General features: G+C 59.9%; 42 protein-coding genes and 8 pseudogenes. 25 read left to right on the top strand and 25 right to left on the bottom strand.

The features are described 5' to 3' along the window. The first annotated feature begins 131 nt into the window (after positions 1-131). Positions 132-473 carry a hypothetical protein gene (locus NKJ26_RS27710; protein WP_352698508.1) on the top strand — a complete coding sequence of 114 codons (342 nt, stop codon included), beginning with the start codon at positions 132-134 and terminating at the stop codon, positions 471-473. A gap of 117 nt (positions 474-590) precedes the next feature. Here NKJ26_RS27710 and NKJ26_RS27705 read toward each other — a convergent pair whose 3' ends face one another. Further along, positions 591-998, bottom strand: coding sequence for a hypothetical protein (locus tag NKJ26_RS27705; protein ID WP_352698506.1), 408 nt, complete (start codon positions 996-998; stop codon positions 591-593). Continuing rightward, entirely contained in the window at positions 995-1675 is a 681-nt protein-coding gene (locus NKJ26_RS27700) for a nucleotide-binding protein (RefSeq protein WP_352698505.1), read from the bottom strand. Before NKJ26_RS27700 ends, NKJ26_RS27705 begins: the two co-directional genes overlap by 4 nt. Before the next feature lie 498 nt (positions 1676-2173). Between NKJ26_RS27700 and NKJ26_RS27695 the strand changes: the two genes are divergently transcribed. The 3 genes from NKJ26_RS27695 to NKJ26_RS27685 all read left to right on the top strand — a co-directional run bounded on the left by NKJ26_RS27695 (position 2174) and on the right by NKJ26_RS27685 (position 5218). Beyond that, a complete protein-coding gene (locus tag NKJ26_RS27695; protein ID WP_352698504.1) occupies positions 2174-2581 on the top strand; it encodes a hypothetical protein in 408 nt (135 codons plus the stop codon). A 311-nt stretch (positions 2582-2892) separates the two neighbouring features. Further along, positions 2893-4812 carry a relaxase/mobilization nuclease domain-containing protein gene (locus NKJ26_RS27690; RefSeq protein ID WP_352698502.1) on the top strand — a complete coding sequence of 640 codons (1920 nt, stop codon included), beginning with the start codon at positions 2893-2895 and terminating at the stop codon, positions 4810-4812. A 265-nt stretch (positions 4813-5077) separates the two neighbouring features. Then, entirely contained in the window at positions 5078-5218 is a 141-nt protein-coding gene (locus NKJ26_RS27685) for a hypothetical protein (protein ID WP_352698500.1), read from the top strand. A 295-nt stretch (positions 5219-5513) separates the two neighbouring features. Here NKJ26_RS27685 and NKJ26_RS27680 read toward each other — a convergent pair whose 3' ends face one another. Then, a complete protein-coding gene (locus NKJ26_RS27680) occupies positions 5514-11930 on the bottom strand; it encodes an AAA family ATPase (protein WP_352698498.1) in 6417 nt (2138 codons plus the stop codon). A gap of 394 nt (positions 11931-12324) precedes the next feature. Here NKJ26_RS27680 and NKJ26_RS27675 point away from each other — a divergent pair, with 394 nt between their 5' ends. From NKJ26_RS27675 to NKJ26_RS27645, 7 genes and pseudogenes are all read left to right on the top strand, one after another. Then, the gene (locus NKJ26_RS27675) at positions 12325-13146 is read left to right on the top strand and encodes an alpha/beta fold hydrolase (protein ID WP_352698496.1); all 822 of its coding nucleotides are present in this window, start codon (positions 12325-12327) and stop codon (positions 13144-13146) included. 84 nt (positions 13147-13230) lie between these two features. Beyond that, positions 13231-14217 (top strand): alpha/beta fold hydrolase, encoded by a 987-nt coding sequence (locus NKJ26_RS27670; protein ID WP_352698494.1) that lies wholly within the window; start codon positions 13231-13233, stop codon positions 14215-14217. Between the two features lie 182 nt (positions 14218-14399). After that, positions 14400-15311, top strand: coding sequence for an alpha/beta fold hydrolase (locus NKJ26_RS27665; RefSeq protein ID WP_352698512.1), 912 nt, complete (start codon positions 14400-14402; stop codon positions 15309-15311). A gap of 291 nt (positions 15312-15602) precedes the next feature. Beyond that, positions 15603-16383, top strand: a pseudogene (locus tag NKJ26_RS27660) (MBL fold metallo-hydrolase). Between the two features lie 140 nt (positions 16384-16523). Continuing rightward, complete coding sequence (locus tag NKJ26_RS27655) at positions 16524-17273, top strand: SDR family NAD(P)-dependent oxidoreductase (RefSeq protein ID WP_352698493.1); 750 nt, start codon at positions 16524-16526, stop codon at positions 17271-17273. A gap of 66 nt (positions 17274-17339) precedes the next feature. Next, complete coding sequence (locus tag NKJ26_RS27650; protein ID WP_352698491.1) at positions 17340-17813, top strand: nuclear transport factor 2 family protein; 474 nt, start codon at positions 17340-17342, stop codon at positions 17811-17813. A 265-nt stretch (positions 17814-18078) separates the two neighbouring features. Further along, complete coding sequence (locus NKJ26_RS27645; protein WP_352698489.1) at positions 18079-18714, top strand: pyridoxamine 5'-phosphate oxidase family protein; 636 nt, start codon at positions 18079-18081, stop codon at positions 18712-18714. Positions 18715-18747: 33 nt separating this feature from the next. Here the strand turns inward: NKJ26_RS27645 and NKJ26_RS27640 are convergent, their stop codons facing one another. Beyond that, positions 18748-18963 carry a hypothetical protein gene (locus tag NKJ26_RS27640; protein ID WP_352698488.1) on the bottom strand — a complete coding sequence of 72 codons (216 nt, stop codon included), beginning with the start codon at positions 18961-18963 and terminating at the stop codon, positions 18748-18750. Here NKJ26_RS27640 and NKJ26_RS27635 point away from each other — a divergent pair. After that, a complete protein-coding gene (locus NKJ26_RS27635) occupies positions 18962-19087 on the top strand; it encodes a hypothetical protein (RefSeq protein ID WP_352698486.1) in 126 nt (41 codons plus the stop codon). The genes NKJ26_RS27640 and NKJ26_RS27635 overlap by 2 nt on opposite strands. 240 nt (positions 19088-19327) lie before the next feature. On the opposite strand, the gene NKJ26_RS27630 is transcribed toward NKJ26_RS27635, so the two are convergent. After that, positions 19328-19753, bottom strand: a complete 426-nt coding sequence (locus NKJ26_RS27630) for a DUF983 domain-containing protein (protein WP_352698484.1) — start codon at positions 19751-19753, stop codon at positions 19328-19330. 342 nt (positions 19754-20095) lie between these two features. Then, a complete protein-coding gene (locus NKJ26_RS27625; protein WP_352698482.1) occupies positions 20096-20674 on the bottom strand; it encodes a helix-turn-helix domain-containing protein in 579 nt (192 codons plus the stop codon). A gap of 836 nt (positions 20675-21510) precedes the next feature. On the opposite strand from NKJ26_RS27625, the gene NKJ26_RS27620 reads away from it, so the two are divergent. From NKJ26_RS27620 to NKJ26_RS27595, 6 genes are all read left to right on the top strand, one after another. Then, positions 21511-21795 carry a hypothetical protein gene (locus NKJ26_RS27620; protein ID WP_352698480.1) on the top strand — a complete coding sequence of 95 codons (285 nt, stop codon included), beginning with the start codon at positions 21511-21513 and terminating at the stop codon, positions 21793-21795. Positions 21796-22130: 335 nt separating this feature from the next. After that, positions 22131-23132 carry an SLAC1 anion channel family protein gene (locus NKJ26_RS27615; RefSeq protein ID WP_352698478.1) on the top strand — a complete coding sequence of 334 codons (1002 nt, stop codon included), beginning with the start codon at positions 22131-22133 and terminating at the stop codon, positions 23130-23132. A gap of 598 nt (positions 23133-23730) precedes the next feature. Beyond that, a complete protein-coding gene (locus NKJ26_RS27610; protein ID WP_352698476.1) occupies positions 23731-24378 on the top strand; it encodes a response regulator transcription factor in 648 nt (215 codons plus the stop codon). A 25-nt stretch (positions 24379-24403) separates the two neighbouring features. Beyond that, positions 24404-24868, top strand: a complete 465-nt coding sequence (locus tag NKJ26_RS27605; RefSeq protein WP_352698474.1) for a response regulator transcription factor — start codon at positions 24404-24406, stop codon at positions 24866-24868. A gap of 73 nt (positions 24869-24941) precedes the next feature. Continuing rightward, the gene (locus NKJ26_RS27600) at positions 24942-25829 is read left to right on the top strand and encodes a response regulator (RefSeq protein ID WP_352698472.1); all 888 of its coding nucleotides are present in this window, start codon (positions 24942-24944) and stop codon (positions 25827-25829) included. A 179-nt stretch (positions 25830-26008) separates the two neighbouring features. Then, complete coding sequence (locus NKJ26_RS27595) at positions 26009-27502, top strand: PAS domain-containing sensor histidine kinase (protein ID WP_352698470.1); 1494 nt, start codon at positions 26009-26011, stop codon at positions 27500-27502. A gap of 14 nt (positions 27503-27516) precedes the next feature. Here NKJ26_RS27595 and NKJ26_RS33650 read toward each other — a convergent pair. From NKJ26_RS33650 to NKJ26_RS27580, 4 genes and pseudogenes are all read right to left on the bottom strand, one after another. Beyond that, positions 27517-27622: pseudogene (locus NKJ26_RS33650) on the bottom strand (IS110 family transposase); the annotation flags it as partial. Continuing rightward, the gene (locus NKJ26_RS27590; RefSeq protein ID WP_352698468.1) at positions 27619-27876 is read right to left on the bottom strand and encodes a hypothetical protein; all 258 of its coding nucleotides are present in this window, start codon (positions 27874-27876) and stop codon (positions 27619-27621) included. The pseudogene NKJ26_RS33650 and the gene NKJ26_RS27590, both read right to left, overlap by 4 nt. 31 nt (positions 27877-27907) lie before the next feature. After that, positions 27908-29727: pseudogene (locus NKJ26_RS27585) on the bottom strand (type IV secretory system conjugative DNA transfer family protein). A 340-nt stretch (positions 29728-30067) separates the two neighbouring features. Next, positions 30068-30679, bottom strand: coding sequence for an ATPase, T2SS/T4P/T4SS family (locus tag NKJ26_RS27580; RefSeq protein WP_502903215.1), 612 nt, complete (start codon positions 30677-30679; stop codon positions 30068-30070). A 75-nt stretch (positions 30680-30754) separates the two neighbouring features. Between NKJ26_RS27580 and NKJ26_RS27575 the strand changes: the two genes are divergently transcribed. After that, positions 30755-31111 (top strand): hypothetical protein, encoded by a 357-nt coding sequence (locus tag NKJ26_RS27575; RefSeq protein WP_352698466.1) that lies wholly within the window; start codon positions 30755-30757, stop codon positions 31109-31111. A 380-nt stretch (positions 31112-31491) separates the two neighbouring features. Beyond that, positions 31492-32100 (top strand): annotated as a pseudogene (locus NKJ26_RS27570) (helix-turn-helix domain-containing protein); the annotation flags it as partial. Positions 32101-33323: 1223 nt separating this feature from the next. Here NKJ26_RS27570 and NKJ26_RS27565 read toward each other — a convergent pair. Beyond that, on the bottom strand, positions 33324-34403 hold the full coding sequence (locus tag NKJ26_RS27565; RefSeq protein ID WP_352698464.1) for a LacI family DNA-binding transcriptional regulator: 1080 nt from the start codon (positions 34401-34403) through the stop codon (positions 33324-33326). Between the two features lie 219 nt (positions 34404-34622). Between NKJ26_RS27565 and NKJ26_RS27560 the strand changes: the two genes are divergently transcribed. The 3 genes from NKJ26_RS27560 (at position 34623) to NKJ26_RS27550 (ending at position 38308) form a co-directional block, all read left to right on the top strand. Continuing rightward, positions 34623-35465 carry an ABC transporter substrate-binding protein gene (locus NKJ26_RS27560; RefSeq protein ID WP_352698462.1) on the top strand — a complete coding sequence of 281 codons (843 nt, stop codon included), beginning with the start codon at positions 34623-34625 and terminating at the stop codon, positions 35463-35465. An 85-nt stretch (positions 35466-35550) separates the two neighbouring features. Continuing rightward, positions 35551-37092, top strand: coding sequence for an amino acid ABC transporter permease/ATP-binding protein (locus tag NKJ26_RS27555; RefSeq protein ID WP_352698460.1), 1542 nt, complete (start codon positions 35551-35553; stop codon positions 37090-37092). 91 nt (positions 37093-37183) lie between these two features. Then, positions 37184-38308, top strand: a complete 1125-nt coding sequence (locus NKJ26_RS27550) for an NAD(P)/FAD-dependent oxidoreductase (RefSeq protein WP_352698458.1) — start codon at positions 37184-37186, stop codon at positions 38306-38308. A gap of 243 nt (positions 38309-38551) precedes the next feature. On the opposite strand, the gene NKJ26_RS27545 is transcribed toward NKJ26_RS27550, so the two are convergent. The 13 genes and pseudogenes from NKJ26_RS27545 to NKJ26_RS27485 form a co-directional block, all read right to left on the bottom strand. After that, entirely contained in the window at positions 38552-38800 is a 249-nt protein-coding gene (locus NKJ26_RS27545; protein WP_352698456.1) for a hypothetical protein, read from the bottom strand. Further along, the gene (locus tag NKJ26_RS27540; RefSeq protein WP_352698510.1) at positions 38800-39117 is read right to left on the bottom strand and encodes an SDR family oxidoreductase; all 318 of its coding nucleotides are present in this window, start codon (positions 39115-39117) and stop codon (positions 38800-38802) included. Before NKJ26_RS27540 ends, NKJ26_RS27545 begins: the two co-directional genes overlap by 1 nt. Then, on the bottom strand, positions 39093-39350 hold the full coding sequence (locus NKJ26_RS27535; RefSeq protein WP_352698454.1) for an SDR family NAD(P)-dependent oxidoreductase: 258 nt from the start codon (positions 39348-39350) through the stop codon (positions 39093-39095). Before NKJ26_RS27535 ends, NKJ26_RS27540 begins: the two co-directional genes overlap by 25 nt. Further along, a pseudogene (locus tag NKJ26_RS27530) lies at positions 39347-40143 on the bottom strand (SDR family oxidoreductase). The gene NKJ26_RS27535 and the pseudogene NKJ26_RS27530 overlap by 4 nt, the downstream one beginning before the upstream one ends. Positions 40144-40146: 3 nt before the next feature. Continuing rightward, positions 40147-40848, bottom strand: a complete 702-nt coding sequence (locus NKJ26_RS27525; RefSeq protein ID WP_352698452.1) for an aminotransferase class III-fold pyridoxal phosphate-dependent enzyme — start codon at positions 40846-40848, stop codon at positions 40147-40149. Then, the gene (locus NKJ26_RS27520; RefSeq protein ID WP_352698450.1) at positions 40848-41381 is read right to left on the bottom strand and encodes an aminotransferase class III-fold pyridoxal phosphate-dependent enzyme; all 534 of its coding nucleotides are present in this window, start codon (positions 41379-41381) and stop codon (positions 40848-40850) included. Before NKJ26_RS27520 ends, NKJ26_RS27525 begins: the two co-directional genes overlap by 1 nt. 41 nt (positions 41382-41422) lie before the next feature. Beyond that, a pseudogene (locus tag NKJ26_RS27515) lies at positions 41423-41575 on the bottom strand (SMC-Scp complex subunit ScpB); the annotation flags it as partial. A 191-nt stretch (positions 41576-41766) separates the two neighbouring features. Further along, positions 41767-42360 carry a type II toxin-antitoxin system VapC family toxin gene (locus NKJ26_RS27510; protein ID WP_352698449.1) on the bottom strand — a complete coding sequence of 198 codons (594 nt, stop codon included), beginning with the start codon at positions 42358-42360 and terminating at the stop codon, positions 41767-41769. After that, positions 42350-42646: a hypothetical protein gene (locus NKJ26_RS27505; protein WP_352698447.1), complete on the bottom strand. Its 297-nt coding sequence runs from the start codon at positions 42644-42646 to the stop codon at positions 42350-42352. Before NKJ26_RS27505 ends, NKJ26_RS27510 begins: the two co-directional genes overlap by 11 nt. Before the next feature lie 618 nt (positions 42647-43264). Then, positions 43265-43663: a type II toxin-antitoxin system VapC family toxin gene (locus tag NKJ26_RS27500; protein ID WP_352698445.1), complete on the bottom strand. Its 399-nt coding sequence runs from the start codon at positions 43661-43663 to the stop codon at positions 43265-43267. Next, entirely contained in the window at positions 43660-43926 is a 267-nt protein-coding gene (locus NKJ26_RS27495) for an AbrB/MazE/SpoVT family DNA-binding domain-containing protein (protein WP_059186960.1), read from the bottom strand. Before NKJ26_RS27495 ends, NKJ26_RS27500 begins: the two co-directional genes overlap by 4 nt. 759 nt (positions 43927-44685) lie before the next feature. Then, entirely contained in the window at positions 44686-45258 is a 573-nt protein-coding gene (locus NKJ26_RS27490; protein ID WP_352698444.1) for an NADPH-dependent FMN reductase, read from the bottom strand. A gap of 963 nt (positions 45259-46221) precedes the next feature. Next, entirely contained in the window at positions 46222-46527 is a 306-nt protein-coding gene (locus tag NKJ26_RS27485; protein ID WP_352698443.1) for a hypothetical protein, read from the bottom strand. 243 nt (positions 46528-46770) lie between these two features. Between NKJ26_RS27485 and NKJ26_RS27480 the strand changes: the two genes are divergently transcribed. Continuing rightward, the gene (locus tag NKJ26_RS27480) at positions 46771-47886 is read left to right on the top strand and encodes a Fic family protein (RefSeq protein WP_352698441.1); all 1116 of its coding nucleotides are present in this window, start codon (positions 46771-46773) and stop codon (positions 47884-47886) included. A 278-nt stretch (positions 47887-48164) separates the two neighbouring features. Here the strand turns inward: NKJ26_RS27480 and NKJ26_RS27475 are convergent. Then, positions 48165-49996: pseudogene (locus NKJ26_RS27475) on the bottom strand (bifunctional sugar phosphate isomerase/epimerase/4-hydroxyphenylpyruvate dioxygenase family protein). Positions 49997-50043: 47 nt separating this feature from the next. Between NKJ26_RS27475 and NKJ26_RS27470 the strand changes: the two are divergent. After that, a pseudogene (locus NKJ26_RS27470) lies at positions 50044-50262 on the top strand (hypothetical protein); the annotation flags it as partial. Positions 50263-50386: the final 124 nt, after the last annotated feature.

The following is a 50386-nucleotide window of genomic DNA, read 5'->3' as shown; positions in this document are numbered from 1 at the left end:
CCCGCCCCCCCCCCCTCCCCCCCCCCCCCCCCCCCCCACCCCCCCCCCCCCCCGCCGCGCCGGGGGGGCCCCCCCCCCCCCCCCCCCCCCCCCCCCCCCCCCCCCCCCCCCCCCGGCAAAAGGAGGTCGCAATGAGCCGCTACACCATCACTGTCACTGGCACCGTCACCGGACAGGTCCGCTCGGATCCAGACGCTGTCATCGGCTACGATCCACCACTTCGGACCTACTTCCTGCAAGCGTTCCCGCACGAAGAAACCGACGAGCCCGGTCTTTGGCTTGGCACCCACGATCGCGCATTTGAAACGCTTGAGGATCTTCGCCGCGTAGCCATCTCACACGGCTACGACTTCATCCCGCTGTCGCCCAAACTGGCCGCAAAGCTGGTCGATGACAAAGCGGCAGCCAGCGGGCGTCCGGTGCGAGACGCAATCTTCGGCGAGGTGCTGAAACACCTCAACCAACCTAAGTAGGCAACACGTCTCAGGGCCCGCGACGGAGTGTTCCGTTGCGGGCCCTTTTTTTGCGGGTCGCAAAAGAGCCACGAACATCACCCGTCACGGCATGCGACAACGACTTGAAACCGCCGATTATTCCTTCGGCAGTTTGTGCTTATGAATGCGGATATAATCCTGGACAGCCTTTCGCAGCAGTTCGGTCATGCTGTGCCCATTGCTGATCGCCAGCAACTTGAACTGCCGCTGCTCCGCAGCCGTCAGATAGTACCCGCAGCGGATCATCTCCTCCTCGCGAATCTTCTTTCCGGCGATGGGGTCCTTTTTCTGACCCTGCCGCAGCAGCTTGCGGAAATCGGGTCCGACTGCCGGGGACGGGTTTGTCGATTCCTGCATCTGTGGCGCAGCTTGCTCCTTGATCCCTGACGTCTCGACCTTCGGTGGGATGAACATGCTGGGCAGTACGGGCGGCTGCGTGGAGATCGCCTTCATCATGCGGGCCTTCTTGTCGTCACCGGGTTTCAGTGCGGGTTCTTCGCTCATGCCGCGTTCCTTGTGGCTTCGATGAAGGTTTGCAGAAGGTCGTCAAAGACCCCTTCGCTCTCTGCAACCGCCTTCGCATCGGGCACCTCGGGGCTGTAAAGGGTCTGCCCGGTCTGTAGGTCACGGTAGGCAACGCGATTGTGCAGGACGTGTTCTGCAATCGGCGTGCCGTTGGCCTGGATGATGGCGCGCAGTTCGGTCAGGGCTCGCGCCCTGCCATCGATGATGGTCTGCTTGGTCAGCACGAATATCGCAGGCAGCGGTCTACCCCGGCTCGCGACCGCCAGCGGGATGTAGTGGTCTGTGATCTGGATGGCGGCGGTCACATCGTCGAGGGCAAAATAGACCGGCACGACGACAATATCGGCGGCGAAGAGCCCGGCCATGAGGTTATCGTTTGTGGTGCCTTCCGTATCGATCAAGACGACCGAGCGTTCACCGTTGTGAGTGGCTGCCGCGCGAAGGATTTCCTGCGGCGTCATCGCGCTCACCATCGTGAGCCTGTCAGGACGATTGCCAGCTTCGCCCAGCATCTGGAACCAGCGGTTCATGTTCTGCCGCCGGTCGCCGTCGATAAGAGTGACCGAATAGCCCCGATGCAGCGCGACGGATGCGAGGGTGCGCAGCATCGTCGATTTGCCAGTGCCGCCCTTTGGGATCGCAGCGGTGATGATCATGGGGGCCTCCTTCCCACGTTGTCTCCTTTGTTTCCATGTTAACATGGAAACAAATCATCATGGACACATGAAACAAAATCACAGTCGAAACGTGGTGACATTGTCGACGGGGAAGGCTGGTTTGGCAACCCAGGCGCGCATCGATAAGGGCTCGCTCAAGGGGCAGTTTTTGCGCAGCTGCTGTCTTCAGCGAAGAAGGGGTCCGGTGGCCCATCGACTGCGCGTTTCCGACTAAGCTTTTCCGGCTGCGCATCAGGAGCCGATGTTTCCATGTTAACACGGAAACAAGTCGCCAACGCATCATAGACACATCGCAGCAAATCACGATGGGAACATTTCGCCCGCGCGGCTGCCGCTGGAAACTGGGCTGGTGAGAAGACGCGCGACCGTAATTTTCATTCCCCTGCTTGCTATTGGCAGGATAGCCTATTTTGTGATACACACAAAATAGGCGGCGCGGCCCTGGCGGGCCTTAGCGCCCGCAAGCGGGCTTGAGAGATGGATGCAGACGCCCAGAAAGCAGCGATCAAGAGCGCGTCACGGCGCTATGGCGAGGTGACGCACATCCGGTTTTCGGCTAACGAGTTGGCCAGCCTCAAAGCCATTGCGGAGCGGGACGGCGTAACCGTTAGCGAGGTCGTCCGGCGTCTCGTGCGGGCAGAGGTCGGGCACCTGCCTATCGCGTCAGAGGCGTTGCGGCCGGCGATCGTGGACATGGCCGATCAGCTGCGGCGCGTCGGCGTCAATTTCAATCAGGCCGTGCGCACCATGAACGACGGCCGTGTTGCCAATGATGAGAATCTTGAGCAGGCGCTGATCGCCGTGGGCAACCTCGTGCGGCAGTTCCGCGAGGAACTGAAGGCGATGACCGTCGGTCCCCGCAAGGCGAGGGTGGCTAGGCCATGAGCGGTCGTCTTGCCGGCTACGCGGCCGAAATCGAACGCTATCTGCGGGGCGAGTCCGGCGTGAAGCGTGAGGACCTGGACGACGCCAAGCCTCTGATGGGCGCCCGTCGCGCGGCCGGCGAATTCCAGGCGATGAAGAGTTATGAGCGGACCGGTGGCGGCGCACGCCTCGGGCAAGGACAAGCCGGCTCGACGGTTGGTGGCGGCAGGAACGTCCCTCGTTCGCCCCCGGGAGGGACAGGAGTGGTGGGGAGCAGGGCTCCGAAGTCCGCCGCGGCTGCGAGCTCGCCCAAGGCCCCTAGCGCGCCGATCATGGTCTATGGCGCCACGCTCGTCGGTTTCCGGCCGGAAGAGGAGGAGGAGGAAGACTGGAAGCGGCGCGGCGGCGGCGGCAGTGGTGCTGCGCGCCCGAGCAGTCCAGGACGAGCGGCGCGGGCGGGCTATCAGGCGCGGGCCGTGGCGGCACGGGCAGGCTATGCGGCGGGTGCGCAGCCTGCTGTGTTTAAGGTCATGCCCAATCCGCCATCGACTAGGCAAGCCGCCGCTCGGCTGCTCAATTACATCGGAAAGCGCGAGGACGAAAAAGGCGAGAAACACGACATAGAGATTTTCGACGAGGATGGGCAGGTCCTTGCGACAGGCGCCGCACGAAAGGCGTTCCTGGAGACGTTTTGCGAGACGTTCGAACCGCCCTTGGAAAATACCAATTTTCTCGAGGTTCGTTTCGAACTGGCCGGCGAGGTCACCGGTGCCGACTTGAGCGAGGCGTTGAACAAGGCCTTCGGTGCAAAACCGTTCATCTATGCACAGGACGGACAGACGGTTCAGGTTTACGCACACACCGATGAGCGGGCCGGGCCGCTCGCCAAGGTGCTGGCCGGTGGTCGGGAAAATTCGCGCAGCAAGGCGCTCGACAAGATCGAGGCGCGCTTTTCTGAGGCCATGGGCGCGGCCGGGGTGGTAGCCAAGGCAGAGGTAACGGCAGCCGTCAGCCGTGAACCCAAAGCGAAATACTTTTTGCAAAAGTTCATCCGTACAAACAAAGACGTCCGCAATTCGGACGGCGAGCCAGTTCGCGGCGCGAAGAATCCCGCCAAGGCGGCTGCTGCGGTCTACGAACAATGGCGCCCGCAGTTTTCAGGGCGTGAGCGCCGCAATGCCTATCACCTGCTTTTCTCGGCAAGAGCCGGCACCGATGCCAACGCGGTCATGGCCGCGGCACGCGCCGTGCTCGAGGAGCGCGCGCCACGATACAAGTTCGTCCTGGCGCATCACAAGGACACTAAGCACGTCCATATCCATGCGATGGTGCAGGCACGGTCAGCCGACGGCGAGCGCCTGAAATTCTACAAGCCAGATCTGGTCGCCTGGCGCGAGACCTTTGCGGAAAAAGCACGCGAGAACGGCATTGCGATGGTGGCGACGCGGCGCATGGATCATGCGATGACGCGGCCATTCACGAAGGAGCATGCCGGAGCCTATAGCCGCGCCCAGAGCGATCCGCGCTACCAGGTCAGCGCCAGGACGATCGAGCGAGTGGAGGCCAAGCGGCAACGCCGTATCGATGGTCAGTCCCTAGTCGTGAACGGCGATGCAATCGCTGCCGCATGGCAAAAGACTGTGACGACGATGCGGAGCGCGGGCATAGTCGGTCAGGCTCTCTCGGCGGCGGAGTCGATCGGCAACAATTTGCTGCGGTTCCGTCGCGACCGGACAGGGGAGGGGCGGCCAGGCCCTGTCGCGGATCGCGGAGCTGATCAATCGGGGCAGAAGTCTTTCCTGTCCCATCCCGGTATGAGAGAATTGAACGGACTGATAGGAGATTTGGACATGGCGCAGACCCCCTTGGAAATGCGGCGTCAGATGGCCCGCGTCAATCAGGCTCTGGACAACATGCGCGAGACGCTGCCGCCGGCGCATCAAGGACAGTTCGAACAGTATCGTGAAGAGGTGAACGACAAGATGCACGATCGTCTCGCGCGGCTGCAATTCGAGCGGCAGCAGCAGCAGCGTCGTGGTGGTGGCGGTGAGGAACCGATCCCCGGGCGCGAGGCGCCAGGGCTAGACCTCACGACTCGGGACGATCGCCGCCAGCCGGAGGAGCCGGGCACAGGCGCCGAGCAGGAGAAGGTGAGAGCCAAGCAGAAGGACGCCAACAAACAGAAGGCTCGGCAGTCGGAAGAGCAGGATCGTAAGACCCAGCGCTCGAATGATAACGATCACGAACGCTAAGCAAGGCCAACCTAGCGTCCTCGCGCGGTGGTCTATCAAAACGACGCATTCGTCACAGAATGATCAGGCTGGATGGCAGCAATGCGCCTCAAGTTATTCCAACTATCCGGGCCATCCGCGATGAGCAGCCGTTCCGCTCACGCCGAGGGGTTTCTGGATGTGGAAGCCGTAAATGAACCAATGCGCGCCAAACAGCGTTCCTCTCCGAGTCCGTCGATGTCAGCGGTGGGAACCAGAGGCTCCGAATATTCGATCACTCCAAGTCGTGACCATCGTGATCGTCGCACTGCCCATGGCGCTGTCGGTTGCACATGCCCTCGAGCTTCCGGGCAAGATGCGCCTCGACGAGCGCACATATCGTGCTGTGCAGCAGATCTATTATCCGGCGGCGCGGCGGAACCGCTGAGTATAGTCGCAACCGGTCTCCTCCTGATCCTCATTCCGGCCGGAGCCTCCGCTTTCTGGCTTGTCCTGATCGCCTTTCTCGCCTTGTTGGCGACGTTCGGCCCGAGCGTGCGATTCTGAACCCTTGTTCTGACCCCAGAAACAAACACCCAAGACGATCCGGCTGGTCGTCGGCGAGAAACGCCTGGACAGAGGCGAACAGCTCCACGTGGAGGCCAGTCGACTGGAAAAGATCGTTCAACGCGTCGCGGACGGACTCGTCATCATCAATGACAAAGACCGTCGGCCTTGTAACATCAATGCAAGCAGGTATGGGCATTGTCGTCGACGAAAATGGGCAAGGTAAAGCAAAAGGCACTTCCCAAGGGCGCTCTCGGCTCGGCCCATATGCGACCGCCATGCGATTCGACTATGGAGCGACAAATCGACAACCCCATGCCGATTCCTTCGCGCTTCGTCGTGAAAAAGGCTTCGAAGAGTTGGGCGCTGTTGTCCGGATCCAACCCGACTCCTGTGTCGGAAACAGTCACCAAGATGTAGCCAGAGTCACCTGGTTTAGCGTCTATATGCAGACGTCGAGGCTCATGCTGACTCGCAGAGATCGCCTCAATACCGTTCATGATCAGATTCAAGAGGACCTGCTGCATCTGGATACGGTCCCCAAGGATCTCGGCATCAATCGTGAGATCTGTCTCCGCGACTATCTCATGTCGGCGCAGTTCGCCACGCGTCAGCAGCAGCACCTCGAGGATCACTTGATTGAGATTCAGTACTCTCATCTGCGGTGGAGACTTCTTGGCCAACGCCCGGATGCTGGCGACGATATCGCCGGCGCGGTGGCCGTCCCTCACGAGGCGCTCTGCGGCTTGCCGTGCCTTCGAGATGTTGAGATGTTCTTCTGTAAGCCACTGCACGCAAGTTGCGGCATTTGTCACGATTGCCATCAGCGGCTGGTTGACTTCATGGGCGATCGAAACTGTCAGTTCACCCATGGCGGTCAATCTTCCCGCGCGGGCAAGGCCCGCCTGGGCTTCTCGAAGCGTCATCTCGAACCGATGCGCGTCCTCCTCTTTGGTTCGTTGTTCGGTTATGTCGAAAATCGTTCCCACGCAACTTGAAGGCTCGCTTTCATTCAACGCCAATCGCCCGCGACTCTGAACCAACTTGACCGATCCGTCGGGCAGTATGATGCGGTGCTCGAACTCGAATTCTCCCCCATCTGCCATTGCAGTTGCATGCACGGCTTCGACGCGGTCCCGGTCCTGCGGATGCACACGCGCCAATAGTGCCTGATAGGTGACCTCCCTTTCACTTACGTCAAACCCGAAGATCCGTGCGCACTCCTCAGACCACGATATACGGTCTGTCCCGGCACTCCGGCTCCAGCTCCCGGTATGACTGATCCTTTGGCCCTCTGCCAGCATCGACTCGCTCTTGCTTAGAGCGTCTTCGGCGTTCTTCCGATGCACGATAACACTGGCGAGATGGGTAAACTGTTCCAAGATCCTTTCCTCCCATGCTGTGATCTCACGCGCTTCACGAGCATAGAGCGCCAAGGTACCGAAAACCCCTCCGCTGCCTGAGAGTATAGGCGTTGACCAACAGGCTCTCAGGTCATGATCCAAGGCCAAGTTGCGATAGCCAATCCAGAGCGGATCGGTTTCGATATCTGAGACGAAAACCTTCTCCGCGCGATAGGCCGCCGTGCCACACGATCCGGCTGCAGGTCCAATCAGCACGCCGTCGATAGCCTTCGCGAAGCTCGCCGGAAGGCTTGGGCCGATACAATGTCGAAGTGTGTTGGTCGCTGCATCCAGGACCAACAAGCTTGCCGGCGATCCGCCAGTCAAATCTTCGATAGCTCGAACCAGGGAGTCCAGAATTGGCATCAGATCGCAGCCGTCCGCGATCATTTCAAGGAGCCGCTTCTCGGCGGATATCAGTTCTTCGGCGCGCTTGATATCTTCGATATCAGTGTTCGTGCCATACCACTTCACGATTGCGCCGCTTTCATCCCGCATAGGCGAGGCCCGAACCAGAAACCTGCGGGTCGCGCCGTCGAACCGTAGCATGCGCGCTTCGATTTCTCCTCCAAGACCAGTCGCCAGGACGTCCGTCCATTTCTTTACGACCTTGTCGACATCGGCAGCGTGGAAGGTGGAGATCCATATATCGCCCGTCATTGCTTGTGGCGGGATACCGGTAAAATCGTGCCACCGTTTGTTTGCAAACTCGATCGAGCCGTCGGGTAGAGCGCTCCAGGCCAGCGCGGGGATCATGTCGAATGACTCGCGCAACTCGACTTCCGCCCCTCGCGCGTATTCCTGCGCTGTCTTGATATCTAGGAATAACTGCGCGTTTTCGATCGATATGGCCGCCTGGGAGGCAAGAACCCGCAATAGCGACAGCTTGGTCGGTGTGAACAGATGGGACGATAGGTTGTTCTCCAGATAGAGGACACCGACAAGCAGTTTCTGCTTGACCAGCGGGAGACATAAGACCGACCGTGGACACGCGCGGAGCAGATAGGGGTCGGCCGAATGCGGATTGGCAGTCAAAGCGTCATCCAGGATGATGACATCATGCGTGCGCGTGACAAAGTTTAAGATGGACTCAGGCAGCTCGCTTGCCGGTTTAGATTGACGCCGGGGATGCACGACTACGCCTTCGGCGCTGGTGATGGCTTCCGCGACGACGCGCATCTCCCCTTCCAGCGGCAGGAGCAGGAGCCCACGGACCGCGCCGGCGTGCTCAACCACCGCTTTCATCAATCGCTCGATCAACCGCTCAAGAATAATCTCGCCGGACACTGCCTGCGACACCTCGATCACAGCAGCCAGATCCAGGTGCTTCAACTCGATCCCGCTCGCAGCGGTTCCTACGCGCCGCGATAGTTCGCCGCCCAGTTGGGGATACAGCCGATCGAGTTGGCTTACCTTGCCGTCGGCACCCCAACGAAGGTAGCAGGACCGCGCATTGCGTAGATAAGCGTCGGCGATCGTCTCGAAGCCGCGCTCTGCGTAGAACCGCGCGGCAAGCTCGTTGGCAATGCCCTCGTTATGGACGAAATCCTGCTCGCGCGCCGACGCCACAGCGTCCTCGTAAAGCCGCATGGCGTCCAAGTCCCGTCGTTCAAGACGGGCCAGCTCGGCCCCGAGCAGGGCCGCGCGGTACGTGAAGTTTTCGGGGCCGCTCTCCGCCCAGACCGCGATTTGCTGGTGATGGGCTGCAAGCTCTTCCAATTGGCTGGATCTCTCCTCCGCCGACGCGGAGTCGTAGCGCCCCGCCCGAGCGAGTCCCGCATAGAAATGGTATTCTGGAAGCTCGATTTGAGTCGGCAGCGTCCAAAGCAAAGACGCGATCTTCGATGCTGCTGCGACGGCAGATGCGTAATCGCCGGCATAGACGCGGGCTTGCAGTTTTCGAATCCAGTAGCGGGAGGCGGCGATCGCCAGTCGCGGGTTGTCCTCCAGATGTTGCTCGAACCGGAGTTCATCGAACTCTGCGTCATTGAAAGAGTTGAAATCCGGCGTTTGCCCGCGGAGGGTCCGGATAAGCCTGAGTTGCGCGACAATGACATCGCTGATGAGACCGAAGCGCGCGCGCCGCACGAATTCGAGCGCACTCTCCGCCTCTCGTTCCACTTCGCCGAGCGGCTCGCCGGAGGCGAGAAGGATGGTGACCAGGTCGACGCGGGAAAAGGCGGCAAAGGTAAGGTCACCCGCGTCCCGCGCCGCCTCAAAGGCGCGTCGCAGGAAGACTCGGCAGGTCGCCAAATGCTGCGTCCAATGGGCAAGGTGGAGCGTGAAGACCGAATAGACGCTACCGCTAAGACGGTCGAGACCTCGCTTCTCGACCAGATCCAAGGCAAGCCTGCCGAAGCGACTACCGGCCTGGGGGTTGCCCAAGTAGATGCCGAGGACGCTGCCAAGCAGCGCATAAGCGAGGCATGATCCATCGGTGTTGCCGTACTGGAGGCTGAGCGCTGCCATCCTTACAATGACGAGACGGAACAGGTTCAGGTCGGTGAACTGGGCCGGCGATAAGAGCGCGGTGAGCACGTTCATGGTCGCCCGCCGGTCGGGGTCGGTCATGAGTGGCAGATCGACCAGGGCCTCGATCGAGCCAGCCTCGATCGGGCGCCATAACCGACCATATTCCTGGCGAATGTCCTCCTCCGTCGCATGCCGCGACCACTGGGGGTCAACCCGCCGGAGATAGTCCAGGCCAACCTCGACAGCGCTGTCGGTGCGGTCCAAGGTCGTGTAGAGATTGAGGCGAACACAGGTCACGGCAGCAGCGTCAACGGTGGTCTGCGGGCGCATTGACAGCGCCGAAAGACGTGCTTCCGCTGACGCCAACTCTCCGGATAGATACTCGCACTCAGCCCAGTTCAGCTCAAGGTCGAACGTGAGTCGGTAGCACCGTTCCCATCCGTTGTTCGCCAGCAGAGCGCGGCCGGCGGTAAAATACTGCAGGGCCGAGGCATAAGCGGTAGCCGCCTTGGCCCGCTTGCCCGCTATGAGGTCTAGCCCGGCGACTTGCTCGCGCTCCTCCGGCGTGGCAATTAGCGCCGCGCCGCGAGCGAAATGGTTCACGACTTCGAAGATGCTCTCCTCGAGTTCCTCTGTCGTGGCCCGCGCTGCAAGCAATCGGCCAATCCGAAGATGCACCATGGCACGCTCGCCTTCCGCGACGAGTGCATAAGCCGCTTCCTGCACACGGTCATGGGTGAATGCGAAGCCGCCGTCCACAATCAGGACAAGGCCCGCGAGAATGGCTTCCCAAAGCGCGTCGTCCGTTGCCTGCTCGGACCGCCCGACGACGATGCTCAGCGTCATCAGCCGCGCACCATTTCCCAGGCAGGCCAGAAGCTTCACCGCCTCCATTGCCGCGCCGGACAGGCGTGCCAGTCTTCCGGCCATGAGCTCGGCGAGGTTGTCGGTGATCCCCTTGGCGCCGATACGGGCCACATCCCACCGCCATGTGCCCGCGTCCCGGTCGAAAGCGAGCAGTTCTTCGTCTCCAAGCGCTGCCAGGAACTGCCCAGCGAAAAATGGGTTACCCTCGGTCTTGTCATACACAAGCTCGGCTAAAGGCCGAACGAAATTGGCATCTGACTGTAGAGCGTCCGCCAACAGAAGCGATACTTCGTTGCGCGCTAGAGATCCAAGACGCACCTCTTCAATCCTGCGATTGGCGTTCCGCATCATCTCCAGGATCGGAGCGAGGGAATGAGTCGGTCCGATCTCATTGTCCCGATACGCACAGATCAACAGGAGATTTCGAACGTCCGACTCCGCAGCAAGACGCCGAATGAGCTCGATCGTGGCCGCATCCAGCCACTGCACATCGTCGATGAACAACGCCAGCGGGTGGTCCGGCCGGGCAAAGACCCCAAGGAACCGCTGAAAAACCAGGTGAAAGCGATTCTGCGCGTCCTGAGGCGGGAGATCGGGCGCCGGCGGTTGCTCGCCAATGATGACGGCGAGCTCCGGGATCAGGTTGATCATCAGTTGGCCGTTCGGCCCCAGCGCCTCGAGTAGTTCTCGCCGCCACCGATCAAGGTTCGTTTCTTCGAGGCTCAGGATCTCGCGGACGATGCCTTGGAAAGCCTGGGCAATGGTCGCGTATGGAATGTCGCGCTTGTACTGATCGAACTTGCCAGCCGCGAACAGGCCTGGCTTTGAAACCAGCGCCTTGCGCAGTTCCCCCACCAGCGACGATTTACCGACTCCCGCGGGGCCCGACACTAGAACGACCTCCGTTTCTCCCAGTCTGGCGACGCGACCGAAGGCCTTCAGTAGGCTGTCGAGCTGGCTGGAGCGTCCGTACACGCTCTCCGGGATGCGAAGCCGGTCTGGGCGATCACTCGCTGCAATCGCGAATGCGTCGACTCGTCCATGTGTCGTCCACGAATCGAGACAACGCCGCAGGTCGGATTCGACCGCGATGATGGTCTGGTATCGCTCTTCCGCTGTCTTGGCCAAGAGTTTGACCAAAATCGCCTCGAGGGTTTGGGGGACAGTGGGCACACGTTCACGCGGCGGGATTGGCTGGCGCGCGATATGGCAATGGATCCATTCTATGGGTTCAGAGGCGGTGAACGGCAGCTCTCCAGTCAACATCTCGTAAAGGGTGACGCCGAGGGAATAGAGATCACTGCGCGAATCGATTGAGCGGTTCGTACGGCCTGTCTGCTCAGGAGACATGTAAGGAAGCGTTCCCGCGATCAGTTCCGGGGGCGCTGGAGACTGACGTTCGCGGGGCAGTTGGGTCGCTAGGCCAAAGCCCATGAGCCGAACATGCCAGTTATCGTCGACGAGTACGTTCGCCGGCTTGATATCCTTGTGTATCAGGCCACAGGCATGGACCTGCCGAAGCGCTGCGACAAGCCCAATGGCCAAGTTCAGGAAGTCTCCTGTTGGCAGAGGCGCGCCGAGTTGCCAGTCAAGTGGACGGCCGCCCGGGTCTTCAAGCACGAGCGCCACACGGCCTTCATGGCGTACCAGCGCCATCGGCCGCACGGCCCAGGCAGGGTTAAGATCATTGGATAGTGCATGCTCCCGCTCCAGCCGTTCGAGAGTCGACCTTTGCGGCTGGAGGGAGGTTGGGGACAGAACAAGGATCGTCTTGCCAGACGCTCGTCCGCGATAGAGAGCGGTCTCGCCGTCTTCGCGCAGCCTTTCCAGCACATATCCGGAAATGTCCATCACAAGCGACCCCCGCTTCACGGCAGTTAACCTTGCAACCGTAGTCGCTCCGCAAGGCGGCTGGTAGCTCAAAACCAACTTACCTTTCATTAGAAGAAGGCGTTTTTGCCCAAGCGAGCTGCGGGCGGCCGCCTAACAACTCCTCACGCAATCTCTCGCGATCTCCTTCGATCTATGCGGTCCCCTCACGTAAGTTGGAGGCATAGCAAGACGGAAGAAAGCGGCGAAGCGAGTGAACAGCCCAAGCAAACCGGGTTCGAGTTTCGAAGCCTTTACGAGAGCGTCGTGATCGGCGACGCGAGCCAACTCACACCGACAAAATTAGCGCTTCCGGCGTTCGCTGCCACCGAGCCGACTGTCACCGCGGTCGGTTCAGATCAGAAAGGACAGGACCATGAGCATGATCAGAACCAAGGACGGCACCGAGATCTACTACAAGGACTGGGGCTCGGGACAGCCTGTCGTGTTCAGCCACGGCTGGCCGCTTTCCTCCGATGCCTTCGAGGACCAGATGTTCTTTCTGGCCTCCAACGGCTATCGCTGCATTGCACATGATCGCCGGGGACATGGCCGCTCCAGCCAGCCCTGGAACGGCAATGACCTCGACACCTATGCCGACGATCTCGCCGAACTCGCCGCCGCGCTTGATCTGAAGGATGCAATCCATGTCGGCCATTCCACCGGCGGCGGTGAAGTCACCCGCTATATCGGTCGGCACGGCACGGGACGAGTGGCCAAAGCCGTGTTGATTGGTGCCATTCCGCCAGTCATGCTCCGGTCGGAGAAGAACCCGGGCGGCACACCGGTCGAAGCATTCAATCAGTTGCGCGCAGCCGTTCTCGCAGATCGCTCGCAATTCTGGAAGGATCTCACTCTTCCGTTCTATGGCTACAACCGCCCAGGAGCGAAGATATCGGAGGGAGTCCGTGAGTCATTCTGGCTCCAGAGCATGATGGCCGGCTTCCCGGCGTCTTACTTCTGCATCAAGGCCTTCTCCGAAACCGACCTCACCGAGGATTTGAAGAAGATCGACGTGCCGACGCTCGTGCTGCACGGCGACGACGATCAGATCGTCCCGATCGCGGATTCGGCTCTGCTCTCGTCGAAGCTGATCAAGAACGCGAAACTCGTCGTCTATGAAGGCGCCCCGCACGGAATGTGCACCACCCTCAAGGACCGGGTGAACGACGAGTTGCTCGCCTTCATCAAGTCCTGACGCAAAATCCGACTCCGCGGCTTCGCAGAAAACAACCGCCCGGCGCTCTGGGTGAATTCTGCCCGATTTCGAAAGGACAAATCAATGACCGAGAAAGCTTCCGGCTTCCTTGCCTCTGCGTCGCGCCGGGTCGTGCTGATAGGAGCGACCGGGCTGGTCGCAACGTCAGTCATGGGTCTCCCCATCGTACCGGGTGGAAATGAGGCTCGGGCGGCCGCCAAAAAACCTCAGAAGGGTCTAACCGGCGATACTCTCGCCACCAAGGACGGCACCGAGATCTACTACAAGGACTGGGGCTCGGGACAGCCTGTCGTGTTCAGCCACGGCTGGCCGCTTTCCTCCGATGCCTTCGAGGACCAGATGTTCTTTCTGGCCTCCAACGGCTATCGCTGCATTGCACATGATCGCCGGGGACATGGCCGCTCCAGCCAGCCCTGGAACGGCAATGACCTCGACACCTATGCCGACGATCTCGCCGAACTCGCCGCCGCGCTTGATCTGAAGGATGCAATCCATGTCGGCCATTCCACCGGCGGCGGTGAAGTCACCCGCTATATCGGTCGGCACGGCACGGGACGAGTGGCCAAAGCCGTGTTGATTGGTGCCATTCCGCCAGTCATGCTCCGGTCGGAGAAGAACCCGGGCGGCACACCGGTCGAAGCATTCAATCAGTTGCGCGCAGCCGTTCTCGCAGATCGCTCGCAATTCTGGAAGGATCTCACTCTTCCGTTCTATGGCTACAACCGCCCAGGAGCGAAGATATCGGAGGGAGTCCGTGAGTCATTCTGGCTCCAGAGCATGATGGCCGGCTTCCCGGCGTCTTACTTCTGCATCAAGGCCTTCTCCGAAACCGACCTCACCGAGGATTTGAAGAAGATCGACGTGCCGACGCTCGTGCTGCACGGCGACGACGATCAGATCGTCCCGATCGCGGATTCGGCTCTGCTCTCGTCGAAGCTGATCAAGAACGCGAAACTGAAGGTGCTCAAAGGTGCACCGCACGGTTTATGCACGACACACAAAGACGAGGTGAACGCGGAGCTCCTCGCCTTCATACGCAAAACGGCCTGACTCGCCGCATCCTCCCCCCACAGGCCGTTGACTGGGCTACGCGGGCAACCGCGTGCCCGCGTAGCGCCTTTCCTCAACAATCCCGGCAGCCGCCGGACAAAGGAGATCAAATGTTCACGTTCAATACCCGCCGCACCGCGCTGGTGTTCGCTGCTGCACTGCTTTCCTCGAGCCCAATGCCGATGATGGTCAACGCCCCTGCAAGTGCTGCGGCTGAGACCGTGGACTCGACCACCCACTACCACACCGTCAAGATCGGTGGCGTCGACGTTTTCTATCGTGAGGCAGGGCCGGCTAACGCGCCGGTTGTGCTTCTGCTTCACGGCTTCCCGACCTCTTCACACATGTTCCGCAATCTGATCCCGGCGCTTGCCGACCGCTATCACGTGATCGCGCCCGACTACCCGGGGTTTGGCGAGAGCGCGGCACCTGATCACACCAAATTCGCGTACACCTTCGCGCACTACGCCGATCTGGTGGATGGCTTGCTCGGGCGACTCGGCGCGAACAACTACGCGATGTACGTCATGGATTATGGCGCTCCGGTCGGATACCGGCTCGCGCTCAAACATCCCGAACGGGTAACCGCCTTGATCGTGCAAAACGGTAACGCTTACGAGGAGGGCCTGAAGGAATTCTGGGATCCGATCAAGGCCTATTGGGCGGACGGTTCGGCCGCGCATCGGAAGGCGCTGAGTTTCCTTGTCACGCCTGCCATCACGAAATTCCAATACACGGACGGCGTAGCCGACGTTTCCCGGGTCGACCCGGACAATTGGGCACATGACCAGGTGCTGCTCGACCGTCCCGGCAACAAGGACATTCAGCTCGATCTCTTCCACGACTATGGCAGCAACGTTCCACTCTACCCGAAATTCCAGGCATTTTTCCGCGAGCGCAAGCCGCCGATGCTGATCGTCTGGGGCAAGAACGACAAAATCTTCCCCGCCGATGGCGCCGGCCCATATCTTCGTGATTTGCCAGGAGCCGAGCTTCATTTGCTGGATACCGGGCATTTCGCGCTCGAAGACAAGCTGGACGAGATGGTTCCGCTTATCCGGGACTTCCTGGACCGCAAGGTGGTTACTAACTGAGCCGGCGTCAGCCGCGATCTGAGCGCTGGCGGCGTTACGGCCGCCAGCGGATGGCCTGAAAAGGCACAAACAAGACATGACGCACATCAAGGATGGACAATCATGTACGCCCGCCAGAATTTACTTTCGCGTCGCGGCTTTTGCCTGTGCTGCCTGGCCGCTTCCGCCGGCGCTGTTACCGGCGGCTGGCTTACACCTCGGGAAGCATTTTCCGAGGCACGCGGCATCGTCAGCCTGATCAAGGACGGTGCCGCCGCATCGCCCATAGGCACCCACAAATTGCGCGGCAACGTGAGTGTGCTTGAGGGTTCCGGCGGCAACGTTGCGGTCCTCACTGGACCCGACGGCAAGGCGCTTGTCGATGCCGGGCATCGGGGTTTCCCGCCCTCAAATGACGAGGGCGCTCGCCAATCTCGGCCCCGAGCCGATCACACATCTGATCAACACGCACTGGCATTTCGATCACACCGACGGCAATGCATGGGTGGGCTCGGCCGGAGCGAAAATCATCGCTCACGAAAACACCCGCAATTATCTCTCACAGACCCAGCGCGTCGAGGAATGGGACTATAACTTCCTGCCATTGCTCCCGGATGGGCTACCAGGCGAAGTGTTCGCCGACAGGCGCGATCTGCAGCTCAACCGGGCGTCCATCGCACTGAAACGTTGCGGCGCGGCGCACACCGACAGCGACATCTCCGTCACGTTTGGCGAAGCAGATATCGTCCATGTCGGTGATACCTATTGGAACGGCATTTATCCTTTCATCGACTATTCGACGGGCGGCAGCATCGACGGAATGATCGCTGCGTCCGACGCTAATCTCGCAGCGGCAACCGGCAAGACGATCATCATTCCGGGTCACGGCCATCCGGTCAGCAACAGAGCGGAGCTCCAGGACTTTCGCGACATGCTGGTCGCGATCCGGGAGAATGTCGCGAAGCTGAAGCGCCAGGGACGAACGCGCGACGAAACCGTGGTGGCCAAACCTACCGCTGCGTTCGACGGCAAGTGGGGCAACTTCGTGATCGATCCCGGTTTTTTCACCCGGTTGGTCTACGAAGGCGTTTGATCGCCAAATCGGATTTCGGAGCGTCTGCTCGGTTGAAACATGAGCGCCGTTGAACAATTTTGGCCGCCAGCCGCAGGCTGGGACCACACACTGCCTCTATTCATCGCCGCCGCGACCAACTTGGATCAGGAGATTTCGTAATGGGCAAACTCAACGGAAAAGTCGCAGTGATCACCGGCGCAACGAGCGGCATCGGTTTGGCCGCGGCAAAACGGTTTGCGGCGGAAGGCGCCCGTGTATTCATGACCGGCCGCCGAAAAAGGGAACTCGATGCGGCGATCAACGAAGTTGGCAATGATTCGCGAGGCATTCAAGGTGACGTAGCGAACCTAGCCGATCTCGACCGCCTTTTTGAGATCGTGAAGGATGAAGCCGGCGCCATCGACATTCTATTCGCCAACGCAGGTGGCGGCGAATTTTCCGCTCTCGGCGTTATTACGGAAGAGCATTTCGACAGAACCTTTGGAGTCAACGTAAAAGGCACGCTCTTCACAGTCCAGAAGGCGCTGCCGCTTCTCCGTGACGACAGTTCGATCATCCTTACCGGATCGACCGCTGCGACCACTGGCACGCCTGGGTTCAGCGTCTACGGCGCCAGCAAGGCAGCAATCCGCAACTTCGCGCGCAGTTGGATACTTGATCTGGCCGGCCGAGGGATCCGCGTCAATATACTTGTTCCCGGCGCCACCTCCACTCCCGGCTGGCACGAGCTCGCGCCATCCGAGGAGGCACACAATGAGATGATCCGGTTCGTGTCGACAAGAACGCCATTAGGGCGTCTCGCTGACCCCGACGAAACCGCAAGCGCAGCCCTCTTCCTTGCTTCCAGCGACAGCAGCTTCGTCACAGGAAGCGAGCTGTTTGTGGATGGCGGCTCCGCGCAGATCTAGGTTTCAGGTTACGCCGTTGGGACCGTGACAACCGCCTACCAATCGGAAACTGAAAGGAGAAGGATCATGCCTGAACAACGCCCGCCGCTGCCGCCATTCACCCGCGAATCCGCCATCCAGAAGGTTCGCGGTGCAGAAGATGGCTGGAACAGCTGCAATCCCGAACGCGTGTCGCTCGCCTATACTGTTGACAGCTATTGGCGCAATCGCTCGACTTTTGTGCAGGGACGCGAGGCTATCGTCGCCTTCCTGACCGGCAAGTGGGTGCGTGAACTGGATTATCGGCTGATCAAGGAACTTTGGGCCTTCACCGACAACCGCATCGCCATTCGCTTCGCTTATGAATATCACGACGATTCCGGCAACTGGTTCCGCGCCTATGGCAATGAGAATTGGGAATTCGATGAAAACGGCCTGATGCAAAAGCGCTTTGCCTGCATCAATGATTTGCCAATTCAGGATTCAGAATGCAAATTCTTCTGGGACCGCTCCGGACCACGTCCGGCCGATCATCCGAGCCTGTCGGATTTAGGATTGTAATCACCGGGGAACGCGTCATTCCGGTCGTTGCCGAGATCCTCCGCGAACATAGCTTCGAATGCGCGAGCCGCCATCGGCCAGAAGACTGAACTCGGCAACGGGCCGACCTTTCCCTCCCGATCGGCAACCAGTGCGTGACGGCGCGACCGTCCTTTCGCTCTTCCGGGAAGCAAGGAAGATCTCAAAGTTGGACCCAAGAATCTGCCAGATCAGCCGATTCTCGTGCCATCTAGCCAACCGTCTAGCGGCTCGCAGGGAGCAATGAATGGCCCACAAATTCGCCGAAATCGCGTTCACTGACGCAGTGAAGTCCGTGCAGCAAACGATGGGCAGCCGCAGCGCTTATGCTCGTCGTCAAGCTGGCTCCGATATTAACGGCCAGCTTGGGCCAGATGAGATCAAGTTTGTCGCCGAGCGCGACAGCTTCTACATTGCTTCGGTCTCCGAAACCGGATGGCCCTACGTGCAGTTCCGCGGTGGGCCGGCTGGATTCCTGAAGGTCCTTGATGAACAGACTCTGGGCTTTGCGGATTTCCGGGGCAACCGGCAGTACATTACCACCGGCAACGTCGCCACGGTCGACCGTATTTCGCTGTTGCTGATGGACTATCCGAACAGGCGCCGTCTCAAGATATTCGGTCGAATGCATGTCATCGGTACCCGAGATGATACGGCGCTCACGGCAAGCCTGACAATCGCGGATTATGCTGCAGTGGTCGAACGCGTGATGCTCATCAAGGTCGAGGCCTTCGACTGGAACTGCCCGCAACACATAACGCCCCGCTTTACCGAAAACGAGATTGCGGCGGCTTTCGCGAGTCACATGGAGGGCAGTTCCAACAATTGCGGGCCGCCATCGTCAGCGAACGCATTGAGGAGTGGACGGATGCAGAACAAGTAGCAGACGTCGGAAGCGGCGATCCTCGGCCTAGTTCTAGCCGCCGGCGAGGTGCCGATCTTCCACTCCGAAGTTCCCGGGGCTGGTGAAAGCGGATATCCACCGATGCGCCGGGTAGCCGAAGCCAGTGCCTATGCTGCCGGCGAGCACATCATCAAGGCCGGCGATGTGGCGCCCGGCCTGATTGTGGTGTTGTCCGGCAAAGCGGACATCACCAGGAAGGCCTTGGGGGGCGAGACGATTGTCAGCCATGGCCCGGGCAGCCAGCTTCGACGGCGAACTGGCGCAGCTTTCGGCTCGCCCGTCGCTGGTCAATGCCGAGGTGCCCGCGCCGGTCGAGGCGTTCGTCATTCCCTCCGGATGTTGCGTGACCTGATGGTTCAGGAAGCCAGCCTCGGCGAGCTCATCATGCGGGCGCTGATCCTGCGCCGTGTTGTCTCTTGGAAAGCGCCACCAGCGGGCCGATCATCATCGGATCCTCCTCGCCATTGTGCGGAGCGCGAATAGTCCAGGCGTGAGGGAAACCTTTCAATGCTGATGACGCGATAAAGCGTTGTTGGTCGCGACGGCTGTCGCACGCGACTAGGTGCTTCGGCACCGTATCCGGTTGCGAATTTTATGCGTCCTCTGCTTTCGCCGCTCTGCGCGCAGCATCGGCGTGCCATTCCAGATCTATCAAGCCCTCGTGCGCCTTGTGGAAGAACTGCGAACACACGAGCCACCCCTTAAGCGGGCGAAGCAGTGCTATGCAGCTGAAAATCGTCAGCGGCAATGTTGTGAGGCCGTGAACCCACAGCGGCAGCCCGAAGCTGGTCTGAAACCAGATACCAAATGCCAGCGCCGGAACCGCCGCGATTGTCATGGCAAAGAACGCTGGGCCGTCAGCCGGGTCTGCAAACGAGTAGTCCAAATCGCAAACCTCGCAGCGAGGCGCCAGCTTCAGATACCCGGCGAACAATGAGCCTTTTTGGCAGCGGGGACAAAGCCCCTTGATCCCGGTGAGCATCGGGTTTGTGGTCGGGGAATAGCTCGCGTCAGCCATGTCCATTCTCCTCTAAGGAACGGGACGTTTCACGCCCGCGCAGCGAACCAAAAAATCCAGGACTTCCGCAAGTTGACAGCGATTAAGGCTGTTGGATTTTATTGAGCTTCGCCCCGACGCCACTCAGCCATCGGGGTCCTGCTGATCGCCTTTTACGCTGACCTGACGATCAGGTGAGCACGAAACCAGCCAAAAGCACCGTAAGCAAAAGCGAAACGGGTATAGCAAGAAGCCAACGAGCCTCCAAAATGCTGTTGTGCCGATCGTCCGTTGTCTCGCGTCTTCTGACACCGATTTTGGCCGAACGCAGTGCAGGACCAAGGGGTTCCGATGGTGCCCCGTTCATGCTGCACCGGCGGATTGGCTTCCGATTGGATGAGGGCGGCTGGTTTCGGCTTGACCATCGGTGAGGTTTCGCCGACGCCACGCGCCTGGGGTGTCGCCTAACTCGCGCCGGAAGAGTTTCGAAAGGTGCGCTTGATCTGACAGGCCGCACTCGAGCGCGATCTGACTTAGCGGGTCGTCTGTGGACAGCATGAGATGCTGAGCCAATTCCAACCTCAGGCGCGTAATGTGGACGTGCGGACTCGTCCCAAAGCTTTCTCTGAAGGTATGACAGAAGTGACTGACGCTTAGTCGGACCTGCTCGGCGAGCTTCTCCAGGCGAAGAGGCCGCTCCAGATGCTCTCTGAGGTAGCGATCCAGCCTGCGCATCTGCCAAGGCGCCAAGCCGCCGCGAACGAGCGCCGATTCTGCCGTCGTTGGTAGAGTAAAGAGCGTGACCAAACGCAAGGCAGCAACGCGTCCGGCCTCGGTATTTCGCCCTATCGCTCTGCGGACGTCATCGAGGAGCGTCATCGCTTCAACTGAAAACTCTGTTTGACTGGTGGCCTTTGAGTAGATGCTCGTGTGCGTATTCATCAGACATCTCCAGTGAGCCGTCGCGAGTTGCGGCCGGTCCTGTTTCGTTGTGCCCGATTACTCAATCAGAGATCGCAGAGAAGCGCCCGTTAGGCCTTGTGGAATGCTGCTAGAATTTAGCGGTTGTGATGCCTCCTTCCGGCCGCTTCAGTGCGCTTTCTCAGCAGACAAACGGGCCGCCGGTGCGGCCGCGCGAAAGTGCCACCGAGCCGCTTGCAGCCATCGACGCGATATATCGGGCGGCAGATTACCACCTCCCCTCGATGGACGAAGTGCCTCTTAAGATGCGATCCCTCCGCATTAATCCTGAGAATTTATCACTTCCAGAAATATAGCCAAAATCCCATCCGAATAGGAAATATCCAACAGCTCTTAATGCCGTATCTAGATTTTAATGATCCTTCACGAACTAGGGCGTGGTGGTCGATGTATAGCAAGTCATTTGGAATGAACTTAAAATGGCGCAAACAAGAAACTCACGGCATACCAGCAAACGCCACACTGATGGGGATCGAGACGCCGGCGTGCCCCGCAGCACTCACAGCCACTTGGACGTCAGGGTTTCGCCTCATGGCAGTGGCGCCTATCAGGAGCGGGTCCTCGCCGCTGGCTGGTCGGTCTGTTTCGAAGGTGCGGTGAAGATTGCGATCCGCAAAACTGGCGATGCTTATTTGCTCAGAGCTCGTCAACATCAGTCTGGCGAGCTTGGAGCGCTAAGTCGCTCAGGCCATCGCGGAGGCGTGCACACCTGGTGCCAGCGCCGGTCCGGCTGACCCTAGCCAACAACAGACGGCCGTCAATGGGACGGTCGCTGAAGCCCAGATTAGGACGATACTATGAACATCAAGGTTATCTATATCGGTACAGCACTTGCTCTTTCCGCCGGTGGAATTGCCTTTGCCGGCGCGCTGGACGTCTACGACCCTCTCGCCACACAGCCGTTCTCCACCGGTTCCATGAAAGCCTACCCTGGCTCCATTCCGAATGCGAAATTCGGGGCAACCTTCATGGCGATGCCGAAAGCCAAGCGCGAGAAAATGATGAAAGAGTGTCAGGACGCGGCTATGAGCAAGCCCTATGCCGAGTTCTGTGCGGATCTGAACGCGCTTGCCGGCTCGTGACTTTCCCTGGCTTGGCTGAAGCCCTCTTGGTACGATTGATTGATGGCGGGCCACGGCACCTGCCATCATCGACTTCATAGCGGAGCCGCTACCGCCGACAATTGTCGAAAAAGCGAAATGTTTGGCAGAGGCCCTTGGCTGCATACCGCATTCAAGTGAACGCCCCGTTGCTGTGAGCCTCGAAGAATTCGACTGGGACTGTGCACAAGACGTCAGCCTCCACTCCGCAATAGCTAAGCGGGAGCAAATCGTGGCGCCTCCTCATTCCAGGATCACGGAACTCCAGTCCTCGATCGCAGCACGGCATATACCGGGGGCAATTGCGGAAGAGCGAGATGCAAAACAATAGTTTGAAGCCAGATGCATCAATCGCTGGCTGGCGTGCGCTTGAATCTTTGCCGCTCGCACTCTTCGGTGGGGTTATGGGGTTGACCGGCCTCAGCGTGGCCTGGCGCCTTGCTCACGTAAGATTCGAGGTACCCATGTTTATTTCGATATGGGTCGGTGGGTTCGCTGTGATCGCATTCGTAATGGTGGCGGTCGGATACGCTGTGAAGGTCTCGATTGCGCCAGATAAGGTTCAAGCCGAATTGCGCCATCCGACTGCGGGCACCATGTTCGGCACATTGCTTGTTAGTTTGCTATTGCTGCCACTCGTACTCGCTCCCGTGTGTTTGGCGCTTGCTCAGACAATGTGGGCGATCGGCGCGTTTGGCATGCTTGTCTTTGCGTTGTCGATTGTGAGTCGCTGGATCAATAATCGCCAAGAGATCGTCCATGCCACGCCGGCATGGATAGTGCCGGTCGTCGGCTTGCTGGATGTCCCGCTTGCCGTCCCTTTGCTCAATTTACCGCCCATGCATGGCGTGATGGTTCTAGGGCTGTCAGTCGGTCTGTTTTTCGCCGTTCCGCTATTTACGATCATTTTCTCCCGGCTGGTGTTTGGGCCCCCAATGGCTGACGCACTGCAGCCGTCGCTGATGATCCTTGTGGCACCATTTTCGGTTGGCTTTTCAGCGTATGTCTCGACGGTCGGAAAAGTCGATCTGTTCGCCGAAGCTTTGTATGTCACAACTCTCTTCTTGCTTGTCGTGTTGGTCGGAAGGTTGCGCTATCTCCCGATCTGCTGTCCATTCAGAGTCTCGTGGTGGGCCGTGAGCTTTCCCTTGGCAGCATCAGCAATTGCAGCATTGCGATTTGCTCAAGCAGAGCCCGGGTGGCTTACGGACGCTATCGCTCTCATGCTGTTGGCGTTCGCGACGGTGACCATTGTGTGGCTACTCATCCGCACATTGGCGGGCATCGCGCTCGGCGAACTGAGGACCCTGAGCAGCTGATGAGCGCGCTCGCGGGGGCGATCTCGGAGACGATCCCGTTCGGTGCCAACGTGTCAGCAAGGAAGTCAGGAATTCTGTGCCGAGGCCATGATTCGAAAGAGAGGATCATCACACGGCTGTCGAGAACGAACTCCGGGACCAGCACCTTGCAGAGAGCAGCGAGGGGGAAGGTCACAGTCGCAACGGACATTCGCGGAAGTCGGCTCTGATAGCCACTCGAATACTCCGCTGAGGATCCCGCGCGACCGTGCGGGAGCATCGTAGGCCAGTTCGAAAGTTAGAGCGCGCGTGAGCACACGTGAGACCTTATGAAATGAGCTTCGCCGCATAAGTCGACATCGGAACAATGCGACGTAAGCGGACAGCGCCAGGCGAGTTCCGCCTATCGGCCTTCCGGAGAAGGAGATAGAGCTGTAAGAGACATTGAATGACCCGGGACCATCTCAAATGGGCTTGTCGCAATACCAGCTGGAGCCGTTACCGGCGCCGACCACATGGTTGAGGCATTCTTCACGGAGGGCGCTTTTGGGCGTCCAAGAATTGGCTTGTGGCAGTGTTTCCACTTCACGGTGCATTTTGCAAATGGGGATGAGCGTCCATGACTCAGCCCTCTAGGCCGAGCAAGGCAACCGTCATCGTAATCGACGATGATAAAGGCGTCCGGGAGGCGTTGCATGGCCTCTTCGAATCCGTGGGATTGTACGTCGAGGCTTTTGGCTCGGTGCAGGAATTCGTCGATGCGAAGCGGCCGGCGTCACCGGGCTGCATGATCCTCGACATTCGCCTGCCGGGGCAAAGCGGACTGGAGTTTCAGGAGGCGCTGGCCCAGGCAGAGAGTGCCAGACCTATTATCCTGATCAGCGCCTATGCCGATGTACCGATGTCAGTACGGGCAATGAAAGCCGGGGCCGTCGAAGTCCTAACCAAGCCGGTGCGAGAGCAGGAACTTCTCGAGGCCGTGCAACGGGCGATCGAACAGGATTCAGCTCGGCGAAAAAACGCGCAGGTCCGTGCTTTGATTCAGGCGAGATTTGGCAAACTGACCGAGCGCGAGCGTCAGGTTATGGCCTTCGTAGTCACGGGGATGCAAAACAAGCAGATCGCGGCCGCCATGGCTGTGACCGAGGCAACCGTGAAGCTTCACCGTGGCCAGGTTATGCGTAAGATGGAGGCTGGCTCGGTCGTGGAACTCGTACGAATGGCTGACGGTTTGGGCCAGAGCCAAGCTAAGCCCACCAGAATCTAGACCAAAGTCTAGTTCCGCCACCACCATGAGCGAGGCGCGCCGGACTCCCGTCCAGTTGCGGAATATCGATCCTCCCTCCATCATCGCCAACGTGAAGAAACAAAAAGAAGCCACGATGCGGGCGCCGCTGATCGCCTGTGTAGACGACGATGCCAGCGTGAGGGAAGCGCTGCAAGGTTTCCTATTGGCCTTCAATTTTGAGGTCGTCACGTTTGCTTCAGCTGAGAGCTTTCTGGCATCGAATTCCATCGATTCCGTTTCCTGTCTGATAACTGACGTAAGGCTAGGAGGAATGTCCGGGTTGCAGCTTCAGAAGAGCCTGATCGCCAGAGGCCGTCTGATCCCGACGATTGTCATCACCGCATTCTCCGAAAATGGGTTTCGCGAATCAGCGATGGAGAATGGAGCGGTAGCGATGCTGCTGAAACCGATCACTGCCAATAAGCTCCTAGCCGCCGTGAACACGGCCCTGAATCGCGGCAAGGCTTGACTGTATGGAAGTCCATCCGGGAGATCTAATTAAGTCAGAGGCAGTATCTTAAGAAAGCCTGAGGGACGCGTACATGCACGGGTCGGAATCGCAGATATCCACGACTACCGGCCGGACAGGTGAGGAGCCGGAGTCATTTGGGGAGCGCCCTTTGCGTTTCCGACGGTTCTGCGTGTTGCCTCGATCGCGTGTCTTGCTATGTGACGGTCGTCCGGTCCCGATCGGCAGCAGAGCTTTCGATCTCCTGACCGCATTGTTGCGGGTGCGTGGCACGATCGTCGAGAAGAATGGCATCCTGAAGTACGTATGGCCGTCCACTATCGTCGACGACAGTAACCTCCGATTTCAGATGGCTGCGCTGCGAAGGGTGCTCGGGTCGGACGGAGATATGATCAAGACCATTCCTGGCCGCGGTTACCTTTTCGCGGACGATGACGTCAGAGAGAATGCGGCGCCTCCACCTATGGAGAAAACATCGGAACACGCGACTGTGCCGGAATGGTTGCGGCTGGTTCCGAGTCCCGAAGCCCCGTCTCGCACCGCAGCGCCCTATGTAGCTGTGGTAGACGACGAGCCCGAGATTAGGGAGGCCTTGGTCGGCTTAATAGAGTCGGCGGGCCTATGCGCTGAGGCTTTCCCCTCCGTACGCGCTTTCCTCGATAGCGATCGTCCTTCGCCGCCAAGCTGCCTTGTGCTGGACGCATGGCTTCCCGAACACGGCGGACTGGATTTTCAGGCCGACCTGGCCAAGGCAAAGGTGCGGCTTCCATTGATTTTCATAAGCGGTCACGCCGATGTGGCAATGTCGGTGCGCGCCATGAAAGCGGGGGCGATTGAATTCCTCACCAAGCCGGTCCGGCACGAGGAGCTCCTGAGCGCGATCAAATTTGCAATGGCTGCTGACATTGCCGCTTTCCGACCTGCGTCGTCACCAGAGCATGTGAGGCAGTTGAGGTCGTGATTTAGCGAAGTCTCTGGTATGCTGCACATTTTGAGATCTCCAGCTCACCTCAACTTGAACCCATTCGCACTGGCTTGGGTGGCGAACATATATTAAGTGGAGGACATATATTAAACGATGTCGATCACCGTTCGTATGGTGGCGCGTTTCGGCCGGCCGTGGTCGTGAAGGGACCTGCAATGCAGGATGAGCTTGGCGGGGCCGTTGGTGAATTACCCGGACTTGTATGGACGGCCGCGCCAAACGGACAAATTGACTTTCTGAATCAACGCTGGCGCGAATACACTGGTATGGCGTTAGCAGACTTACATGGCCGAGGTTGGCAGGCTCGCGTCCACCCGGAGGACCTTCCCGGGCTTCTCGCCGGTTGGCGAAGCGTTCCAGTGTCAAGCGGGCCCATTGAAGCGGAAGTTCGTCTGCGTGGGGCGGACGGGGAATATCGCTGGTTCCTGTTTCTTGCTCATCACTCTCTTGACGCAGCCGGCCAATTCATCAAGTGGTCGGGATTCAGCACGGACATCAACAATCGAAAGCGTGCCGAAGAAGAGCTGCGGGAGAGCGCAGCGAGATTCCGAGACTACGCCGAAACTGCCTCCGATTGGCTGTGGGAAATCGGTACCGATTACAATTACACGCTGTTGACCGAGAATGCGTTTGGTTCAGACCCAGCGGATCGAATCGGCACGAAGTGCTGGGATCATGCTCTCGACTTCGAAACGGAACCGGAGAAGTGGCGGCTTGTTCTTGAGACCCTTGACACACGCCAACCGTTTCGCGACTTCGTATTCTGCACTGCGGACGGCACCGGCTCTCCGATGTACGTGAAAGCCAGCGGCAAGCCTGTCTTTGACGCCGCCGGAGAATTCAGCGGCTATCGCGGCACAGGCTCCGATCTAACAGCAATCATTCGCGCTGAGCGCGCGGAGGCATCCTTGCGGACAGCGCAGGCCGACCTTGCTCATATGAGCCGCGTTACAACTTTGGGCCAGCTCACGGCTTCTATTGCCCACGAGCTGACTCAGCCGATCGCGGCCGCACTCCTCAACGCGGAGACCGCGCTGAGCTGCCTCACTCGCAAGCCGCCAAATATCGTACACGCGACAGAGGCGATCAACCGCTTCGTGAACGACGGCATGCGCGCTACTGACATTATTGAACGGACGCGCGCGCTGGTTAAGAAGGCCCCTGCACGAAAGGACAATCTGGAAATCAATCTTGCGATTTCCGAAATTGTTGGGCTCACTCGCAGTGAGGTGTCGAAAAATGGGGTTCAGCTGGATATCCGGCTGGCGGACGGCCTGCCGGCGGTTCAAGGCGATCGCGTGCAGCTTCAACAAGTCATGCTGAACCTGATCATGAACGCCGTCGAGTCGATGAGCCAAATGAGTGACCACCGTCGAGAATTGCTGATTACCACCGAACCCGAGGAGGATTGCGTTCTCGTTGCGGTGCGGGACTCTGGCCCTGGGCTGCCCGAACTCGCCTTGGAGCGAGCCTTTGAGGCGTTCTACACGACGAAGTCGACCGGCTTGGGGATGGGACTATCGATCTGCCGTTCAATCGTCGAGGCTCACGGAGGACGATTGTGGGCGGCCGCGAATTTTCCAAAAGGTGCCGCCTTTCAATTCACGGTGCCCGTTATCTCGGGTCCGGGGACAGTACCATCCCCCTGAAGCCTGCCGCAGCGCGCCAGGCCATCGGCAATGTTCGCATCGGTCTTGTTCGCGGGCCATGTCGAGCGCGGCTTTGGCATGCGCGTCGATGCAGATCACCGGCAGGCCCTCTGCCGTCACCGTACGTTCGCCAGGCTATTGTCCGGCACCTGATCGACAATGTCGACAACCCATGCGTTTCGATATCCGAGGTTAGTCAGATCTTGAGGACAATGTTTCCGGTGTGCGAACTCACGGATTGGGAACTTGGCGATCTTGTTGCGCGAAGCGCGATCGACGCGGGATTTGCGATTGAAGTCGGCGCCGCGGATTCTTGAGACACCTGTTGAGGCATGTGTCGTCGAGGATTGCGGCGACCAGGTCACGATAGACAATGACTTCTCCGCCCCATCGGAATGCTATAACCTATCCATCGACTTCATCAGGCAAAGTATCTTCGACGACGCTCAAATTCCTATCGAAAGCCTCGGTGTCGGATGCGTGGGCTCGGAGAGATCGCAGCTTGTTCAGCGTCGCCGCAAGCGCCGCTTCTTTGTCAGGTGCTATGCGTGACGTCACCGCTTTGGCCGCCAACGCTGCAAAATCTATGGCGGCATGAGCTGGTACCGCTGCAGCATCTGTTGCCATCAGCCGTTCTTTTGCGATTGCGCGCCGGCTCGGCGGCGGAGCCATACGGCCTGCTTTTGCAGCAAATGTCGCGCCGCGCCGCAGGCGGGTCTGCAAGAGGCCTGAGCGGTACGCGGGTGCTGTCGGCACAATCGTCGGGAGCGCAGGAGATGGAACCGCCGCAGAGGAGTCCAACGCCGGGCTTTTCGTCCGCGAAACGTCGGTAGAGGCGGGCAGGGGCATGAACGCGCGTTTGGCGAGCTGGCCGTCGGCGAAATAGAAATTGCGCGTGCCGAGGATTGGCAGTTCCCCACGCGGCAATATGATAACCTTGTTCTTGTCGAGCGTACGGATTTCATCCGGCCGCATGAGGGGCCGGCGCACTTCCTTGCGGTGGACCGAGCGCGTGTAATAGGTGTCGAACAACGTTGCCTTGGTGCGCGTCACGTCCTTTTGCACGTCCGACGTTTCGCCGAGCTGCTCGGAAACGTATCGCAGATCGTCAGCGTCCTGCGCACCGAAAAAGATCTGCACGCGAGCAGCGTTGATGAGCGTCTTGCGACCTTCCTGGCGATAGATCTCGTCTACAGCCTTCAGCGACTGCACGAAAAACCACATCGAAACGCCGTTACCGCCGAGCACGCTCGCCATTTCGGTTACATTCTCGAGGTTGCCGAGGTTCTGGAACTCGTCGAGCAGCACAAGCACCGGATGCTGTCCGGACGCGGCAGGCTTTCCGACATGAAGTTCATCATCTGCGTGATCAGGACGTTGAACAACGGTCCAAGCGACGTAATCTGCTCGCGCCGCACGTCGAGATAGAGAGATATCCGTTCATGCTTGAGCTTGCGAATATCGAACGTGCTGCGCGACGTAGCTCGCATCAGGCGCTCGTTGAGAAAAGGGGCCATGCCGGTGCGTACGCCGACGTAGATGCCGGAGAACTGCCGCTCAGACATCTCAAAATATGGCAGCAGGGTTTGCAGGGTAAAATGCGAACATTCGCGTCGGCGTTCCTCGCGCAGCGAGCCGATGAACTCCAGGAGCGGCTGCTCCGCACCGTTCATGATCTCAAGGATTGTGGCGAAGGTCTTCTTCTCGTTCGGGATCGCAGGTGATTCCATGACGAAGGACGCTATGCCGGTAAAAAGGAGGCGGGCGTCATTAACCCAATAGGGATCTGCATTTGAGGGCGGGCGCGGAAACAGCGCCGCAGCGATGTTGCGAAGGTCGATGTCGCGCTGCGCCGAATCCAGCGAGATGAAGTCCATCGGATTGTAGCATGCGGTATTGCCGTCCGGATCAGCCGGCGCGAAACGCACCACGCGGCTCATGGTTGAACGGTAGCCGGCAGTCGCCGTATAGGTCTCGCCCCGCAGGTCGAGAACCACGAGCGAATGCGGCCAGGTCAAGGCGTTCGGAATGATGAGAGACGTGCCTTTGCCGGAGCGCGGCGGCCCTATGACGAAGCCGCCGACATCATCGCCATCAATCCACAATTTCTTGCCGCCGATCACCTTGCGCTGCGTCAAGCGAATCTTGCCGGAGCGCTGATCGCGGCCCGGCGACAGAATTTCGGCAAGCCTGCCGCCCACTCGACCGACGAAGACGCCGCCCATTTTTGTCAGCCCGGTTTTTGAAACGTGGCTCATCGTCATGAAGCGAGAGTCATTGCGCTTTCTCGGGCGCATCAGAAACAGGCCGACCAGTGGCAAGAGAAACCCAAAAACTCCCGCCGCAATGGCGTATTGCACCCGGTCAAAATTTCTCGCGGTCACGTCAGCCCAGGCTAGCCGAACAACCAGCAAGGGATTGGCGTTCAGCTGATCGAACAGAACGTGGGAGCCAGTCCGGTACCAATCCGTCGCGGCATAGGCGACCGTGAAGAGCAGGACGCCCAGGGCCAGCGCCATAAACATCATGAAAATTGCTGTTGCGACTTTCTGCATGGGTGGCTCGCTAGATCGTCTCGGCTTTGGTGAACTTGATCTCGCTGATGCCGCGTCGTCCGCCTTCAGTGCGGACCATCTGGACGACCACCGGAATGACCTCGCGCAAGTAGTCGAGGATTTCGCTTCGTAAGAGGCCCGTACTGCCCTGCATGACCATGAGCGCCAGCCGCTCGTAGGCGGACCGGGCGGAATTGGCATGGACGGTGGTGAGCGAACCCGGGTGGCCGGTGTTGATCGCCTGGAGGAAGGCGAAGGTTTCAGCGCCGCGCAACTCGCCCAGCAACAGACGGTCGGGTCGCATGCGAAGCGAGGCCTCGAGCAGCTGTTGCGCGGAGACCTTTGCAAGGCCCTGGTCGCCCTTCGAAGCTATCAGGGTGACGTTGTTGGGAGCCGGCAGCCTCAGTTCGCGGGTATCTTCGATCGTGATGATCCGTTCATGAGGCGGGATCTCCTTCAAGAGCGCATTCAAAAACGTCGTCTTGCCGGTTGACGTACCACCTGAAACGACGATGGAGACGCGGTTGCGCACCGCATGTTGCAGGAAGTCCATCGGCGACGTGTCGTGCAGCATTTCCACAAGTCGCTTTTCTTCTGTTGAAAGCGCCAAGCCGGCGCCCATCGCCGTGTTCTCGAAGGCGCAGTGTTGACGGCGGCTGGTCAGAGCGACAGGCCGCGATCAAGCGTGGACAATCCGATGTGGCCCGCTTCACTGAAATGGGACTGCAAGACCGCTGCCAAAATCGTGTGTGAGCGTGATGGCAGTTGCTCGGTGGCTGAGGGCCACACCGGATTTGTGCTGAACTACGGCAGCAGCGAAGCTGAGTTCCCGGCCAGCAATGTCAGGATCAAACGCCACTATCAACAGACTGTGCAGGCAAGCCCTTTGCAGCAGGAAGTTAAAGTCGAACTGGCCGACAACCGGGTTCTATGGCTGACGGCCGTGGATGCCAGCCGCACGTATTCGGAAGCGTGGGTCGGCGCACTGAGCGAGTTGAAGGGTGGCGCGGTACTGATGGAATCCGAGGGAGTCTATTGCATGCCGCACAAGTGAATGCGCCCGAGAGGGCAGGCGAGCAAAGGGCGATATGGTCTGACCGCGGCGTCGGACCTCGGCGTGGCAGAAGCGTTCAGAGTGTTCCCTCCAGGTTTATCGGGCGATGAGGTGATAGTAAGTAATATAGATCCGTCGCATCAAGGCTTATGGTGGGAGAGACTGTCACAACATTTGATATTAATTCGCCATGGAACTGCCAAAGAGGTTGATGCGAGAGCCAGATATACTTGAAATAACCGAGAAATATCTACTTTTACTGGTGAAAGTCGCATAAGATATCTTATGGAACTGACGTTTATTGCCGCAAAATAGAAATGTCTTGATTCTGCAAAGTAGGAATGTCGCCCTGCTCGTCAACGAGCGAGGGAGACGGCAGAATGGGATTGATCCTCATGAGCGAGCGCGAGCTGCAACGCATTGAGGTGCTTTCGAAAGTTGTGGAGCGGCGCACGACCATGGTGTCGGCCGCACGGGTGCTGGGACTGTCGGCTCGGCAAGTTCAGCGTCTGTTGAAGACCTTCCAGGCTGAAGGCGCTGCGGCACTTCGGCACAAGGCTCGAGGACGACCATCGAACCATCGATATGTCGCCGGCGTCGGCGAGTTGGCGATCCAGTTGGTCCGAGAACATTATCTCGACTTCGGCCCGACCTTGGCGGCCGAGAAGCTGGCCGCGAACCACGGCCTGGTCGTGTCGCGCGAGACATTGCGCAAATGGATGGCGGAGGCTGGGATTTGGCTGTCGCGCAAGCAGCGCCGGACATTCCATCAGCCGCGTTTGCGCCGGGAATCTTATGGCGAGCTGGTGCAGATCGACGGCAGTGATCACCGTTGGTTCGAGGAGCGCGGCGACCCATGCACCCTGCTCGTTTTCATCGATGACGCGACCGGCAAACTCCAGCAGCTTCGCTTTGTGAAGTCGGAGAGCACGTTCAGTTACTTCGAGGCCCTGGAGCTTTATCTGAAGGCGCATGGTTGCCCGATAGCCCAGCCCAACCGGCACACAGCGCCTTTACAGCATTTTACTCCGTCGCTGACCCGCTGAGGTCTTCAAAGCGTAGTCGCGGCCTGCCCGACGGCTGAGCAAGGGTCGTTTGTGCCGGCAACTCTGACAGCGGCCCAATCGTCGCGGCGGCCCATCCGGCACCGCTATCGCGGTTGCGTTCACCCCCCTCGCCTTCGATCGAGCCGAGCCTGGCAGGCCATCCGACAACCAAAGATGATTGCTCATGAAAAACGACTTACCTTGATGTAGTCACGGTCGCGACTACGCGCATCTTCCGTGCTTCATCATCGCCTTGCGACGAAGCTCGACATGCAAGCTGACCGATCGGCTTCCCGCCATCAGCCGCGTGAAAGGTTTCTTTTCTATATCCTCCGAGGTGCCCTGCCGGGCCTCCCGGCCTTGCATGCGCATCAGTGGCGCGTTTCTCAAGGCCGGCAAAAGCGCCTCTACCCCAATCAAGCAGGAGCGTTGGGACAAATCGGTCCTCCTTGTCTGCCATTCCTCACCCACATTGCCGACCCCAAACCCTTCCGCATCTACGCACGAGTAGACTGACCGGCGCGCGGCCGCGGTATCGAAAGAGATCGCTCGCCAGGCGACATGCTGGTCGCGCGCTATCTCCGTCATCGGTTTGGATGTCGCGCAAGCCGTCGGCGAGCAGGTTGAAGCCCAAGCTGTTCAGAAAGATCGCAAAAGCCCCGAGCGGCCTCGATCCACCATTGGTCGAAGATGACCTGGGTGCCGTCGGCCACCATCGACTCCGAATCCCGAGGCCAAGAAAGCCGAGACCCGCGGCGGCAAGGATGACGCCGCTCATATCAAGCGCGATGCGATGATGGCCGACGGCAGCAGCATTGGCAGCACATGGCCCTATAGCAGCCGGACACCGCGGATCCCGACCATTTCGGCCGCAGCGAGATAATCGTCGCGGCGCAATGCGGCCGTCTCCACGCGCGCCTGGCGCGCATAGGCGGGCCTGCTCGTCAGCGCCAGCGCCAATGCGCCGTTGACGAGCCCGGGTCCAATCAGGGCAACGAAGGCGAAGCCAGGACGAGGCGCGGAAAGGCCATGACGTCGGTGACGCGCATCAGCCCACGTTCGACGATACCGCCGAAGAATCCAGCCAGCATGCGCTGCGCTCGACTTTTTGGGTTCGGGCATTTGGGCAACCGCTGCCGCGTTACCTGGCGTTTGAGGTTGGGCGTCTACCGCCCTCTGGTCGAGGGCGGGCCTACGGATCCGCGTTCGATGATCGTGGTCGGCAAAATGAGCCGTTCGGGCGATCGTGTTTCGCCCTTCAACCGACGGATGAGCAATTCCGCGACACTCTTGCCAAGTGCATAGACTGGCTGGTCGATCACGGTGATGGGCGGGGTTGTCACGCTCGTCCAATCCGCATCATGGAAGGTGATCAGCGAAATATCCTCGGGAACCCGCAAGCCGCGCTGGCGGATCACCTTGAAGATCTCCAGCGCTATGACGCTGTCGGAAGCAAGGATCGCCGTCGGCCGATCTGGTCCGGACAGGAGTTTGTCGGCAACCCTGCGCGTTTCGGCAGGGCTTGTTGCACCAAGGCGAACATAACGTTCCGGCCGATCAATTCCGGCACTTCGGCACACGGTGAGGAAGCCGTTGATACGCTCGCGAACCGAGGAGGTGTAGATTTGCCCGAGATCGCGGTATTCATGCCCTTCGGCGTCGACCGCGGTCACATAGGCGATGTTGCGGTGGCCGGCATCCGCGAGAATGCTCGTCGCCCCCATGGCGATGCCACGATCGTCGACCGTGACAGTATCGACATCCAGATCGGGCAGCGCCCTGTCGAGCAGCGCAAGCGGCCGGCCTGAGCGATGGATGTCGCGCAGGTGTGAGATGTCACGCGATTCCGACGGCGTGACGATCAGACCGTCGACGCGCTTGCCGATCAACAGCCGCACAGCCGCCTTTTCAACCTCGATCCTCTCGCCGGAGTTGGCCAGAATGACGTTGAACCCGGCTGCCCTCGCGGCGTCGCTGATGCCGCGCACCGCGAGGCTGAAGAACGGGTTCTCGATGTCGCCGACAACCACCCCGATGATGCCGGAACGGCCGGTCGTCATGCTGCGAGCCAACTCGTTCGGCCGGTAGTCCAATGTCTTGGCCGCGGCCAGGACATCCGCGCGGATCATATCGCTGACGACGCCGTATCCGCCGAGCACTCGCGCGGCTGTCGCTTTCGACACGTTTGCCGCGCGGGCGACGTCGCTGACCGTTATGGCCCGGGTCTTGAGTGCGGTTCTTTTCATCGGATGGACGACTACAAGAGTTGTTGACGGAAGGTCAATCTGACGATAACGATTATCAAAGAGACCGGTCTCAGTCAATAAAGAGACCGGTTTCTTTTAGAAATTGCGAGCCGAAAGGCCGTGACGAAAACGTCTCGCGGTCGCGGGCGATGTCAGGCGCAAGATTGCGGGCTCGACGTAAATACCAAGAAGAACAGACCTTCAGAGTGGAGAGAAGACATGAACAGGATGGGAATTCTCAAGTCGCTGATGTCACCGATCCGGACTGGCGCTATGGCTCTTGTGGCCGTGTGCATCGGTGCTGGGTTGGTTTCGGGAGCCGCCGCCGCGGATGACAATCCCTATGGTCTTATTGATGCGAAAGTCATCAGCGTTGGTACTATGGGCGATGCCAAACCTTACGCTTTCACCCAAGCGGACGGCACGTTCACCGGCTTCGACATCGAATTGTTCCGCAACGTCGCGAGCCGCCTTGGATTCAAGCCGGACCAGGTGATCTTCACCGGCCAGGAATTCTCGGCGCTGATGCCTTCGGTTGCGAACGAACGTTTCGATGTCGCGGTCGCCGCAATCGGTACGACGGAAGCGCGCAAGAAGACCGTCGACTTTTCCGACGGGTATCTTGCAGGCTATCTATCGGTACTTACCGCCGACAAGGCGATAAATTCGGCGGATGGACTCAAGGGCAAGCGTCTCGGGGTCGTTCAGGGCACACTGCAAGAGATCTATGCGGCGAAGAATTTTGTCGGAACTGATCTCGTCAAATTCCCCGACAACAACTCCGCCGTTTCAGCACTCAACAACGGAACCGTCGACGCGCATTTCCTGGACTACGAGGCCGCCAAACAATATGGCGAGCGCTATTCGGGGCTGACGATCGCGGTCAACATTCCTTCCTTCGACGCGCCCGCGGGCTTCGTGCTGCGCAAAGGCAACGACAAGTTTCGCGAGGCATTGAACACCGCCCTTCACGCGGCGATGCAGGACGGAACCTGGAAGACACTATACGAGAAGTGGTTCCCCGGTTCGCCGATGCCCGACCAGTATCTTCCCAAGAAGTAGCCGCACCCGGCCGCTGGCTTTTTACGCCGGCGGCCGGACCTTATGATGTCGGACGACGCGGACAGCGCAACCGAAAGGGGGGCGAATGGACTGGCTTGAAAACCTGCGGCGCAGTTTCCTCGACTGGCAGGCCATGGCGGACGTGCTGCCGAGCATGATCTCCATCGGATTGAAGAACACCGTGGTCCTCGCGGCTGCATCCACGGTACTGGGCGTCATCCTCGGCATGATCCTGGCAGTCATGGGCATCTCGCAATCGCGCTGGCTGCGCATTCCCGCCCGGGTCTACACGGATATTTTCCGTGGCCTTCCGGCGATCGTCACGATTTTGCTGATCGGTCAGGGCTTCGCCCGCATCGGCCGTGAGATCTTTGGACCTTCGCCCTATCCGCTCGGCATTCTCGCCCTCAGCCTAATCGCCGGCTCCTACATCGGCGAAATCTTCCGCTCGGGCATCCAGAGCGTCGAGCGCGGGCAGATGGAAGCCTGCAGGGCGCTCAGCATGAGCTACGGCCAAGGCATGCGCTTGATCGTGATACCGCAAGGCATCCGCCGCGTCTTGCCGGCCCTGGTCAACCAGTTCATAGGCAACGTCAAGGATTCGAGCCTTGTCTACTTCCTCGGTCTGCTCGCGTCGGAGCGCGAGATTTTCCGTGTCGGTCAGGACCAGGCGGTGGTCACCGGAAACCTCTCGCCATTGCTTCTGGCCGGCGTCTTCTATCTCGTCATCACCGTGCCGTTGACCCATGTGGTCAACTACATAGACAACTCGCTCCGGGTCGGAAAGCAAAAGGCCGGCCTCGTCACCAGCGGCCTTGCCGAAGTGAGTGAACTGGAAAGCGCAATCGGCGGTCCATCTTCCGAGGCCAGCCCCGACGGCAGCTCGGCGCTGCCCCGGTTCAAGGGCGGCAGTCTCGCCATCGCCAATCTCGACATGGCCTACGGCGATCTCGATGTCCTCAAGGGCGTCAGCCTGACGGTCAAGCCGGGCACGGTCACATGCGTCATTGGTCCGTCAGGTTCGGGCAAATCGACCCTGTTGCGCTGCCTCAACCGCCTGGTCGAGCCCAAGGGCGGTGACGTGCTGCTCGATGAAGCGAGCATCCTTGCGATGAAGCCCGAGAAACTGCGCCGGCGCATCGGCATGGTTTTCCAGCATTTCAACCTGTTTCCCGATCACACGGCCCTGGAAAACGTCATGCTGTCGCTGACCAAGATCAAGGGCATTCCGGTGCAGGAGGCCGAGCGTATCGCCGCGGCGCGCCTCGCCGATGTTGGGCTTGCGGCCCGCAAACACCATCGTCCCGGCAGTCTCTCCGGTGGCCAGCAGCAGCGTGTGGCGATCGCCCGTGCGTTGGCGATGGATCCGGAGGTCATCCTGTTCGATGAGGTGACGAGCGCTCTCGATCCCGAACTGGTGAAGGGCGTTCTCAACCTTATGGCGGATCTCGGCCGGCGCGGCATGACAATGGTCGTGGTGACTCATGAAATGGGCTTTGCCCGCAAGGTCGCCGATCAGGTGGTCTTCATGGATGAAGGCCGCGTCATCGAGGCTGGCACGCCTGTTGCTATCTTCGACACCCCGAAAAGCGCGCGTCTGAAACATTTCCTTGCCGAAGTGCTTTGATCGCACCATCGCAGCCCTGAGGCACATCGAAACCAAGATGCCTTCGTCGCGGCCGCCGAATCCAACCTTCATACAGTGAAAGAAATATCCCATGGCTACATCGCATTCGGTCTCAAAGGTGGTTGTTGTCGGGGGCGGTATTTTCGGTGTCTCCTCGGCCGTTCATCTTGCAAGGCTCGGCATCGAAACCGTCCTGGTCAATGATGGACCGCTCGCCAAGGGAGCTTCCGGCCGCTCGCTCGCCTGGCTCAATTCCGCCCGCAAGCGGTCGGCTGAATACCATCGCCTGCGCATGACCGGTATCGACCGCTACCGGACGCTGTCCGCGAGATATCCGGATGCCGCCTGGCTGCGTTTTGACGGCGGCCTGACATGGGACGCGGACGACGCCTCGAACGAGATCGCCGATGTCTTCGTCCATGAGAAAGACCTCGGCTATGACGCGCGGCATCTGTCCCGAGATGCGATAGCGTCGGTCACCCCGGGCATAGATGCCAGCGCGGTCACGCCTCAGGGCGCGATCTTTAACCCAGGCGAAGGCTGGGTCGATCTGCCGTCGCTGATCGAGATACTAATTGCGGAATTCGTGGCGCGTGGCGGTCAGCTTGTCACCGATGCCGGAAGCGCCGCGGTCACGGTCGCCAACGGTCGCGCCACTGGCGCCACCACGACAAGCGGCATCAGCTTTACCGCCGATGCGGTGCTGCTGGCCACCGGCGGTGATGTGCCGCGCATGGTTGCACAGTCCGGCCAACATATCGCCGACGGGACGCCGATTGCGCTGCTGGTAAGGACCAAGCCGATCCACTTGCCGCTTCGGGCGGTGCTCAACACGCCACGCGTCGCCATCCGACCGACGCCGGACGGAGCTTTCGTGCTCGATTCCGCCTGGTCGGAAGAAGAAGTGGTCGTCAATTCCGATGGCGCGTATGGGGTGCTGGATTCCACTGTTCAGGGGCTTCTCAACGAAGCCTCGAAGGTTCTCGCGGGCCATCCGAAACTGGATCTGGAAAGCTATGGTGTCGGCCCCAAGCCAATCCCCGCGGACGGCGAGCCGGTATTTGGCCAATTGAAGGACATCGAGGGCTACTACGTCGCCTTCAGCCACAGCGGCGCAACGCTTGGCCTGATCGCCGGCGAGCTGCTTGCCGACGAGATCGCCACCGGGAGAGAGCACCCCCTCCTTGCAAACTTTCGGCCGGCTCGATTTTCTTGAAAATCGATGCAAGATCTGAACTGCCGCAAATCCTATGCGTGCAACGGCTCATTCGAAACCGCACAAGCGGGATATTTCGCACAGCTTTGTCGTCTTGCTTCAGTCGGAACCTCAAGCCTCCAACGCACGGAGTAATCCTTCCAGATTTCGCTCACCGTCCCTGGTCTGCGCGCCAGCCTTCAGCCCGCCCCGGATGAGCTTTGCGGCAGCGGGACGTTCGAAAAGACCCGCCCAGCGTCGTGCTCACGCCGATAGCCGTCGCGCAGGTCTACAGGAGGCAGCGCCCCTCTTGGCCGCGGCAATGACGCCTTCCGGCAATGCGTCAATGTTGCGCGCCAACTGGTCAACGAAGTCATCGAGCTCCGAGACCGGAAGCGCTCGGTTGTTCCATCCGTAGCGTTCTGCCGTCGTCGCGTCGACGAGTTCGGCGCCGAGGATCACTTCAAGAGCCGACCGCGCGTCATCCGGCTGGAGAGATGCGATTGAAGGCATCAACACCTTTTCGAACGCCCAGGCGCCACCGCGTTGGCGCGGATTCCGTCGGAGCCATGCGCATAGGCGAGTGAGCGGGTGTAGGAGACGAGTGCTGCCTTACTGGCCGAATAGGCGGCATTCTGGCCGCTGGCATTGAAGGCGCCGACGGAAGCGATGTTGACGATCGCGCCGCCGCGCTTTTTCATGAGCGGCAGTGCGGCGCGGCAGACCATCATGGCGCCCGTCACATTGACCGCGAAACTGCGTGCCCAGGTCTCGTCGCTCAGGCTCTCCGGCTCGTCGAGGATCATCACCCCGGCGGCGTTGACGACGATGTCGAGACACCCGCCGCAGGCGTCGATGGCGCGCGCGACATCGTCTGCGCTGGTAAGTCGCCGTGCACGGCGACATTACCGCTCGCCTTGGCGGCGCCGTCCAGGGCCTCACTGCCGAGGCCGAAGGCGATGACTTCGGCGCCGTGCCGGCTGAACAGCTCGGCGGTGGCGCGGCCCATGCCGGTGGCAGCACCGGTGATGAGCGCCTTGCGGCCTTCAAGGCGCCGGCTCATGTCAGCCCCCAACGGCGTTCGACGGCATATCCGGTTTCCGGTAGCGTCGAACCGCCATCGACGACGATGGTCTGGCCGGTGGTGTATCTCGCCTGCACCGAGGCGAGGTAAAGCATGGCGTAGGCGATGTCGTCGGCCTCGCCGAGATGGCCGACGGGGATGTGTTGGCCGAGGCGCCCCGCAACCTCCGGCGCGCTCATCGTGCCCCTGCCCGGCTTGGTGATGAAGCCTGGCTCGACACCGTTGACGGTGATGCCGTCGCGCGCGAACTCGAAAGCGGCCCCGCGGATGAAGGCGTTGACGCCGGCCTTGGCGGCCGAGTAATGCGCGCCCCCGGCCATCGCCACGCGCGCCGACACCGACGAGGTGACGAGGATGCGGCCGAAGCCGTGCTTGCGCATCACAGGCACTGCTGCCTGCGCCAGCCAGAAGCAGGGCTTGAGGTTGAGCGCCAGCGCTTCTTCGAGCTTGTGCTCGTCCAGATCCCAATCGAGGCCCAGGGACAGCCGCCGGCATTGTGGACGACGATGTCGAGCCGACCAGCCTGGCGTACGATGTCGCCGACCAGTGCGTGCAGCCTGGCGCGGTCGAGGCCAACAAGAGGAACCGCACGCACGTCCAGCTTGCGGGCTGACAATTCGGCGGCCAGCGCTTTCGCAACATCCAGGGTTCGGTTGGCGATGACGACCGAAGCGCCAGCTTCGGCGAAGCGGGTGACGATGGCGGCCCCAATGCCGCGCCCGCCGCCGGTCACCAGCGCCACCTTGCCGCTGAAATCGAACGGGTGCGCCATCGCTCAGACGACTCCGGCGCCACGCACAAGATCAACGAAACGGGTGAACACCTCGGCGTGGCGGTCGACATCGGTCTCGGTCGTCGCCGGGCACATCAGGAACATGGTGTGGAAGGGCGTTACCAATATGCCCTCGTTCATGTAAAAGGCGTGCAGCAGCGTCTCGAGATCGCCGCGCCGGCCGGCGATGACATCGGCGCCGTTCTTCGGCGGCTGCGGCATGAACATGATCTCGGCGCGGGCGCCGATCTGCGTCACATGCCAGGGCAATTCGTTGGTGGCGATGATGCCTCGCGCGGCTTCTGCCAACCGCGAGGCCCTGGCGATCATGACCTCGAAGTTGGCTGGCGTCAGCACCTCTTCCAACACCGCGGGCATGGTGGCGACGGTAAGCGCATTGCCGGCCAACGTGCCGCCGATGCCGAGATGCGCCGACTGGCGCACGCGCGGATTGACCATCGGCACGATAGCCCACAACCGCTCGGCGATCGCCTGCGACACGCCGAAGGCCGGAATGCCGCCGGCGATGGCCTTCCCGGCGACCAGAATGTCCGGCTCCAGCCCGTGCAAGGAGGTATAGCCAGCCGCGCCGCTGGAGATCGTGTGCGTCTCGTCGATGATGAGGATCGTCCCGGTGCGGCGGGTGATCTCGCGAGGTGCTTCATGAAGGCCATCGGCGACCGGGATCATGCCGAAATTGGTCATCAGTGCTCGGTCAGCACGCAGGCGACGTCACCAGCCGAGAGTGCCGTTTCGAGCGCAGCGACATCGTTGAACTCGACCACCTTCGATACGGCCGAATGGTTGACGCCATTGGGATGGATCATGTTGCGCAGGCCGACACGGCCGTCGCGGATCTCGACATGCGCCTCCTCGACGCCGCCGTGATAGCAGCCGGAAAAGACCAGCACCTTGTCGCGGCCGGTGATCATGCGAGCGATGCGGATGGCTCCGCGATTGGCGTCGGTGGCCGAGGTGGTGAATGTCCAGTAGGGCAGGCCGAAGCGACGCTGCAGCTCAGTGCCAACCCACAGGCTGTCCTCCGTAGGCAGCATCATCGTCGTGCCGTTCTGCAACTGGCGGAGCGCCGCGCGCGTCACCGCCTCCGGCGCGTGGCCGCACATGCCGCCAGTGTCGCCAAGCGCAAAGTCGACATAGTCGTGACCGTCGATGTCGCTTATGTGAGCGCCGCTGGCCGTGGCGGCATAGACCGGAAAGCCGCCGGCCCAGCGCCGCATCCAGTGCGAGGGGCCGCCATAGAGGAAATGCTTCTTGCGCCGACGGCAACCAGGTCATCGGGACGGCCGCGCAACTCCTCACGGATGTCGTCGATGAGGAGGTCGATGCTGCAACTCTTGCCGACAATCCGGGCGAGTGTTTCGCGGCCGACGGGCTCGCTCGGCGCAAAGATGGTTGCTTCGACCCCATGCATCCATTCGCGCCAGCGCGCCTCCAGCGGCAGGTGATCCAGTTATCGGTTGTGTGGGTCCTTACGTTAGAAATGGCCGTAGCCGCCCGCGTTTCAACGGTCGCAGGAGAGTGTCAGCGACCTTTTCGAAGACTGGTGGTCATCAAAGGAGGGTGGACGATCACGGTGCACGGGCATATCTTCCACAGACGCTTTCAAACCTGCGGGCGCGAGCCTGTCACGGGCCGGTAGAAGATCACACGTACCGACGGAACAAGCTGGTTGAGGTAATCGAAATCCCCAACATTGCCGGTCAGAACTGTCGCGCCCAGCAGACCGGCCTGGTGAAAGATCAGCGCATCGTTGAGGAAGCGGCGTTCATGCCCCTCCCCTTTCGGCAGGCGGCTTAGCCGGAACAGCAGGCCGGCAAGCATGCCGGCGCGTCCCCAGGCGGTGACGTCGGGTGCGTGCAGCCGGTGCGCCGGAATATCTTCGATCGTGTCCGCAACCACTTTCAGGACCGACTTCGTCGTGGGATGCCCCGGATCGAGCCGGCCGAACACATGGCTGAGCTCGGCAAGGCAGACCGCCGAGTGCTGACAGAGCCGATAGGTCAGAAGGTCATCGACCGCTTCGGGCGTGCGCCCCTGCAGCACATCCAGATAGATGCTCGTGTCGAGAAGCAATGCACCGCCGACAGGCGGCTGGTCCCCTGCCCAGGACAGAGCGGAATCCGGCCGCCGTTCCAGCCCCCCGGCACGCCGCTGTGGCTTGAGGGAACGCAGCGCGCTCCCGAGATCAAATGCCAAGATCAATGTCCGCGGAGATGCTGCCCTTGCGGCGGATGAGCTGGGCGCCAAAATCGTCCTCGAGGGCTAGCCGCGACAAGGCGAGCTCCAGCAGTTCGGTGTCGGAGGTCACATGAGCGCGCTTCTTTGCCGCCTCGATCAATTCCGATGGCACCCTGCCCGACAGGCGTGTGTTCTTGGCCGCGCCGAGAAGGCCGACCGCCCTCGCCTGCTCAAGCACAAGACGGTTCCGGGTGTGGGCGATCCGCTCCTCGCTTTCGGCTGCCGTTGTGCCGCGTATGCTCATCCTGGATTCTCCACTGTTGAACGAAACATAAAGGATGTTGAACATGAAAGCAAGGATCGGCACTGAGAAAGAGGGCGCCAGGAGGGTCATCAATGGATCGGACATGGCACGTCGCCCGGTGATGCGATAACTGCACGCCTTGGACCCCCCTCTCAACCAGTAAACGGAATTCTTGCCCCCTCAGCCAGTGCCTGCCACGACCAGGCCTTGCGAATGCGGGTGAGGACGGCGGGGTTACATCCGGCCAACGACGATCGGCCTTGCCTTCTGGCTCATCAACAGGAAAGCAACTCTGAGGTATTGGCGCACAGTGCGCAGCGGTGCAGGGGATCGAAGCTCGCTACGATTCGGCGGCACAGAGATTGAAGACGCTTGCGATCAGGTCGAGAGCGCTCCAGATCCGCAGAGGAGGGAGGGACTGGTCGGCGATATTCGACGAAACGGCGCCAGATGCCGCTCCGGAACTCGGTCTGGAAACGGCATGACCCTATAAGGAGAACGCAAAGCACCGAACCTGCCCACTCGGGATTATTCCAACAATTGCTCCCGTTGTGGCCAGTCTCCAATCCCATCGCATCATGGGTTGCATACCGCCGACCGCGACACGCGCGAAGACAGCTACGAAAGAAGCTGGACAGGGCGTCCTTGCGCTGACAGCAGTTTAACCGCCCTGCGGTCGAAAGAGACGAATGTCTCCCCACCCAGCCAGTCGCCGTCGGAGGCAATCACGCCATCCGCGAAATCACCGCCGGCCTCAAGCACTGCAAGCCCTGCCTCGACAGCTGGCCGGTTGACGATGACATTTGCGGTGTTCGCCAAGGCTCGGATTGCCGCCACTATATCTGCGCGTGCGGTTTGATACTGTCGGCCCAAAACCCATGCGAACTCGCACAAGGCCTGGAGGCTAACAGCCACGATGTCTGCCTGCGCCAGGAGATCGACGGCCGCTTCCGCCTGTCGTTCATCGTCGGCGACATAGGCGCGCAGCAGAACGTTGGTGTCGGCCGTGACCTTCATTCCTTGCTCGATCCAGCTGCAGTGCCTGCTTCCGCGATTGCCTCATTGATCTCCTCAATGCTCAACACCCGGCCATTCGTTTTGCCCTTGAGAAAACCGTAGAGCTCCCGGAATGATCCCTTTGCCCGCGCCGCCTTCAATTCCGCCCGGCCGTCGGGGAGCAGATCAAGTTCGATCTTCTCGCCCGGCCGAATACCGAGATGCTGCAGCACATCCTTGCGAAACGTCACCTGTCCGCGTGCGGTAACAGTTAGCGTCGTCACTTTGACAGTTCCGATTCATCTACATGATTAGATAATGCACAATTGCATTACGATCAATAGCAGTGGTCCAGGCCGCATATCGCTAATCTGCCTCAAAGGGCCCGGCCCGATCACTTGAGCCCTTGGCAAGCATCAATGGGGAGGACCCTCCCGGTGGACGCCTTGCCCTAGCGGTGGGGATGAGTCTTGGCCGATCCGGCCAACAGGTCGCCGGAGTTACGACCCACGCAAGTAGGTCGGCGGGCGCCCAGAATATCACCTACCTGCGCCTAGCCATCAAGGTCGATGCGTGCGTGGAGCTGTGCCTCCCGTTACGGCACTGTCGCATTTCTAACTGGCTGCGCTCTGCCCTTTGGAACCGCCAATGCGACATTTCTACATCATCGCCACAAATTGTCGAATATATATATGTATATATATATAATACTTGACCGTACGCTGTCCCTGACGGCTCTCGATCAAACCGGAGAGGCTATTGGAGCGCACCGAGGGAGCCTTACTGGAACGCGCCCGACCGGGCTGCGCAACCCCCACCAGCTGCCGGCCCGATCGGGCGCTTGTGTGTCAGCGCCGGGAATTGCGCGCCTGTTCAGCGCGACATGCATCGTCCAGTTGTCACCGGCGCCAGTTCACAATTGCCGGGTTGCTGCCAATCCTAACGCCATAGATGAGCCGCCAGCGCAGCAAGGAGGCCGGCCTGCTTAGCTTCGTGAACCATGCAGGTGAATCATCTGCACACGTCTGCATCCTGCCAAAATATCAGGCGTCCCTTGGAAGCACCTGAAGTACCCGTGCTATGAACATATGGAACTCTGCCATGTAATTCCGCAAGAACTCCTGCGTAGATTCGACCGTGACCTCGCCGTCATCCGTAATCAGCCCCGGCGTGAACTGGATATAGGCTTCCGGAGCGTTCATCTGAGGGGAGTTGCAGAAGCTGAGCACGCTGCGCAGGCTCTGCTGGGCCACCGCGGTGCCTATAGTTCCGGGCGATGTCCCAATGACGGCTGAGGGCTTGCGGGCGAAGGAGTTCTTGCCATAAGGGCGGCTGGCCCAGTCGATTGCGTTCTTCAACCCACCCGGAATCGAGCGATTGTACTCCGGCGTGATGAAAAGGACGGCCTCGACGGCGGCGATGGCGTCCTTGAAGGCACGTGCGACAGGTGGAAAGTCAGCATCGTAATCGTAGCTGTACAGCGGCAATTCCCTGAAGGAAATCTCCGACATCTTAAGCTCTGGAGGAGCAAGCTGTACGAGCGCTTTTGCAAGCTTACGATTGATCGATGCCGTGGCGAGGCTGCCGATCAGGTAGCCGACTTTATGCGTGCTCATGTGGCACTCCCATATTGCCGCCCCCAAACAGTATCTGCTTAGTCAATGGGGCACGCCAGCCCATTTCGGCAACGGCCTGGAGCCGACTGCTGCAGGGTTCACGACGTAGGTCATGCGCAACGTCATGATTGTAAGAAGTCGGGGAAAGAGGCGCCAGCCGCGTCTGGGTATGCGATGAAACGAAAACCGAAGCGCGTTCCTGCGATGCGCTGGTGCTTCGTGGCGACAGGTTTCGGACAGCTAGCGACGTCACTGGCATTGGCACGCCGCAGCGCACAGCCTCTCATATGAGCCGGTAGCGAGCAAGCAAGCGACTGAGTGGATCCGCACAACGAAAATTGGCCGCAAGCGCATGACTTTGCGGGCAAATTCACAGTTTCGTGGGGTTATATCGGCGCGGACATAACCCCATTTCCTTTTCATATTGCGTCAGCAAATCAGTGAGATGGCGGGCGCTCCCCGGGGTCAACTTCGGTGCTGATTCACACACAACCCGCATGACGCAGGGGGTTCCTGGAGTTACGGTGCAAGTTGCCCACGACGTGGTTTTCCATTCTATTCGCAGATCGCTCGGCTTTTGGCCGACATAATGAGCATGATGCATACTAAAGGAATTTGGTGAAATTGATCTCGATCAACGCAACTCGACCGAGAACATAGGATCATTCACAGTTGGACCAGCAAGTTTTCGAGGAGGTCGCTATGGCCGACAAAGTTGAAAAGCTCGTGAGGGAATGTAATCAGAGCCGAAGTAGGGGCGCGGACTTCCCGACGATCTGGCGGACAATGTTGAAACGGCATTCGTACGTATCGGGTCCGCCGGTGCAGGACCTGGACCAGCACGGGCCTCTTCTCAGTATCCCTTTGATAACCGGCCGCCACATCTTGTTCGGCGGTTCAGGTTTCCGGGCTGACTAGTTTTTGGCTGCCGCGCACTCGCATCGTGGCGACGCGGATCAGGCTCTACTCGCTGGCATCACAACATGAGGTAGGCCGGAGACTGCGACAGCAAGCAAGACATTGATCGTCGGCATTATTGAAAGCTCGTCGACGACTTTCGCCTTGATCATCACGTGCGCCATAAAGGCGGACATAGGAAGTGTCGCGAGCAGAGGATAGGTTGAGCGCAGAAAAGACCGTATCCGCCATGCTCGAAATATTGCCTTCGAAGATGCCCATCACAATCAGCGAGGCGAGTCCAAGCGCCGCGAAGATCGGCATACCCGTGAACAACAAAACGATAAGCAGGATGAGGATGAAGAGGATCATCGCGACGGCCCCTTGGCAAGCGTTGCGCGATCTTCAGAATCGCCACCAAGCGCAGCACGAAGGCACCTGGCAGCAGGGTGGATTGGGGGAGCCACATGGGCAGCTCGAGATATTCGGTCGAGTAGTCGCCGAACGACCACGAAAACTTCACGGTGCGTCTCCGACAGGACTCGAGGCATAGCGAAGATTGCTATAGCTCACCATTCATGGCATTATGAGCTATAGAAAGGTGCTCTATAGCTCATGGCATGGAATTGGGAGCAAGCCGACTGGCCGCGTTTTACCTACGACAAGAAAGTATTGGAACCGCTGGAAAGCGAGTTCCTGTTGCGGTCGGGCGAACTCCTGGGCGTCTTTCGTCATGTCGGCGCCGACGACCGCAACCAGATCCGCATTGATCTCATTAGCGAAGAAGCCTTGAAGACATCGGCGATCGAAGGGGAATACCTCAACCGCGAGAGCCTGCAATCATCCCTACGCCAGCAACTTGGGCTGGGCAGCGCGACCAGTTGGATTCCGCCTGCCGAGCGGGGAATCATTGAAATGATGGCCGATGTGTATTTGCATTTTGCAGAACCGCTCTCGCACCGCATCCTCTACGCTTGGCACAAGATGGTGATGTCGGGTGAGCGGCGTATCGAGACCATAGGCAACTATCGCCAGCACGCCGATGCCATGCAAATCGTTTCCAATCGACTGGATAAGCCCAAAGTGCATTTCGAAGCGCCACCTTCGGCGCGGGTGAAACCCGAGATGGACGCCTTCGCTGCCTGGTTTAACGATACCTCACCCAAAGGTGCGAAACCCCTCCCTGCGTTGATGCGTGCCGGTATCGCTCACCTTTATTTCGAGAGCATTCACCCTTTCGAGGATGGCAACGGTCGCATAGGGCGTGCCCTTTGCGAAAAGGCGCTGGCGCAAAACCTCGGGGAGCCGAGCCTCATCGCTTTGGCCTACACGATCGAACGCCACCGTAAGGCCTATTACGATAACCTGGAGGCTAGCAACAAGAACAACGCGATTACAGACTGGCTACTCTACTTCGCCAACACGATCCTTGAGGCGCAGCGCGTAACGCTCGCCCGTGTCGAATTCTCCGTCGCCAAGGCCAAGTTTTATGAACGTTACCGGGATCAGTTCAACGACCGCCAGGAAAAGGTCATTGCTCGGATGTTCCGCGAAGGCATCGACGGCTTCAAAGGGGGGCTCAGTGCCGAGAATTATATCGCCATCACACAGGCGTCACGCGCCACGACAACCAGAGATTTGAAGGACCTGGTTGCCAAAGGTGCACTAACAAAGACCGGGGAGCTCAGGTACACGCGCTACGCACTCCACGTGTCCGATTCCGACGGATAGGCCTTCTACTCCTACCCATGATCTCGCACGAAACGCCAAGTGCGGTCGGTCACCGTCAAGGAATGCCTCATCCACGACACCTGACTAGATGGCGCCGAAAGTCGAGCAACGCCCCTCCTTCCAGAAAACTCAGCGCGCTAGTCAATCGCTCGCGGCCAATCCGGACTGGGTCGAGAAGCCAAACCGCGACGCCAAACAGGAACAGGATGATACTGTGCTTGCGACAATCCGGACCGCATGGCTCCAGCGGTAACGCCTCTAATGCTGATGCCAACCGTTCACGGCCTGGGCATGCCCTTAGGTCGAAGATGACGTTTCTGTGGGGCAATACGGAAGGGTGCATTAGGAGCACCGTAACCCTTATAGGCGCCGCGCCGCTCGACGATCTCGAAAATGAAGCCTTCACCCCACATCGCGGCGTAGAGCTGAAAATATTCGCCTGCCTCGTCGCGATCGTAGAGAATGTTTTCGTCCCGAAGCCGGGCGGCGAAATCAGGATCGAGACCGAAGCGGGCTTCAACGTCGTCATAGTAGTTTCGTGGCATGGGTAGGGCGGCAAAGTCGTTGGCCTTCAGCGCCGTGGCGGTGGCGAAAATATCGTCTGTAGCGAAAGCCAGATGCTGAACGCCGGATCCGAAATTCTCGGCGATGAAATGGCCGGCGAGCGTGCGCCGATTTTCCGCGCCGTTGAGCGTCAGCCTGAATGTGCCCGCCCCGTTTTCGATCACCTGGCTGCGCACCACGCCACCCGGATCGATCACGTCGACCATCGGTGTTTTGTTGGTGCGGAAAATCGACGTGTAGAAAAGCAGCCAGCTCAGCATTTCGTCGTAGTTCATCGTTTGGCCGACATGATCGATCCGCGTCAGCCCTGCTGCGAACGCGTTTCCGCCATCTCCTGCAGGCACGAATTCGACATCCCAAACCGCGGCTAGTTCCGCCCCGGGGTCGATGAAGTGGATCAACCCGCCGCCGACGCCGCGGATCGCCGGAACTTCAATTCGCGAGCACCGACCGTCTGATCGAACGGCTCCGCCCACAATACCTTGGCGCGGGCGACGGTGACCTTGGCGTCTTCCACTTTCAGGCCGATGGCGCAAACCGATGTGCCATGCACGACGAAGGACGAGTGGGCAAAGCCCTCACGCTCCGTATTGATCACGACGTTGATTTCACCTTGCCGGTAGAGCGTCACATCCTTCGACACGTGGCGGCCTGCCCTGTCGAAGCCCAATTGCCGCAGCAGCACCGCCAGGTGCGCCGCATCCTCATGGTTCGCGGCAAACTCGATGAATTCAACACCGTGCACTTCCACCCGATCCGGCATGGCTGGCACCGTCAGGCTGAGTGTGGGCTCGGCGCGTTTTACCTGGTCCGCCAGATAAAGCAGCGATCTTCGCCCGTCGACCGATATCGTACGAAGTGGGCCGCCACGGAACTGGTCGTTGAATATCTCGAGAGAGAGATAGCCGTCGTAACCGGTGGCGGCGACGGCTCGCAGAAAATCCTTTACCGGCAGATCGCCCTCGCCCGGCATGTTGCGGAAGTGCCGGCTCCAGTAGAGCGGGTCCATCTGGATCATCGGTGCGTCGGCAAGCTGCACGATGAATTATCTTGTCCTTGGGAATGGCGCGGATCGAGGCCACGCCGATCTTCCTCGCCAGCGTGTGAAAGGAATCGAGGATCAAGCCAACATTTGGATGATCGGCGCGGCGCACGACCTCCCATGCGTCGCGGTGATCGTTTATATGTCGGCCCCATGCCAGCGCTTCGTATCCGACACGCAGGCCACGCCTGGCCGCGCGCTCGCCGAGTTCGCGGAAGTCCTCCGCGGCACGGTCGATGCCACCGGTCGAGATCGGCGACACGCTTGAGCAGACAAGCATGAGATCCGCACCGAGCCCCCCATCAGATCGAACTTGCGCTCGGCGCGGTCGAAGGCCCGGCTGCGATGAGGCTCGGGCAATGTCTCGAAATCGCGAAACGGCTGGAACAAGCTGATTTCCAAGCCTGAATTGCGGACCATCCGCCCAACATCCTCCGGCGTGCCGTCGAAAGCCACGAAGTCGTTCTCGAAAATCTCGATACCATCGAACCCCGCCGCCGCGATGGCGGAAAGCTTATCGGGGAAAGCGCCGCCGTCGGACCGGGTCGACGCCCTCGAAACTGTCGATAGCGGTCCTACCGCTGGTCAACATGAGCGGTGATGCAGAACAGTCGTTCTTCACCGACGGGCTGACGGAAGACATCATTACCGATCTGTCGAATGTGCCTGGATTCTTCGTTATCGCCCGCAATTCCACCTTTGCCTACAAGGGCAAGTCCACCGACGTCCGCAAAATCGCCCATGAGCTCGGGGTGAGATACATCCTTGAGCATGGACCTGCCACGCGCCCACCTTTCTGGCACGCCCAGCAATCAACAGCACCTTCCCTGATTTTGTCGCAGTCATGTTGGCACCCTGAAGACGCCGAGGCGCCGAGTGAATATTCGGCGAAGT

The organism is Mesorhizobium sp. M0152, from assembly GCF_040322415.1.
Classification (GTDB): domain Bacteria; phylum Pseudomonadota; class Alphaproteobacteria; order Rhizobiales; family Rhizobiaceae; genus Mesorhizobium.
The sequence above is the reverse complement of the archived record's forward strand: the minus strand, read 5'-3'. Positions and strand labels throughout refer to the sequence as shown.

Bases quoted from the DNA above. Each gene is read 5' to 3' on its own strand.
- NKJ26_RS27710 (WP_352698508.1), top strand. From the start codon at position 132: ATGAGCCGCTACACCATCACTGTCACTGGCACCGTCACCGGACAGGTC.
- NKJ26_RS27705 (WP_352698506.1), bottom strand. From the start codon at position 998: ATGAGCGAAGAACCCGCACTGAAACCCGGTGACGACAAGAAGGCCCGC.
- NKJ26_RS27700 (WP_352698505.1), bottom strand. From the start codon at position 1,675: ATGATCATCACCGCTGCGATCCCAAAGGGCGGCACTGGCAAATCGACG.
- NKJ26_RS27695 (WP_352698504.1), top strand. From the start codon at position 2,174: ATGGATGCAGACGCCCAGAAAGCAGCGATCAAGAGCGCGTCACGGCGC.
- NKJ26_RS27690 (WP_352698502.1), top strand. From the start codon at position 2,893: ATGGTCTATGGCGCCACGCTCGTCGGTTTCCGGCCGGAAGAGGAGGAG.
- NKJ26_RS27680 (WP_352698498.1), bottom strand. From the start codon at position 11,930: ATGGACATTTCCGGATATGTGCTGGAAAGGCTGCGCGAAGACGGCGAG.
- NKJ26_RS27675 (WP_352698496.1), top strand. From the start codon at position 12,325: ATGAGCATGATCAGAACCAAGGACGGCACCGAGATCTACTACAAGGAC.
- NKJ26_RS27670 (WP_352698494.1), top strand. From the start codon at position 13,231: ATGACCGAGAAAGCTTCCGGCTTCCTTGCCTCTGCGTCGCGCCGGGTC.
- NKJ26_RS27665 (WP_352698512.1), top strand. From the start codon at position 14,400: ATGATGGTCAACGCCCCTGCAAGTGCTGCGGCTGAGACCGTGGACTCG.
- NKJ26_RS27655 (WP_352698493.1), top strand. From the start codon at position 16,524: ATGGGCAAACTCAACGGAAAAGTCGCAGTGATCACCGGCGCAACGAGC.
- NKJ26_RS27650 (WP_352698491.1), top strand. From the start codon at position 17,340: ATGCCTGAACAACGCCCGCCGCTGCCGCCATTCACCCGCGAATCCGCC.
- NKJ26_RS27645 (WP_352698489.1), top strand. From the start codon at position 18,079: ATGGCCCACAAATTCGCCGAAATCGCGTTCACTGACGCAGTGAAGTCC.
- NKJ26_RS27635 (WP_352698486.1), top strand. From the start codon at position 18,962: ATGGCCCGGGCAGCCAGCTTCGACGGCGAACTGGCGCAGCTTTCGGCT.
- NKJ26_RS27640 (WP_352698488.1), bottom strand. From the start codon at position 18,963: ATGGCTGACAATCGTCTCGCCCCCCAAGGCCTTCCTGGTGATGTCCGC.
- NKJ26_RS27630 (WP_352698484.1), bottom strand. From the start codon at position 19,753: ATGGCTGACGCGAGCTATTCCCCGACCACAAACCCGATGCTCACCGGG.
- NKJ26_RS27625 (WP_352698482.1), bottom strand. From the start codon at position 20,674: ATGAATACGCACACGAGCATCTACTCAAAGGCCACCAGTCAAACAGAG.
- NKJ26_RS27620 (WP_352698480.1), top strand. From the start codon at position 21,511: ATGAACATCAAGGTTATCTATATCGGTACAGCACTTGCTCTTTCCGCC.
- NKJ26_RS27615 (WP_352698478.1), top strand. From the start codon at position 22,131: ATGCAAAACAATAGTTTGAAGCCAGATGCATCAATCGCTGGCTGGCGT.
- NKJ26_RS27610 (WP_352698476.1), top strand. From the start codon at position 23,731: ATGACTCAGCCCTCTAGGCCGAGCAAGGCAACCGTCATCGTAATCGAC.
- NKJ26_RS27605 (WP_352698474.1), top strand. From the start codon at position 24,404: ATGAGCGAGGCGCGCCGGACTCCCGTCCAGTTGCGGAATATCGATCCT.
- NKJ26_RS27600 (WP_352698472.1), top strand. From the start codon at position 24,942: ATGCACGGGTCGGAATCGCAGATATCCACGACTACCGGCCGGACAGGT.
- NKJ26_RS27595 (WP_352698470.1), top strand. From the start codon at position 26,009: ATGCAGGATGAGCTTGGCGGGGCCGTTGGTGAATTACCCGGACTTGTA.
- NKJ26_RS27580 (WP_502903215.1), bottom strand. From the start codon at position 30,679: ATGGGCGCCGGCTTGGCGCTTTCAACAGAAGAAAAGCGACTTGTGGAA.
- NKJ26_RS27575 (WP_352698466.1), top strand. From the start codon at position 30,755: ATGTGGCCCGCTTCACTGAAATGGGACTGCAAGACCGCTGCCAAAATC.
- NKJ26_RS27565 (WP_352698464.1), bottom strand. From the start codon at position 34,403: ATGAAAAGAACCGCACTCAAGACCCGGGCCATAACGGTCAGCGACGTC.
- NKJ26_RS27560 (WP_352698462.1), top strand. From the start codon at position 34,623: ATGAACAGGATGGGAATTCTCAAGTCGCTGATGTCACCGATCCGGACT.
- NKJ26_RS27555 (WP_352698460.1), top strand. From the start codon at position 35,551: ATGGACTGGCTTGAAAACCTGCGGCGCAGTTTCCTCGACTGGCAGGCC.
- NKJ26_RS27550 (WP_352698458.1), top strand. From the start codon at position 37,184: ATGGCTACATCGCATTCGGTCTCAAAGGTGGTTGTTGTCGGGGGCGGT.
- NKJ26_RS27545 (WP_352698456.1), bottom strand. From the start codon at position 38,800: ATGCCTTCAATCGCATCTCTCCAGCCGGATGACGCGCGGTCGGCTCTT.
- NKJ26_RS27535 (WP_352698454.1), bottom strand. From the start codon at position 39,350: ATGAGCCGGCGCCTTGAAGGCCGCAAGGCGCTCATCACCGGTGCTGCC.
- NKJ26_RS27525 (WP_352698452.1), bottom strand. From the start codon at position 40,848: ATGACCAATTTCGGCATGATCCCGGTCGCCGATGGCCTTCATGAAGCA.
- NKJ26_RS27520 (WP_352698450.1), bottom strand. From the start codon at position 41,381: ATGCGGCGCTGGGCCGGCGGCTTTCCGGTCTATGCCGCCACGGCCAGC.
- NKJ26_RS27505 (WP_352698447.1), bottom strand. From the start codon at position 42,646: ATGAGCATACGCGGCACAACGGCAGCCGAAAGCGAGGAGCGGATCGCC.
- NKJ26_RS27500 (WP_352698445.1), bottom strand. From the start codon at position 43,663: ATGAAGGTCACGGCCGACACCAACGTTCTGCTGCGCGCCTATGTCGCC.
- NKJ26_RS27490 (WP_352698444.1), bottom strand. From the start codon at position 45,258: ATGAGCACGCATAAAGTCGGCTACCTGATCGGCAGCCTCGCCACGGCA.
- NKJ26_RS27485 (WP_352698443.1), bottom strand. From the start codon at position 46,527: ATGATCCTCTTCATCCTCATCCTGCTTATCGTTTTGTTGTTCACGGGT.
- NKJ26_RS27480 (WP_352698441.1), top strand. From the start codon at position 46,771: ATGGCATGGAATTGGGAGCAAGCCGACTGGCCGCGTTTTACCTACGAC.